Source organism: Desulfogranum mediterraneum DSM 13871 (assembly GCF_000429965.1).
GTDB classification, from domain to species: domain Bacteria; phylum Desulfobacterota; class Desulfobulbia; order Desulfobulbales; family Desulfobulbaceae; genus Desulfogranum; species Desulfogranum mediterraneum.
The window spans coordinates 115,343-158,676 of sequence record NZ_AUCW01000016.1 but is presented as its reverse complement, the minus strand read 5'-3'; the positions used below and the strand labels follow the sequence as shown (position 1 = coordinate 158,676).

At 60.1% G+C, this 43,334-nt stretch carries 39 protein-coding genes (1 of these 39 cut by a window edge); 18 read left to right on the top strand and 21 right to left on the bottom strand.

Going from position 1 to position 43,334, the window contains the following annotated elements:
• Positions 1-64 precede the first annotated feature (64 nt).
• From G494_RS0108685 to G494_RS0108670, 4 genes are all read left to right on the top strand, one after another.
• Entirely contained in the window at positions 65-847 is a 783-nt protein-coding gene (locus G494_RS0108685; RefSeq protein WP_028584223.1) for an acyl-CoA dehydratase activase, read from the top strand.
• A gap of 57 nt (positions 848-904) precedes the next feature.
• Positions 905-2,044 carry a double-cubane-cluster-containing anaerobic reductase gene (locus G494_RS0108680; RefSeq protein ID WP_028584222.1) on the top strand — a complete coding sequence of 380 codons (1,140 nt, stop codon included), beginning with the start codon at positions 905-907 and terminating at the stop codon, positions 2,042-2,044.
• 65 nt (positions 2,045-2,109) lie between these two features.
• Complete coding sequence (locus G494_RS0108675; protein WP_028584221.1) at positions 2,110-3,108, top strand: sugar ABC transporter substrate-binding protein; 999 nt, start codon at positions 2,110-2,112, stop codon at positions 3,106-3,108.
• 746 nt (positions 3,109-3,854) lie between these two features.
• Positions 3,855-4,571: a sulfite exporter TauE/SafE family protein gene (locus tag G494_RS0108670; RefSeq protein ID WP_028584220.1), complete on the top strand. Its 717-nt coding sequence runs from the start codon at positions 3,855-3,857 to the stop codon at positions 4,569-4,571.
• 95 nt (positions 4,572-4,666) lie between these two features.
• On the opposite strand, the gene G494_RS0108665 is transcribed toward G494_RS0108670, so the two are convergent.
• The 13 genes from G494_RS0108665 to argB all read right to left on the bottom strand — a co-directional run bounded on the left by G494_RS0108665 (position 4,667) and on the right by argB (position 17,130).
• Entirely contained in the window at positions 4,667-5,332 is a 666-nt protein-coding gene (locus G494_RS0108665) for a transglycosylase SLT domain-containing protein (RefSeq protein ID WP_028584219.1), read from the bottom strand.
• Positions 5,333-5,415: 83 nt separating this feature from the next.
• Positions 5,416-6,060, bottom strand: coding sequence for a fructose-6-phosphate aldolase (gene fsa, locus G494_RS0108660; protein WP_028584218.1), 645 nt, complete (start codon positions 6,058-6,060; stop codon positions 5,416-5,418).
• A complete protein-coding gene (locus G494_RS22610; protein ID WP_035245944.1) occupies positions 6,057-6,326 on the bottom strand; it encodes a YHS domain-containing protein in 270 nt (89 codons plus the stop codon). The genes fsa and G494_RS22610 overlap by 4 nt, the downstream gene beginning before the upstream one ends.
• A gap of 78 nt (positions 6,327-6,404) precedes the next feature.
• A complete protein-coding gene (gene folK, locus G494_RS22605; protein WP_051305542.1) occupies positions 6,405-6,992 on the bottom strand; it encodes a 2-amino-4-hydroxy-6-hydroxymethyldihydropteridine diphosphokinase in 588 nt (195 codons plus the stop codon).
• 62 nt (positions 6,993-7,054) lie between these two features.
• Complete coding sequence (gene dapB, locus G494_RS0108645) at positions 7,055-7,867, bottom strand: 4-hydroxy-tetrahydrodipicolinate reductase (protein WP_028584217.1); 813 nt, start codon at positions 7,865-7,867, stop codon at positions 7,055-7,057.
• Between the two features lie 232 nt (positions 7,868-8,099).
• Positions 8,100-8,984, bottom strand: a complete 885-nt coding sequence (gene dapA / locus G494_RS0108640; protein ID WP_028584216.1) for a 4-hydroxy-tetrahydrodipicolinate synthase — start codon at positions 8,982-8,984, stop codon at positions 8,100-8,102.
• 140 nt (positions 8,985-9,124) lie between these two features.
• The gene (dapF, locus tag G494_RS0108635) at positions 9,125-9,964 is read right to left on the bottom strand and encodes a diaminopimelate epimerase (RefSeq protein WP_028584215.1); all 840 of its coding nucleotides are present in this window, start codon (positions 9,962-9,964) and stop codon (positions 9,125-9,127) included.
• 71 nt (positions 9,965-10,035) lie between these two features.
• Positions 10,036-11,103, bottom strand: coding sequence for a fibronectin type III domain-containing protein (locus G494_RS0108630; protein WP_153305808.1), 1,068 nt, complete (start codon positions 11,101-11,103; stop codon positions 10,036-10,038).
• A gap of 4 nt (positions 11,104-11,107) precedes the next feature.
• The gene (argH, locus tag G494_RS0108625; RefSeq protein ID WP_028584213.1) at positions 11,108-12,499 is read right to left on the bottom strand and encodes an argininosuccinate lyase; all 1,392 of its coding nucleotides are present in this window, start codon (positions 12,497-12,499) and stop codon (positions 11,108-11,110) included.
• Positions 12,500-12,503: 4 nt separating this feature from the next.
• Positions 12,504-13,700, bottom strand: a complete 1,197-nt coding sequence (locus G494_RS0108620; RefSeq protein WP_028584212.1) for an argininosuccinate synthase — start codon at positions 13,698-13,700, stop codon at positions 12,504-12,506.
• A gap of 208 nt (positions 13,701-13,908) precedes the next feature.
• Positions 13,909-14,820, bottom strand: a complete 912-nt coding sequence (gene argF / locus G494_RS0108615; protein ID WP_028584211.1) for an ornithine carbamoyltransferase — start codon at positions 14,818-14,820, stop codon at positions 13,909-13,911.
• Between the two features lie 232 nt (positions 14,821-15,052).
• Positions 15,053-16,249 carry an aspartate aminotransferase family protein gene (locus G494_RS0108610; protein WP_028584210.1) on the bottom strand — a complete coding sequence of 399 codons (1,197 nt, stop codon included), beginning with the start codon at positions 16,247-16,249 and terminating at the stop codon, positions 15,053-15,055.
• The gene (gene argB, locus G494_RS0108605) at positions 16,246-17,130 is read right to left on the bottom strand and encodes an acetylglutamate kinase (protein WP_028584209.1); all 885 of its coding nucleotides are present in this window, start codon (positions 17,128-17,130) and stop codon (positions 16,246-16,248) included. Before argB ends, G494_RS0108610 begins: the two co-directional genes overlap by 4 nt.
• 234 nt (positions 17,131-17,364) lie before the next feature.
• On the opposite strand from argB, the gene lptA reads away from it, so the two are divergent.
• From lptA to G494_RS0108585, 4 genes are all read left to right on the top strand, one after another.
• The gene (gene lptA, locus G494_RS0108600; protein WP_051305541.1) at positions 17,365-17,895 is read left to right on the top strand and encodes a lipopolysaccharide transport periplasmic protein LptA; all 531 of its coding nucleotides are present in this window, start codon (positions 17,365-17,367) and stop codon (positions 17,893-17,895) included.
• Entirely contained in the window at positions 17,895-18,626 is a 732-nt protein-coding gene (lptB, locus tag G494_RS0108595) for an LPS export ABC transporter ATP-binding protein (protein ID WP_028584207.1), read from the top strand. Before lptA ends, lptB begins: the two co-directional genes overlap by 1 nt.
• Before the next feature lie 71 nt (positions 18,627-18,697).
• Positions 18,698-20,152, top strand: coding sequence for an RNA polymerase factor sigma-54 (gene rpoN, locus G494_RS0108590; protein WP_028584206.1), 1,455 nt, complete (start codon positions 18,698-18,700; stop codon positions 20,150-20,152).
• An 11-nt stretch (positions 20,153-20,163) separates the two neighbouring features.
• Positions 20,164-20,607 (top strand): PTS sugar transporter subunit IIA, encoded by a 444-nt coding sequence (locus G494_RS0108585; RefSeq protein ID WP_028584205.1) that lies wholly within the window; start codon positions 20,164-20,166, stop codon positions 20,605-20,607.
• A 486-nt stretch (positions 20,608-21,093) separates the two neighbouring features.
• On the opposite strand, the gene G494_RS0108580 is transcribed toward G494_RS0108585, so the two are convergent.
• Together G494_RS0108580 and G494_RS0108575 are read right to left on the bottom strand one after the other, a co-directional pair.
• Positions 21,094-22,443, bottom strand: a complete 1,350-nt coding sequence (locus tag G494_RS0108580) for a class II 3-deoxy-7-phosphoheptulonate synthase (protein ID WP_028584204.1) — start codon at positions 22,441-22,443, stop codon at positions 21,094-21,096.
• A complete protein-coding gene (locus tag G494_RS0108575) occupies positions 22,436-23,014 on the bottom strand; it encodes a type I restriction enzyme HsdR N-terminal domain-containing protein (RefSeq protein WP_028584203.1) in 579 nt (192 codons plus the stop codon). Before G494_RS0108575 ends, G494_RS0108580 begins: the two co-directional genes overlap by 8 nt.
• A 218-nt stretch (positions 23,015-23,232) precedes the next feature.
• Between G494_RS0108575 and G494_RS0108570 the strand changes: the two genes are divergently transcribed.
• From G494_RS0108570 to gdhA, 7 genes are all read left to right on the top strand, one after another.
• Complete coding sequence (locus tag G494_RS0108570; RefSeq protein WP_051305540.1) at positions 23,233-24,660, top strand: efflux transporter outer membrane subunit; 1,428 nt, start codon at positions 23,233-23,235, stop codon at positions 24,658-24,660.
• 24 nt (positions 24,661-24,684) lie between these two features.
• Positions 24,685-25,911 (top strand): efflux RND transporter periplasmic adaptor subunit, encoded by a 1,227-nt coding sequence (locus G494_RS22600; protein WP_084456588.1) that lies wholly within the window; start codon positions 24,685-24,687, stop codon positions 25,909-25,911.
• A gap of 3 nt (positions 25,912-25,914) precedes the next feature.
• The gene (locus tag G494_RS0108560) at positions 25,915-29,040 is read left to right on the top strand and encodes an efflux RND transporter permease subunit (RefSeq protein ID WP_051305538.1); all 3,126 of its coding nucleotides are present in this window, start codon (positions 25,915-25,917) and stop codon (positions 29,038-29,040) included.
• A gap of 338 nt (positions 29,041-29,378) precedes the next feature.
• Positions 29,379-30,080, top strand: coding sequence for a class I SAM-dependent methyltransferase (locus G494_RS0108555; protein WP_051305537.1), 702 nt, complete (start codon positions 29,379-29,381; stop codon positions 30,078-30,080).
• 95 nt (positions 30,081-30,175) lie between these two features.
• Positions 30,176-30,835, top strand: a complete 660-nt coding sequence (locus G494_RS0108550) for a TenA family protein (RefSeq protein WP_161629961.1) — start codon at positions 30,176-30,178, stop codon at positions 30,833-30,835.
• A gap of 301 nt (positions 30,836-31,136) precedes the next feature.
• Positions 31,137-32,153, top strand: a complete 1,017-nt coding sequence (locus G494_RS0108545) for a sensor domain-containing diguanylate cyclase (protein WP_161629960.1) — start codon at positions 31,137-31,139, stop codon at positions 32,151-32,153.
• Between the two features lie 1,197 nt (positions 32,154-33,350).
• Complete coding sequence (gene gdhA / locus G494_RS0108540; RefSeq protein WP_028584197.1) at positions 33,351-34,700, top strand: NADP-specific glutamate dehydrogenase; 1,350 nt, start codon at positions 33,351-33,353, stop codon at positions 34,698-34,700.
• A 32-nt stretch (positions 34,701-34,732) separates the two neighbouring features.
• On the opposite strand, the gene G494_RS0108535 is transcribed toward gdhA, so the two are convergent.
• A complete protein-coding gene (locus tag G494_RS0108535) occupies positions 34,733-35,626 on the bottom strand; it encodes a LysR family transcriptional regulator ArgP (RefSeq protein ID WP_028584196.1) in 894 nt (297 codons plus the stop codon).
• 70 nt (positions 35,627-35,696) lie between these two features.
• Between G494_RS0108535 and G494_RS0108530 the strand changes: the two genes are divergently transcribed.
• Positions 35,697-36,365 (top strand): LysE/ArgO family amino acid transporter, encoded by a 669-nt coding sequence (locus tag G494_RS0108530; protein WP_232362515.1) that lies wholly within the window; start codon positions 35,697-35,699, stop codon positions 36,363-36,365.
• 158 nt (positions 36,366-36,523) lie between these two features.
• Positions 36,524-37,132, top strand: coding sequence for a LysE/ArgO family amino acid transporter (locus tag G494_RS0108525; protein ID WP_028584194.1), 609 nt, complete (start codon positions 36,524-36,526; stop codon positions 37,130-37,132).
• 33 nt (positions 37,133-37,165) lie between these two features.
• Here G494_RS0108525 and G494_RS0108520 read toward each other — a convergent pair whose 3' ends face one another.
• The 5 genes from G494_RS0108520 to G494_RS0108500 all read right to left on the bottom strand — a co-directional run bounded on the left by G494_RS0108520 (position 37,166) and on the right by G494_RS0108500 (position 42,798).
• On the bottom strand, positions 37,166-38,179 hold the full coding sequence (locus G494_RS0108520) for an ABC transporter ATP-binding protein (protein WP_028584193.1): 1,014 nt from the start codon (positions 38,177-38,179) through the stop codon (positions 37,166-37,168).
• Between the two features lie 75 nt (positions 38,180-38,254).
• Positions 38,255-39,235 carry an ABC transporter ATP-binding protein gene (locus G494_RS0108515; protein WP_028584192.1) on the bottom strand — a complete coding sequence of 327 codons (981 nt, stop codon included), beginning with the start codon at positions 39,233-39,235 and terminating at the stop codon, positions 38,255-38,257.
• A gap of 15 nt (positions 39,236-39,250) precedes the next feature.
• Positions 39,251-40,168: an ABC transporter permease gene (locus G494_RS0108510; RefSeq protein WP_028584191.1), complete on the bottom strand. Its 918-nt coding sequence runs from the start codon at positions 40,166-40,168 to the stop codon at positions 39,251-39,253.
• Between the two features lies 1 nt (position 40,169).
• Positions 40,170-41,147 carry an ABC transporter permease gene (locus G494_RS0108505; RefSeq protein ID WP_028584190.1) on the bottom strand — a complete coding sequence of 326 codons (978 nt, stop codon included), beginning with the start codon at positions 41,145-41,147 and terminating at the stop codon, positions 40,170-40,172.
• Positions 41,148-41,238: 91 nt separating this feature from the next.
• Complete coding sequence (locus tag G494_RS0108500; RefSeq protein ID WP_028584189.1) at positions 41,239-42,798, bottom strand: ABC transporter substrate-binding protein; 1,560 nt, start codon at positions 42,796-42,798, stop codon at positions 41,239-41,241.
• Positions 42,799-43,173: 375 nt separating this feature from the next.
• On the opposite strand from G494_RS0108500, the gene G494_RS0108495 reads away from it, so the two are divergent.
• Positions 43,174-43,334: the 5' end (the start) of a hypothetical protein gene (locus tag G494_RS0108495; protein ID WP_028584188.1), read on the top strand. 301 nt of this gene lie beyond the right edge of the window; only the first 161 of its 462 coding nucleotides appear in the window; it begins with the start codon at positions 43,174-43,176; the stop codon falls past the right edge of the window.

Genomic DNA, 43,334 nt, shown 5'->3' with positions numbered 1-43,334 from the left:
TTTTCAAGGTACCCATAACCTTTCAACACACATCATCTACAGACAGCAGGAGCTGGTACAAGCCATGAAATATGCAGGAATTGATATTGGTTCACGAACCATCGAGCTGGTAGTGGTCAACGATCTGGGTGAGATCACGTACAGCTGTCAGGCAGACACAGGTTTTGACCCCATGGCTGAGGCCAAACGAATGGTGAACCAATCCGACCATAACCACATTATCGCCACAGGTTATGGTCGGAATTTATTTGAAATTTCATTTAATGCAGCCACCGTCACAGAAATCAAAGCCCACGCAAAAGGGGCAAGGTCATGTTTTCCAAACGCTCAAACCGTTCTTGATATCGGCGGTCAGGACAGCAAAGCCATCTCGATGCTTGAAAACGGGCGGGTCCATAAATTTGAGATGAACGACAGATGTGCAGCGGGAACAGGCAAGTTTATGGAGATCATGGCCCGAAGTCTCGGTTTTGATATCGAAAATTTTGGAGAAGAAGCGCTCCGTGCCAACAATGAGCTGAAAATATCGAGTATGTGTACGGTCTTTGCTGAATCTGAGGTCACCTCACTTATCGCCAGGGGAGAAAACCCCCAGGAGATCGCCCTGGGCCTTCACACCAGTGTGATCAGCCGAGTTGCTGCAATGATTAACAGGGTCTCACGTGCAGGAGACATTATTTTTTCAGGAGGCGTAGCCAAAAACCCGTGTATGCAGAAGCTCCTGACTGAAAAGCTGCAACGCAGCGTGCTGATCCCAGAAAACCCTCAACTCATCGGAGCCATTGGCGCAGCACTGTTAGCAAGAGAAGCGGCACAACATCCTCCAGAGAGACATCCCAGCCTGTAGCGTTATCCAGCCGGGACCAACCCACCACCCATCCCTACCACCACATAAGGAACTGTCATGACAACGGAAATAATGAACTCACTCCAACAGATATTTGACCAGAATCTTAATGACCTTGAACAGGCAAAAGCGGATGGCAGAAAAGCTATTGGCTTTTACTGCCTCTATTCACCCACCGAAATCGCAGTTGCCGCAGGTGCAATTCCTCTTCCCCTCTGCGGAACACGCAACGACCCGATTGCCGAAGCAGAAGAGGTTTTACCTCGTAATCTCTGCCCTCTCATCAAGAGCAGCTTTGGATTTGCCGTGAGTGATACCTGTGCCTTCTTTCGCACAGCTGATCTTATTGTGGGCGATACAACCTGTGACGGCAAAAAGAAGATGTTTGAACTGCTCAACAGGCATAAAGCCACCCATGTCCTCCAACTCCCCCAGAACCAGGATACCGACCTTTCCATGTCCCTCTGGAAATCAGAACTGGAGCGCTTCAAGGATCTTGTTGAAACCTATACCGGGGTAACTATCGACGAAGAGAAATTGGCTGATGCGATCAGACTGATGAACAGGGAACGGAATGCCAGAAAGGCGCTCATGGACCTGAACATGGCAAACCCCATCCTCCTGAGCGGTTCCCAGATTTTAGAGATCCTCTTCAAAATCGGTTTCCTTGCAGACAAGGAAAAAGGAATATCCTTTATGGAGGAAGTCGCGGCAGAAGCCAGAAAAGGCACCTTTCAGGATGACATTCCAGCTCACGGTGGAGGCAAAAGGATTGTACTCACCGGGGTACCGACAGGACTCGGGAGCGATAAGGTAATAAAGATCGTTGAGCAGTGTGGCGCCAACATCGTGGCCTTTGAAAACTGCTCCGGCTACAAACAGGCATTTACGGTGGACGAAGAAAAGCCGGCCATGGATAGCCTCGCAGAGCAGTATCTGGCCACCCCCTGCTCCGTCATGAGCCCCAACATTGGCCGTTTTGACCTCCTCGAAGAGATGATCCGCGACTTTAGGGCAGACGGTGTTATCGATCTCACCTGGCAGGCATGCCACACCTACAATGTAGAAGCATATCAAATAGATGAAATGGTGCAGGAAAAATTCAACGTTCCCACCCTTCACCTGGAAACCGACTATTCCGAAAGCGATACAGAGCAGCTTCGGGTGCGCATTGAGGCGTATCTGGAAATGATCTAATCCATTGTTTTGGCATCGTGCCCAACTTACCAGAACCAAAAAATTACAAACAGACGGAAAAACAAATGAAAAGTCAGACAGCATTTTTCCTTGCAGCCATGGCCCTGGTCGCATTGATCGCAACAACCGCCTCTGCCGGCAAAGAGCTCTCCCCTCTTGGCCAGAATACCACTATCTGGTTTGACACAGGTGGCCCTGTCGGCGGACCCTACAACACCATTGTTCAGAATGGGGCCATGCAGGCCGCCAGTGATATGGGTGCTGATGTTACCTATCTCTACTCAGATTGGAACCCGGAAAAAGTAATCGAAAATTTCAAGAAAGGAGTCGCAGCGAAGCCCGACGGTATTGTGCTCATGGGGCTCCCTGGTGATGATTCCCTGGCACCCTTCATTGATGAGGCCTTTGCTAAAGGGATCATCGTAACCTGTGTGGATAGCGGTTTACCGAAAACCTTAAAGAAATTTAAAGCCAAAGGATTCGGATTCATAGGCACTGATTACGATCTTATGGGAAGGGTACTGGCGGAAGAATCTCTTAAACGATCGGGCCTTGCAAGTGGGGACCGGGCAATGATCTGGGGACTCAAACGCCTGGAAGATCGGGGAAAGCGTGCACGTGCCATGATCCGCACCCTGGAAACTGCTGGCATAATCGTCGACTATATCGAAATCAGCCCGGAGGTGGACAAAGATTCTGCAATGGGTGTCCCGATTATCACCGGATACCTCGCCAGCCATCCTGACTGCAAAATGATGCTCATTGATCACGGCGCACTGACATCTCAAACAGAGAATTTTTTGAGAGCTGCTGGTGTAGCAGCAGATGATATTTTTGTGGGCGGCTTTTCCCTCTCTCCAGCAACGGCCACAGCCATTGAAAATGGATATGTGGATCTGGTTTCAGAGATGCAGCCTTATCTTCTCGGATACCTATCCGTCGCCCAGATCGTTCTCACCAAAAAATACGGCTTTACCGGCCTGGAGATCGATACAGGCGGTGGCTTGGTTCACAAAGACAACATCGCCCTGGTTGCCCCCCTTGCCAAAAAAGGCATCCGTTAACCAGAGTTGCCGGCAAAGGTCTCCGGGCCACCTTGAAAGATGGCGTTTTCTTTCAGCCTCGGGAGATAGATTGAATTTCTTGGTACTCAGGCAGGGGACAGCTTTTTTGCTGTATTGCCACCCGGGAGAGAGTCCAGAATCCTGGTTAGCTACTTGGTGTCTTTGCAGTCGTCCTGCCCGCACAGGCGGGCAGGACGGTAGAGCCGAGGGCAGGGCGAGAAAAGAAGGAACGAGCAGATCGCTCTGCAGCAGCACTACAAAGAGAGTAAGACAAGATAATCCCCGATATACTTGCGCTTATGGTGAGGGCGCAGCATTTTTCAGAGTCGTCATTCCCGCGCAGGCGGGAATCCAGTTCTTGAGGGAGCAGGCTGCCCCTGGCATCTGGCAACCCTGGGAGCCACAGGCTTTAGCATTGATTACAGCCTGGGATGAAGCCCCCCACACTGCCGCCCCTGTGCACTCCATAGAAAAAACAATATCTTTGCGTCCAGGGCGACTGCCGGTTTCACCAGGCCGGCAAGGGGGGGGACAGGTCCTCTAAGAGCTGCGATCTCCAGGGAATGGCGGCTTACTCTGCTCAAGGTGGACAGGGAGAGAGTCCTGACTTGCGCTCGCCGGGCTGCAGCAGTAGGATGGCGGCTGGTTGCCGGCTGCACGACTGCAGCTCCAGGCAAGAAGACAGCGCCCTGATCCCCCCAGTTGAGCCGGGCTCAGGACGAGACCAGGCTCAACCAGGATCAGCCATGCTTTCCCTGCTCCTTGCAGCACTCATCTTTCTCTTGGCCGGCTTTATCCAGGGCATGACCGGCTTTGGCGCCGGCCTGGTGGCCATTCCCCTGCTCTGCCTGGTGGTGGAGGTCAAGCTGGCGGTCCCCCTGGTCATCCTCAACGGGGTGATCCTGACCAGCTACATGGCCTACCGCTTCCGTTCTGCCATGGATCGGACCAGGATCCTTCCCCTGATCCTGGGCACCCTCCCCGGCATCCTGGCAGGCACCCTCCTGCTGAAAAGCATCGCTCCCGGGCAACTGCGTCTGCTGCTGGGGATCATGCTGATCGGCTACTCTGGCTATAACCTGCTTGCCCGCCCCAAGCCGCTCCAGCTGGCCACCATCTGGGGCTACCTGGCCGGTTTTATCACCGGTACCATCACTGCCATGCTCAGCGCCGGCGGCCCGCCGGTGATCATCTACACCACCCTCTCGGACTGGAGCAAGGAGCAGATCAAGGCGACCCTGAGCGGCTTCTTCTTTGTCAACTCCCTGGTCGCGGCCACCGCCCATGCGCTCAGCGGCATGACCACCCTCCTGACCCTGCACTACTTTGCCGTCACCTTTCCCTTTGTCCTGGCCGGCACGGCCCTGGGCGCTCTCTTGACGGACCGGATCAACCGCCAGACCTATCTCAGGCTGGTCTACCTGCTGCTGATTGTCTTTGGGAACCTGCTGCTCTGGGGATAAGTGCTGCCCGGCCGGAAAGCAGGCGGCCTAAGCCCGGCACCATGGGCTGAACCAGGCCGGGAGCGGATGATAGAGGACGCTGGCCGGGAGAAGGCTCAGCGGGTTACCAGGCTGCGGATATTGATCCTGCCGGTCAGACGCTGGCGGCCGCGATAGGAGGCGTAGTGGCCCATCACCTTGGTCACATAGGCCATGGTCTCGGGAATCCGGGGGATGGTGCCAAAGGGTTTGACTCGACCGGGACCGGCGTTATAGGCAGCCAGGCTGAGTTCTACGTCACCATGGTAGCAGTCCAGGAGCCCACGGAAGTAGCGGGTGCCGCCCTCGATGTTCTGACGGACATCAAAGGGGTCGCTCACCTTGAGGTCACCGGCCGTGCCCGGCATCAGCTGCATCAGGCCCTGGGCACCCTGGGAGGAGACGGCCAGGGGGTTGAAATCGGACTCGGCCTTGATGATGGCCCGGATCAGGAGGGGGTCCACCTTGTGGAGGGCCGCTGCCCAGCGGATATGGCGATAGAATGCCCGGGGCGACATCACCCTTTTCTTCTGGCCCGGCTTGGCCGTGCAGCGTATCGTCTGGAGTTGGGAGGACGGGGTGAGGGCGGTGACGCCCTGGCGGAGGCGGAGCCTGCCGTCTGCGGGAATGTTGGTGTAGTGAACCGCACCATGTTCATCCTGGTAGCTGTAGATCGCAGCCAGGAGGGTTCCGGGGAGAAGGACCAGAATAGCCAGCAGGGATACCAGGGTAGTTTTCACCATACTCCACTCACCTCTTGCCTGAAAGCCCCCCTCATCAGCCAGGGGGCTGACATGGAGGGGCGCCTCCAGGATATTTTCAGGGATTACTTCTGACGCTTCTCCCAGTCTGCAAGAAACTGCTGCATGCCGATGTCGGTCAGGGGATGCTTGGCCAACTGGGCAATAACCTTATAGGGGATGGTGGCGATATCGGCACCAACCAGGGCAGAGTCGGCCACATGCATGGGCGAACGGACAGAGGCAACAATCACCTCGGTGGCATAACCGAAATTTCTGAAGATCGTCATTATATCGGCCACCAACTCCAGGCCGTTAATGGAAATATCATCCAGACGACCGACAAAGGGGCTCACATAGCTGGCACCGGCCTTGGCGGCCAGCAGGGCCTGGGTGGAAGAAAAGATCAGGGTAACGTTGGTCTTGATGCCTTCTGCGGCCAGACGCTTGACCGCCTTCAGCCCCTCTTCGATCATCGGTACCTTGATCACGATCTTGTCGCTGATCTTGACCAGTTCACGGGCCTCGGCCACCATGCCGTCGGCTTCCAGGCTGACCACCTCGGCACTGACCGGACCATCGACGATGGCGCAGATATCCTTCAAGATCTCGGTAAAGGGGCGCTGCTCCTTGGAGACCAGGGAGGGGTTGGTGGTCACGCCGTCGACCATGCCGATTTCCAGCCCCTTCTTGATCTCTTCAATATTGGCTGTATCTATAAAAAACTTCATAATTCTCCTTCTGGATTGTCTGTAAAGGTATCACAACATTTTTCACTGCAAAAGTAGTAGGTCTTGCCGTCCCTGCGCAGACGAACCGCCTGTTTTTTGGGGATCAGGGTATGGCAGACCGGATCTTCGACCAGCACATCTTCCACCTTGCTCTCTTTCTTTCCGGCAGAAGATTTTTTCTCCAGCTGCTGGAGCAGCATGCTGCGCAGCAACCGGTAGCCGATATAGAAGAGAACGGCGAGTATGACCAAACGAACAGGGGTCATCTATCTACCTGTTTTTGAATATTTTCATCCAAGACATCGTCCCACATGGGTCTATTATATCCGCAGGGGGGCAAAAGTCTAATCAATTACACCTGACCCGGAAAAATTCCGGCCACCCTCCCTCTGGCTGCCGGCAGGCCAGTTCAGCCGCTCCAGCTGCCCTCCCCTGCCAGCGGAGATCAGCTCTGCCAGGAGGGCGCCGACGGAGCGTCCGCGGGGACCATGGATCAGCTCAGGAGCGATCTCGGCCAGGGGCTGGAGCACAAATGCACGGCCATCCATCTCGGGATGGGGAACCACCAGGCTGGGGCTGCGGATACGCTCTTGATCAAAGAGGAGCAGGTCCAGGTCCAGGGTTCGGTCCTGGTGGCCGGGCAGCTGGGCAGACCTGCGTCGGCCCGCCCTCTGTTCCAGCTCCTGGAGCCAGGCCAGCAGTCCCTCGGCCGGGAGACTGGTCCGCAAGATACCGGCAGCATTGATGAACCAGTGAACACTCTCCATGTCCACGGGTTCGGTGCGATAGGGGTGGGAAAGCGAGAGGGGCCGCACCTGCTGGTGGGCCCCCAGATCCTGCCAGGCGCGGTGGACCGTGGCCAGGGAATCGCCCAGGTTGGATCCCAGGCTGATGGCCGCCAGGTGGGGAAAGGCAGGGGTGGGAGTGGGCACGATGGCAGCGCTGGCGGCGATAAGGGGACGTTGCTGAGGATCGGACGGCTGCTCGGAGCTGCTTAAAAGTCGGCCAGATCCAGGACATCGAACATGGTATAGACCCCGTTGGCCTGCGCCGTTACCCAGGCCGCGGCCAGGACGGCGCCCCGGGCAAAGTTGTCCCGGTTGGTGGCCCGATGGCTGATCTCCAGCCGCTCCCCGGCACCGGCAAAGTAGACGGTGTGTTCGCCGACGATATCACCGCCGCGGATGGTCTGGATGCCGATCTCGGTGTCGCTACGTTCGCCGATGATGCCGTTACGCTCCATGACCCCCACCTCCTGGAGATCACGCCCCAGGCCCTTGGCAGCCATCTCACCCAGCTTGAGAGCGGTTCCCGAGGGGGCATCCTTTTTCAGGCGATGATGGGCCTCGACGATCTCCACATCATAGGCGTCGCCGAGCACTCCAGCGGTCTTTTCCACCAGCTTGAAGAGCACGTTGACCCCCACCGCCATGTTGGGCGACTGGACGCAGGGAAAGCTGGACTCTGCCAGCCCCCGGATGATCTCCGCCTGCTCGGGAGTCAGGCCGGTGGTACCGATGACCATGGCGGTCTTGTGGCGGGCAGCGATCCGGGCAAACTCGACGCTGGCCTCGTGAAAGGTGAAGTCGATGATCACATCGCCCTGATCCACCACCGACTCCAGGCCAGGGGAGATCATCACCCCGGTGGCACCGACCCCGCTGACCACGCCTGCATCCTCGCCCACCGCGGTACTGTCGGGATGTTCAAAGGCTGCAGCAAGCTCCAGCTCAGGATGGTGATGGACCATGTGGATGATGCGCTGTCCCATTCTGCCGCCGGCACCGGCAACGATTACTTTGTTCATATTCACACCAAAAAAATTCTGATTAGCTATCGTACTCAGCCGAAACTAGCTGCCCATCCAGACAGTGGACTGATTTTTTTTCTCTTTTCAAACAGGGAAGGCAGCTTCATTTTCAAAAAGAGCCCTGAAAAGAGAGCTGCCCCCGAGCCCTGTACCGAGCAGTTCAGTCTGTCTCCCGAGGGTAGAGTTCCATGGCCCTTGAGGGAAAAAATCCCCCGGCGATATCTGCGGATTATGCCAGCAGATTCAGCTCCTGCATACAGCTGCGCACCTGTTCCTCAGCAGCCGCGTCCATCTCGGTCATGGGCAGCCGCACCTCTGAGGAGCGGATCCGGCCCATCAACTCCAGGCCCCGCTTGGCAGGAGCCGGGCTGGGATAGCAGAACATGGCTCCCATCAGGGCAAAGAGCTCGTAATGCAAGCCGTTGGCCTGCTTGAGATCGCCTGCCAGGGCGGCGTTCATCATGGCTGCGGTCTTGGCCGGCTCCAGGTTGGAGACCACCGAGATCACCCCCTTGCCGCCGACCAGAACCGAAGGCATGGCCGTAAAATCGTCGCCAGAGAGGACCACAAAGTCCTTGGGACAGCTGCGGATGAGCTCACTGATCTGGTTGAGGCTGCCGCAGGCCTCCTTGATCCCGATCACGTTGTCCAGCTCGGCCAACCTGGCCACCGTGGCCGGCAACATGTTGGTTACCGTCCTGCCGGGTACGTTGTAGAGGAGCATGGGGATGTCCACCGCATCCAGCACGGCCTTGAAGTGCCGGTAGAGCCCCTCCTGGCTGGGCTTGTTGTAGTAGGGCACCACCGAGAGCACCGCATCGGCACCCGACTCCTTGGCCGACTCGGTGAGCTCGATGGCCTCGGCCGTGTTGTTGGCACCGGTACCGGCGATGACCGGCACCCGGCCGGCAACGGTCTTCACGGTCAGCTCGATGACCCGCTTATGCTCAGCAAAGCCCAGGGTTGCAGACTCCCCGGTGGTACCGCAGGGCACCAGCCCGTGGATGCCGCCGGCAATCTGGAACTCGATCAAATCGATCATCCCCTGCTCATCTACCTGGCCATTGAGCATGGGCGTGACCATGGCTGTAATGGCTCCCTCTATCCTTCCCATTGAGTTCTCCTCAGCGCACTCTCATGCTCGCGCAGAGAGTGCCTTCATTCTTGTGGCTACCTTGAAAAAAGAGGCCAGCTGATCGCCGGACCATGCCGCTTCCGACAGGGGCCGCCGACCAGCTGGCCATAAAACAGTACTTATCCGTGTAACGATTCCCGGTTCAGTTCGCCCTTATAGATGATCCGGGCCGGCCCCTGGAGCAGCAGCCTCTCGCCCTCTCCCCCGGGCTCAGGGCTAATCTGGATGGTCAACCGCTCATTGCCCGCGGTCACCACCTCTACCGGCGGCTTCACCAGCCCCAGGCGGGTCGCCACCAGGGCACAGGCCACGGCACCGGTGCCGCAGGCCATGGTCTCATCCTCCACGCCCCGCTCATAGGTACGCACCCTGAGGCCCTCGGTGGTGTGGACCACGAAGTTGACATTGGTCCCTGCCGGGGCGAACTCTGGATGGTTCCGGATCAGCCGGCCCCTGGCCACCACATCCACCGAGTCGAGGTCATCGACAAAAGAGACCACATGGGGGACGCCGGTATCCACGAAGTGGATATCCTGGACCTGACCATCCACCTCCAGGCCACGACAGAGGGTCAGCGAGTGGGCCGGGGGCATCCGGACGGCCACCTGGACATCCGCCACCTTGGCCTCGACGATGCCGGCCAGGGTTTCAAAACGCATGCTGGCCGGAGCCAGGCCGTGCATGTAGGCAAAACGGGCCACGCAGCGGGCGCCGTTGCCGCACATCTCGGCCATTGAGCCGTCGGCATTGTAAAAGTGCCACTTGAAATCGGCCGTCTCCGACTCTTCCAGGAGAAAGAGGCCGTCTGCGCCCACCGAAAAGCGGCGGCGGCAGACCAGCCTGGCAAACTCGGCCTGATCCTGGGGAGCAATCAGCGGGCTGCGGTGATCGATAATGATAAAGTCATTACCAGCGCCACTCATCTTGACAAAGGGGATGGGACATTGAGCGATCTGCATAGAGAGGGACCCTCCCGGCTGCGGTCCTCTGCCCCCCTGGCGCCTGGCCAGGGGGGAGAAAGCTGCCGGGATCAGTTTTTAATGGTGATCTCCTTGGTGCTCCTGCTCTCATTGGCAGGAGTCCGGTTATCGATACTGGATACCGAGTAATGGAGACGAGCCGCATCCTTGGGAGGCTGCCGGTCGATGAACATGGTGTAGGGCAGCAGCACCTCACCGGCCAGCTGGGGGGCCGAGTCGCCGGGCAGCCGGCGATAGACCCGGTAGCCCTTGAGGTCCTTGGCCTTGACCGGACTCCAGAAGACCTTGATCCCCACCGGGGTCTTCACCCCGCGCAGGCCGCTGGGCGGAGGCGGAGGGGTGGAATCCACCGGGGTGGCGGCGACACCCTCGCTGACTCCGCCGCCGACGATATCCTCACCATAGAGGCTCACCACCTGGATCTGGTAGAAATACTTGCGGCCGTTGACCACATCGCGGTCGGTGTAGCTGGTGGCCTGGAGGGCATCGCCCAGCGGGGCGAACTCGGCATTACCGCTGCTGCGGTAGACCTGGTAGCGTACCGGCACGGTCAGGGGAGAGCCGTCCAGGTTGCTGCTCACCGGCTGCCAACGCAGGGTGGTGCTGCCGTCACCGGCGGTGATGCTCACCCCTGCCGGGGCCTGGGCCGGGGTGTTCCAGAGAAAGCGGACCACATTGGAGTCCGCAGACTCGGCCCACCAGCCGGATTTACTCCGAACCTTGAAGAAGTAGAGGTTCCCCGGGCGCAGCAGGGTGGCCTGGTAACTGGCGGTCTTCTTGCCCTCATCGGGCAGGGCGCCTCCGGGCAGGGAGATGGGCGGGCCAAAGGGGATGGGGCAGGTTTCGCAAAAAGAATCCACCGGAACCACGGCCCGATACATGACAAACTCGGAAATATCGTAGAGATCGTCCCCGGTCACGGTCTCGATGGGATAACTCCAGTAAAGGGTTACCCCCTTTTCACTGAGCTGATGCCGCAAGTCGGTCACCGCCTGGGGCACCACCTGCTGGGGCGCCACCGGCATATCCTTGTAGCCACAGCCTCCCAGGACAAGAACGCCCAGCAGAAGTACTGTGCAGCCAATGTCGATCGTGAAAGATTTCCTGCGTCTGATCATGGTATTATCCCAAGTATTTTTCCGCCTGATCCAGGGCCTCTTGCACCCGGACCAGCGCTGTGCCGCCGGGGGAAACCCGACTGTTCACCGAGCCGTCAACGGTCAAGACCTCAAAGACATCAGGCTCCAGAAGTTCTGAGAATTGCTGGAGTTCGTCCAGGGTCAGGTCAATCAGTTCGATATCGCGGTCCTGGCAGTGGGCCACGACCTTGCCCACCACCGAGTGGGCCTGCCGAAAGGGCATGTTCTTGCAGACCAGATAGTCGGCCAGATCGGTGGCGGTCATGAAACCGCCATGGGTAGCCCCCTGGAGCCGTTCCAGGTTGAACTCGGTGTTGTCCAGGAGCTCGGCAATGATGGAGAGGTTGGCAGTGACCGTATCCAGGGCGTCGAACACCGGCTCCTTGTCTTCCTGGAGATCCCGGTTATAGGTCAGGGGCAAGCCCTTGACCGTGACCAACAGTGACATCAGGGCCCCGGTCACCCGGCCGCTCTTGCCGCGGATCAGCTCCGGGATATCCGGATTCTTCTTCTGGGGCATGATCGAGGAGCCGGTACAGTAGCGATCGCCGATGCGGACAAAGTCAAACTCCTTGGAGGACCAGAGGACCAGCTCCTCGGCCAGGCGGCTGAGGTGGATCTGGACCAGGTTGAGGCAGAACAGGAACTCCAGGGCAAAGTCACGGTCCCCGGAGGCATCCATGGAGTTGGCGCTGATGGCCGGAAAATCCAGTTCCTGGGCCGCAAAGTGACGATCCACCGGCAGGCCGGTGCCGGCCAGGGCGGCAGAGCCCAGGGGCATGACATTGATCCGCCCCAGGCAGTCCTGGAGCCGCTCCCGATCCCGCTTCAGCATCTCAAAGTAGGCCAGGAGGTGATGGGAGAGCAGTACGGGCTGGGCCCGCTGCAAATGGGTGTAGCCGGGCATGACCGCACCCAGGTACTTGCGGGCCAGCCGGACAAAGGCGCCCTGCCCCTCGGCCAGGAGCCCGTCGAGGAGCACGACCTGATCGCGGAGATACATCCGAAAGTCCAGGTTGACCTGATCGTTGCGGCTGCGGGCGGTGTGCAGCTTGGCGCCGGCGGCACCGATCCGGTCGGTCAGGGCCTTTTCGATGTTCATGTGGACATCTTCCAGCTCAGGCTTGAACTCGAAACGCCCCTCGCTGATCTCGGTCTCGATCTCGCTGAGTCCGTCGACGATGGCCGTGCACTCCTCGGCGGAGATCAGGCCCTGTTTGGCCAACATCCGGGCATGGGCCTTGGAGCCCATGATGTCCTGGCGATAGAGCCTGGCATCGTAGTGGATGGAGGCGCTGAACTCTTCCACCGAGGCGGCGGTGGCTTCAGCGAAGCGGCCGCCCCAGAGTTTTTTAGGTGTATCCTGTTGAGCCATGGTATTATTTCCGATTCAGCGCCTGGATCTGCAGCCGCAGTGAATTTAAACGAATAAAGCCGTTGGCATCGGCCTGGTTATAGACCTCGTCCTCTTCAAAGGTGGCAAAGGACTCGGAGTAGAGGGAGTTGTCCGACTTGCGGCCCACGGGAATACAGTTCCCCTTGTAGAGCTTCAGCCGTACCGTACCGTTGACCGTGCTCTGGGCGTCGTCCATGGTCTTCTGGAGCAGCTCCATCTCCGGAGAGAACCAGAAGCCGTTGTAGATCAGGGTGGAGTAGCGGGGCACCAGGGAGTCGCGGATGGCCAGCACCTCACGGTCCAGGGTGATGGACTCCAGGTCGCGGTGCGCGGCCCTCAGCACGGTGCCGCCCGGGGTCTCGTAGACCCCCCTGGACTTCATCCCCACGAAACGGTTTTCCACCAGGTCCAGTCGACCGATGCCGTTCTCGCCGCCCAGGGTGTTGAGCCGCTTCATCATGGCCACCGGACCCAAGCGTTCGCCGTCGATGGCCACCGGGGTACCCTGTTCAAACTCCATCTCGATATAGGTCGGGGTATCCGGGGCCTTCTCCGGAGAGACCGAGAGCTTGAACATATCTTCGTCCGGCTCATTCCAGGGATCTTCCAACAGACCGCCTTCAAAGCTGATGTGGAGCAGGTTCTCGTCGGAGCTGTAGGGGTTCTTCTTGGTCACCGGCACCGGGATGCCATGCTCCTTGGCAAAGGCGACCAGCTTCTTGCGGGAGTTGAGGTCCCAGATCCGCCAGGGGGCGATGATGGTCAGCCGCGGGTCCAGGGCCAGGTAGCCCAGCTCAAAGCGGACCTGGTCGTTGCCCTTGCCGGTGGCCCCGTGACTGAGGGCATCGGCGCCCTCTTCCCGGGCAATCCTGACCTGCTCCTTGGAAATCAGCGGCCGGGCCAGGGAAGTACCCAGAAGGTATGAGCCCTCATAGACGGCATTGGCCCGGAAGGCGGGAAAGATGAAGTCACGGACAAACTCCTCCTGGAGATCGGAGATGATCACCTTCTCCGCGCCGGTGGCCATCCCCTTCTTGCGGACCGCATCCCAGTCCTCCTGCTGACCGATGTCTGCAGCGTAGGCAATCACCGGGCATTCATATTCCTCACTCAGCCACTTTAAGATAACCGAGGTGTCCAATCCGCCTGAATAGGCGAGTACGATCTTATTTACAGTCATAATCTCTACTATGGGTAAAATAATGGCTACATTGAACGGTTGCTTTTCTGACCAGGCCCCGGCTTATGGCGCGAACCTCTTCCTCGGCATATCAGGGATATGCCTGCGGAAAGACTCCCCCATACCTTGAACCCGATCGAAAAATCTCGTCTCTCAAAGTACCCTGATAACAAAGGCCGGTTCTCCCCGGAGAGCACCCTACAGCTGCTCAGCCGACAAAGTGCTCCAGGATGGCCTTGTGAATATGCATCTTGTTCTCTGCCTGGTCAAAGACCACGCTCTGGGGCCCCTCCAGGACCTCCTCGGTGATCTCTTCTTCGCGGTGGGCAGGCAGACAGTGGAGGACGATGGCATCACCCTTGGCCCCTGCCAAGAGCCGCTTGTCCAGCTGATAGGGCGCAAACAGCTTGGCCCGCGCCTCCTGCTCCTCTTCCTGGCCCATGGAGGCCCAGACATCCACGTTGACCACATCGGCATCGGCAATGGCCTCGGCCGGATCACGAACCAGGACAATGGGTTTGTCGGCCCGCTCCTGGGCCCGCTTGAGGATCTCACCATCGGGATCAAAACCTTCGGGACAGGCCAGGGTCAGGGAGAAGCCCAGGACCGAGGCCGCCTCAATCCAGGAGTTGGCCATGTTGTTGCCGTCGCCGATCCAGACCACCTTCAGGGGAGCCAGGGCGCCCTTGTGTTCGATAACCGTCATCATATCGCTGAGGATCTGACAGGGGTGATGAAGGTCGGTCAGGGCATTGATCACCGGCACGCCGGAGTAGCGGGCCAGTTCTTCCACGATCTCCTGGCCAAAGGTGCGGACCACGATCCCGTCCACGTACCGGGCGAGTACCCGGGCGGTATCCTTGAGCGGTTCGCCGCGACCAAGCTGGGAGTCCTTGCTGGACATGAAGATGACCTTGCCGTCCAGGCCGTACGTGGCCGACTCAAAGGAGACCCGGGTGCGGGTGGACGGTTTGTCAAAGAGCAGGCAGACGGTTTTCCCGGCCAGTTGCTGCTGCCGTTTCCCTGCCTTGCTTTCGCCCTTGAGCTCGATAGCCCGATCAATCAATGCCTGCAGTTGCCGGCCACTGAACGCTTCCAACGCCAATAAATGGTCACTCATCTCTGTCCCCTCTGCTCCGGGTATGCTGCGGCAGCGGTGTCCTGCACGGATGCTCTCCTTCCAGTGTCCTCCGCGTACCAAGTAAAAATTCTAATTGATACAAAAAAACACCGTTTTTGCAAAGAGATTTTCGCGTTATCCCGGGTTGCTGGCCTGGATAGCCGCCTTTTCCGGGCCCTTGCCCGGCCCGGCGCCTGCCCAGGGGCCGCAGAGAGGCCCCCTTAAACGACCATCAGCCCAGCTCTGCCAGCACCTCGGCCAGCTCCGCGATCAGCTGATCGATCTCTGCACGACTCACCACCAGGGGCGGGGCAAAACGGAGCACCGTATTACCGGCAAAGTTAATCACCATCCCCCGCCCAAAGAGGCGCTGGACGATCTCCCCGCCGTGGGCAATGCCCTCCTCGGTCAGGATCAGCCCCAGGAGGAGCCCCTGTCCACGGACCCCGCTGGCCAGGACGGGAAAACGGGCGGCCAGTTCGTTGAGCTTGCCGCTGAAGTAGGCGCCTGTCTGCTGCACCCCCTCCAGAAATCCCGGGGCCAGCATCTCCTCCAGGACCGCCACCGCGGCCGCGGCCGCCACCGGGTTGCCGCCAAAGGTTGAGCCGTGGGTGCCCGGCACCAGGGAGGCGGCGATCTCGTCGGTGGTCAGCAGGGCCCCCAGGGGCAGGCCGTTGGCCAGGGCCTTGGCCGAGGTCATGATATCGGGAACCACCCCGGTCTGTTCATAGGCAAAGAGGGTCCCGGTCCGCCCCATCCCGGTCTGGATCTCGTCAAAGATCAGCAGCAGGCCGTGCTGATCGCAGAGATCCCGCAGGGCCTGGAGGTACTCGTTGCCCAGGGGGAGCACCCCGCCCTCGCCCTGGAGGGGCTCACAGAGGATGGCACAGGTCTGGTCGCCGATCAGCTGCTCCACCTCTCCCGGGTCGCCGTAGGGGGCATAGCGAAAGCCCTGGGGCATGGGCTCGAAGCCCTGGTGAAACTTGGGCTGGGCCGTTGCCGCCACCGTGGCCAGGGTGCGGCCATGGAAGGAGCCGGTCAGGGAGATGATCTCGTAGCGCCCCTCACCGCTGTGGATCCGGGCCAGCTTGATGGCCGCCTCATTGACCTCGGCCCCGGAGTTGGCCATGAAGACCCGGTCGGCAAAGGTGTTGGCGGTCAGGAGCTCGGCCAGTTCGATCTGGGGACGGGTGTGAAAGAGGTTGGAGACATGGACCAGGGAGCGGGCCTGGGCCACCACCGCCTCGGTGACCCGGGGGTGACAGTGACCCAGGGAACAGACCGCGATCCCGGCCAGAAAATCGAGATATTCCCGGCCATCTTCATCCCAGAGCCGACAGCCCTGCCCCCGGACCATGGTGGCCGGAAACCGGCTGTAGTTACCGACAAAGACCTCTTCCCCCCGTGCTACCCACGCTGCGTTACTCATGCCACTATCTCCGTACCAATCCCTTCCGGGGTAAATATCTCCAATAATATAGCGTGTTCCTGCCGACCATCCACGATATGGGCCTTCCCCACCCCTGCCTCCAGGGCCGAGCGGCAGCAGTTGACCTTGGGAATCATCCCGCCCTGGATCACCTCGCCGTCGATCAGACCATCGATCTGGTCCTGGCGGATGGTGGAGATCAGCTTGCCGTCGCCGTCCTTGACCCCCTCCACATCGGTGAGCAGGATCAGCTTCAGGGCATCGAGCTCGGCGGCAATGGCACCGGCCACCAGGTCGGCATTGATGTTATAGGCCTGGCCGTCCTCACCGACCCCCACCGGGGCGATCACCGGGATAAAATCCTGCTGATCCAGGGTGGAGAGGATCTCGGGATTGACCTTGGTCACCTCGCCGACCCGGCCGAGATCGATCAGTTCCGGGGGGCGATCCACGCCTTCGGGCTTGGAGTGGAGGGTCAGCTTCCGCGCCTGGACCAGGTCGCCGTCGCGGCCCGAGAGGCCCACGGCCTTGCCGCCGCAGTGGTTGATCAGGCCGACGATCTCCTTGTTGACCTTGCCCACCAGCACCATCTCCACCACATCCATGGTCTCGCCGTCGGTGACCCGCATCCCCTGGATATAGCTGGGGGTCACCTGCATCTTCTCGAGAAAACGGTTGATCTGGGGTCCGCCGCCGTGGACGATCACCGGATTGATCCCGATATATTTCATCAGCAGCACATCAAGGGCAAAGTTGCGTTTCAGCTCCTCGTCCACCATGGCGTGGCCGCCATATTTAATCACCACGGTCTTGCCGTAGAACTCACGGATATAGGGCAGCGACTCTACCAGCACCTTGGCTTTGACAATACCTTCCTGCATTGTTTTTCCTTTGTTGAAGAAACCTTGTTCATCGGTATAATAGTCGGACAATTTAGATTTTCTACTGTACCCATGCTGCACACGGGTGTAAATAGTTCTCTGTTCAATTGAACAACCGGCTCAGAGCTCCGGGTAACTTCTTTACATTTCCCGGGAAAGCAGGTAGGCTTACTTGCAAAAAGTAAACCTGAAAACAAAAAATATTCTTTTTATTCCTATAGCTTGAGGTCTACCATGGAGAGCACCATCAGGAGGCTGGCAGACAAACTGACCATCCTGGCCTTTGCCGCCCTTATCAGCCTGGGCGGGGCAACCGCCCAGGCCGCAGACGATGCCCCGATCCATATCGAAGCCGACCGGATGATCTCCCAGGAGGCGGAAAATTCGGTGGTCTTTCTCGGCAACGTGGACGCCAAACAGGGCGATGTCACCATCCGCTCCGAAGAGATGACCGTTTATTACTCCCAAAAAACCGACAAATCAGGTAAAAAGAGCTCAAACCAGGTCAAAAAGCTGATCTGCAAGAAAAATGTCGAGGTGGTCCAGGAGGACTGGGTCGGCACCGGCAACCGGATGGACTACTTTGCCGGCGACCGCAAGGTGATCCTCTCGGGCAACGCCAAGGCCTGGCAGGGACAGAACATGGTCTCCGGCAAGACCATCACCTACTACCTGGATGAGAAGCGCTCCATCGTTGAACAGGATCCTGCCAAATCCGGCCGGGTCAAGGCGGTACTCCATCCCGATGCGGACAAGAAGAAATAATGAACGGTCCTGCCCTGCTTGAGACACGCAACCTGGTCAAGGAGTATCGAAGCCGCCGGGTGGTGGATCAGATCGATCTCCAGGTAAAAAGCTCCTCGGTGGTCGGCCTGCTGGGGCCCAACGGGGCCGGCAAGACCACCACCTTTTACTCCATTGTCGGCTTTGTCCGCCCCACCAGCGGCTCCATTCACCTGGACGGCAAGGACATCACCTCCCTGCCCATCCATAAACGGGCCGAGCGGGGCATCACTTACCTGGCCCAGGAGCCCTCGGTCTTCAAGAAGCTGACCGTGGAGGAAAACGTCCGGATCGTCCTGGAACCCCTGGGCATTCCCAAGAACGAGATCCGCAACCGGATCCGGGAGCTGATGGCAGAGCTCAAGATCGAGTACCTTGCCGAGAACAAGGGGCATGCCCTTTCCGGCGGCGAACGACGGCGGGTGGAGATCATGCGGGCCCTGGCCACCCGACCCCGCTTCATCCTCCTGGACGAACCCTTTGCCGGGGTGGATCCCCTCTCGGTGGCGGATCTTCAGCAGATCATCCGGGATCTCAAGGAAAAGGGACTGGGGGTATTAATCTCAGACCATAACGTCCGCGAGACCCTCCAGGTCTGCGACTTTGCCTATATCATGAACAGCGGCAAGGTCCTGACCAGCGGCGTGGCCACCGATATCATCGAAAGCGTGGTTGCCCGTAAGATGTATCTTGGTGATAACTTTCAGATGTAGGCAGGGTGGACAACGCTAACAGGGATCCGGATCGATCCGGCGCCCCAAGCTCTCTCAGGTAACAGGCAGACATGGTACTGGAACTCAGACAAAGCCTTAAGCTGGCACAAAAACTGGTAATGACGCCCCAGCTGCGCCAGGCCATTAAGCTGCTGCAGCTCGGTCGTCTGGAACTCACCGAGGCCCTCCAGGCCGAGATTGAGCAGAACCCCATGCTGGAAGAGGCCGCACCGGAACCCGTGCAGCCGACCAACCCCGAGGCCCTCTCTGCCCCGGAGAACACCGAAGTCAGCGAACCGGTGGTCACCACCCAGGTCCCCGGCGACGGCGCGGCCACGGTCTCCGAGGTCAACTGGGAAGACTACAGCAACAACTTTGATGCCGACTTCTCCTTTGCCCGGGAGACCCCGCCCGCCGATGCCCCCTCCCAGTTTGACTTTATCTCCAGCGCTCCGGGCCTGGAGCACTTTCTGCTCTGGCAGCTGACCCACCTCAAGCTGGAGCCCGCGGACATGATCCTGGCCCAGTTCATCCTGGGCAACCTGGACGGCCACGGCTTCCTGGATGCCGAGATAGCGGATATCTGCAGCAACTGCGAGTGCAGCCCGGAGGAGGCCGAAGGTGTGCTGCGGATCGTCCAGAGCCTGGATCCACCCGGGGTGGCTGCCCGCGACATCAGGGAATCCCTGCTGCTCCAGCTGGATCGACGGGGCTACTACGACACCCTGCCCTACCAGATCGTCGAGCAGCACATGAACCTGCTGGAGACCCGCAACCACATGCTGCTGGCCCGCCAGACCGGGGCCACCATCCGCAAGGTCACCGAGGCGGTGGCCGTTATCCAGGAACTGATCCCCTTTCCCGGCAACGAGTTCAGCAACGAGCAGACCAACTACATCACCCCGGATGTCTACATCTACAAGATCGGTGAAGAGTTCGTGATCCAGCTCAACAACGACGGCCTGCCCCGGCTCCAGGTCTCTGAAGAGTATGTCCATCTCTTGAAGCAGCGCAAGGAGCTCCCGGCCGAGTCCAAGGGCTACCTCAGGGAGAACAAACGCAACGCCGAGTGGTTCATCCGTTCCATCGAGCAGCGCCAACGCACCATCTACAAGGTCATGGAGAGCCTCTTAAAGTTCCAGCGGGATTTTTTCGAACACGGACCGGGTGCGATGAAGCCGCTGATCCTGCGAGATGTTGCCGAAGATATCGGCATGCATGAATCCACGGTCAGCCGGGTGACCTCCAACAAGTATGCCCATACCCCCCAGGGCATCTATGAACTGAAATACTTCTTCAGCACCGCCGTGGCCACCGGCAACGGCGACGCCGTGGCCGCCGAAGCGATCAAGAACCGTATCCGCCAGCTGGTGGCGGCCGAGGACCAGACCAAGCCGCTGAGCGACAACAAGATCTCCCAGATGCTGGCCGAAGAAAAGATCAAGGTGGCACGACGGACCGTGGCCAAATATCGTGATCAGCTGAACATCCTGCCGGTCAAGCATCGGCGTAAGCCCAGAAAATAGAGCGTCTGCCAATGCTCCTCTTCAACAAAGAATCCATCCTCCTCGACATGGAGGCCACTGCCAAGGAAGCCGCCCTGCGGGAACTAGCCCAGCTGGCGGCCGACCAGTATCCCTCCCTGGACAGCCAGACCCTCTATACCATTCTCCAGGAACGGGAACAGATCGGCTCCACCGGGGTGGGCAACGGGGTGGCCATCCCCCACGGCAAGGTGGAGCATCTCCCCGGAATCATCCTCCTCTTTGCCCGCAGCCGCCAGGGTGTCAGCTTTGATGCCATCGACAAACGCCCGGTCTACCTCTTTGCCCTGCTCCTGGCCCCGGCCGACATTGCCGGCGAATACCTCAGGGCCCTGGCCCATGTCAGCACCATCCTCAAAGAGCCTGAAAACCGGCACCGTTTGCAGTCCTGCAGCTCGACCGACGAGATCCTCCGCCTCTTCGACCACAGCGGCTGAAGCCGTCCAGCCGTCCCTGATCTCCTGATCTCCTGATAAAGAGAAGGGGGCTCTCCGAATCTCCCTGGCCATGAGCCGGGGGGCTCTCCCCCCCTCAGTCATTGCTTTTTTGCCTGTCATTCCCGCGCAGGCGTGCGTCCACTCTTGAAAGAACCACAAGGCACCCCTGGAAATACAGCATCGCCAAAAGGCAAGAAAACTGGACCCGGAGAAGAGAGGTGCCCCCATTGGATCCAGATCAGGCCTTACTGCAAGGACCTGGATGCCCGCCTCCGCGGGCATGACGGAAATAATGCGAACCTGAAGCTGAGGTTCAATATCCAGAGCGAGATTTCTTGAGTCTTTGAACAGGTAAGCTTAGATCCCAACCTTGTTGTCCTGGGAGGCGAGCTGCCCCCCTCCTGGAAAACAGGGATAGAGCAAAAAAGAACCCCGCAGGGAAAACCCTGCGGGGTTGAGAGAAGGCGCGATCCGCTGACCTGGGACCTACGAGGTCCTGATCATCTCGGCGATCTGGAAGGCCATCTCCAGAGACTGCTCCGCGTTGAGACGCGGATCACAGGTGGTCAGATAGCGCAGCCCCAGCTGCTCGTCGGAAAGCTGACGGGCGCCGCCAATGCACTCGGTGACATCATCGCCGGTCAACTCAAAGTGCACCCCGCCCGGGACAGTGCCCTCGGCCCAGTGCAGTTCAAAGAAGCAACGCAGCTCAGAGAGAATATTTTCAAAATCCCTGGTCTTATGGCCGCTTTCCGCGGTAAAGGTGTTGGCGTGCATGGGATCGCAGCACCAGAGCACGTTCTTGCCGGCTGACTTCACCGCCCGCAACAGGCCGGGGAGGTGTTTTTCAATCTGGCCGGCCCCGAAACGGGTGATCAGGGTCATCCGTCCGGCTTCATTTTCCGGATTCAGCCGATCCAGGATACGCAACACCTCATCGACATCATGGTTGGGCCCGATCTTCATCCCCAGGGGATTGTTGATCCCGCGGAGGAACTCGATGTGGGCACCGTCCAGCTGACGGGTGCGGTCACCGATCCAGAGCATGTGGCCGGAGCAGCCATACCAGCCGCCCTCGATGGAATCTTCCCGGGTCAACGCCTCTTCATAGCCCAGAAAGAGGGCCTCGTGGGAGGTGAAGAACTGGGCCTGCTTCATCTGGGGGATATCGGTGGAGATGCCGATGGTCTCCATGAACTTAAGGGCATGGCTGATCTGCTTGGCCAACCGGTCATAGGAGCGGCCCATGGGAGACCTCTTGACAAACTCCTGGTTCCAGGCATGGACCCGATGCAGCGAACTGAACCCGCCCCGGGTAAAGGCCCGCAGCAGGTTGAGGGTGGCGGCGGACATGTTATAGCCCTTCATCAGCCGCTGGGGATCAGGGATCCGGGCCTCCAGGTTTGGCTCGATCGAGTTGGCCATGTCACCACGGTAACTGGGGATCTCCACCCCATCGACTATCTCGGTATCACTGGATCTGGGCTTGGCATACTGCCCGGCGATCCGCCCCACCTTGACCACCGGCTTGTTACCGGCATAGGTGAGGATAACCGCCATCTGGAGCAACACCTTGAGTTTCTCACGAATATTGGGGGCCGTACAACGGGAGAACTCTTCCGAGCAGTCGCCGCCCTGGAGCAGGAAGGCGTCCCCCTGACTTGCCTTGCCCAAAAGGGTCTTCAGGTCCCGGATCTCGCCGGCAAAAACCAGGGGCGGCAGGGTGGAGAGGGCGTCGATCACCTCGTCATATTGTGCCTGATCCGGCCAGTTGGGCTGCTGTAGGGCCGTATATTGCTGCCAACTGGATTTTGTCCATTCTTTCTGATCACTCATTGTTGGTTCCATTATGCTTACACTTACTGTCCGCACAGCAGATTTCCTCGTCAAAGACGTTTAAAATCCGCAATGCCCTTTCACGTTGTTTGCCATCCAGGTAGGGTTCGAATGGATACTCCTGACACAGGGTCTCGGCCTGAAGTCGATCCGGAATAGAGGCCATGCCGGTTCCCAGGACCTTACCGGTCCGGGTATCAAGTAGTTCGGCGTCTCGTCCATTGGTGACCACAGCCAGGGGGATGCGATAGTCTGGTTCAAGAATCCTGGCCGCAGCAATGGCGGCCTGCTCTCTGGTCACCAGCGAGCCGGGACCATAGCGGAGGATAAACAAGCGCCTGCCCTTGACCCGTACTGCCAGTTCGACCAGGCTCTCCACCTGCTTTCCGTTGAAATCAGAGATAATCTTCAGGCGCGGTTCCAGGGCCGAACGCTCATAGCCCAGGTCCTCGACCAGCATCCTGGCCAGATCCTGACGAATACGTTCATCATCGGTATCCACCAGTTCTTCACCGCTCAGATAATCGTGGAGTACACCATAGACGAGGTGATGTCCGGAGGTATCAATCATAGTATGCTCCCTGGAAAACAGTACACTGCGGCTCATCGCCGGGAGCGCCGCCCCTTTGCCAATTGCTATCTCCCAGCTGCTCTGTTAAAATATTTTAACCTGAGCGGGATAGGGAACCTCAGTGCCCAGGTGATACATGTTTGGGGCAGCAACTGCTTAGTCAATCGTATACAGCCTTTTTTGTCAATCATCAAATGACGGAACCTCTCTGCAATAGCATGTATACACGTTATTTTCTCCTGCTCCTCAGCTGCCTGCTCGGCAGTTGCACCCCATTTCACCAAGCCCTCAACCAACCGGCGGCAGGTCTGGTCCCGGCGGACTACCAGCTCTACACCAGGGACTATCCTGAGACCGTGCCCTGGTGGCAGAGCTTCAACAACCCCGAGCTCAACCGGCTGATCAGCAGCGGCCTGCAACACAACTTTTCCCTCCACCAGGCCTGGGCCCGACTGAGCCAGGCCAGGGCCCTGGCCCGCAAGAGCGAGGCCGAGCTGTTGCCGTCACTCGACGCCAGCGCCGGAGCCGCCCATAATCGTACAGGTGGCAGTGACCAGCAGGATCGAGGCCGGGATGACTTCTCCCTGGGCCTGAGTGCCGGCTATGAACTCGATCTCTGGGGACGACTCCACGCTCTGGAGCGCAAGGCAAAGCTGGATGTCCAGGCCAGGCGGGCGGATGTCTCCAGCGCAGCCCTCAGCCTCAGCGGTCAAATTGCCGAGACCTGGCTGGAACTGATCAGCAGTCGCCGCCAGGGGGCCCAGCTCAGGGAACAACTGGGACTGAACCAACAGCTCCTGGAACTGATCGAATATCGATTTTCAACGGCCCAGGCCAGTGCCCTGGACCTCTACCAGCAGAACCAGACCATTGCCCGGATCAAGGGCGGTCTGATCACTGCCCAGGGTCGAGAGCAGACCGCCCTCCACCAACTCTCGGTGCTCAGCGGCCGTCCTCCGGAGGCTGCCATCAAGGCCCAACAGGCTAGCTTTCCGGAGGTCTCGCCCACCCCGCCCGGAGGGATCCCGGCCGACTTGCTGAGCCAGCGGCCGGATATCCGGGCAGCAGGGCTGCAGCTCCGGGGGGCGAACTGGAGCATCGCCGCTGCCCGGGCTGATCGACTGCCCCGTCTCCGTCTCAACGGTGAATTCTCCTCCAATGCAGGCGTGCTGGAGTCGCTCCTGGACAGCTGGCTGCTCCGCCTGGCTGCGGGCTTCACGGCCCCGCTTTTTGACGGGGGGAGCAGGGAGGCCGAGATAGAGCGGGCCCGGGGCCAGGCCGAAGAGCTCCTGGCCGCCTATCGGCTCTCGGTGCTCCGGGCCATCCAGGAGGTGGAAGATGCCCTGGTCCTGGAACAGCAGCAGCGGAAAACCATTGCCAACGTAGAGCAACAGATCAGCCTCACCAAGATGGCCTACCGGGAGGCCACCTGGCGCTACCTCAACGGCCTCAACGACTATCAGCCGGTACTCCGGGAGCAGATCAACCTGATCGCGGCCCAGCAGGAGCTGATCATCGCTCAAAGAAATCTCCTTTTGGCCAGGGTGGCCCTGCACAGGGCCCTGGGGGGCACCTGGACAGACAGCCTCTCCCCGGACCCGTCCATGTCCATCTCCACCGCCCGCCCAGGGACACCCGACCACTAACCATATGAAACAACGAGCTATACCTTGAAAGACAATCTCGCCCCATCGCCCCCTGTCCAGCCGGACACCCCCACACCCAGACGGACAGGTGGACAGCGTCTGCTCGCCGCCGCCCTGGTGGTGCTCGTACTCCTGGCCGGCCTGGTCGCGGCCTGGGCCATCCTCCACAGCAGCCCCAAGGCCAGGCGCAGCCCCCCGCCCCGCCGGCAGACCCCGGTGGCGGTCCAGGAGGTCCGGGCAACGACCCTGACCCCGGAGCTGACCACCCTGGGCACGGTCCTCAGCTCCCGCCGCCTCTCCCTGGCACCGGCCATCTCCGGAACCGTGCTCTGGCTCAACCCCAAGCTGATCCCGGGCGGCCGCCTCCGCAAGGGGGAGCTGGTCCTCAGACTCGATGACCGCGAGTATCAGCTGGCCCGTGCCCGGCGCCGCAACCAGTTGGAACAGGCCAGCATGGACCTGCGCCTGGAGCAGGGCAGTCAGGCCGTGGCCCGTCGGGAGTACCAGCTCATCCAGCAGCTCTCAGAGACCGATCTGAGCAAGGCCCCCCTGGACCTGGCCCTGCGTGAGCCCCAGCTGGCCAAGGCCAGGGCAGCCGAAGCCACCGCCCGTACCGAAGTCGCACTGGCAGAGCTGGACCTGGAACGCACCAGCCTTGTTGCCCCCTTTAACGGCCTGGTCCTGGAAAAGCAGGTGGCCCTGGGGGCACAGCTCAACCGCCAGAGCGTCATCGCCACCCTGGTCGGGACCGATCACTACTGGGTACGGGTCACCCTGCCCCAGGAGCAACTGGCCAAGATTCAGCTCCCCTCCCCTGGTCAGCCAGGTGCAGAGGTGCTGATCCAAGGCCTCGGCGATCAACAGGGCAGGCCCCCCCGTCGGGGGCAGCTCATCCGCCTTCTGGGCGAGGTGGACCCCGATGGCCTGCTGGCACGACTCCTGATCGAGGTGGACCAGCCCCTGGCCGCAGACGCGGGCCAGGCCCCCCTGCTGCTGGGCTCAACGGTCTCGGTCCGGATTCCCGCCCTGCCCCTGGAGAATGTCTTCCCTATCCCGCGAGGCGCCCTCCATGGCCCGGACACCCTCCTCATTGCCACCCCTGACCAGACCCTGGAGATCCGAACCGTAAACGTTGCCTGGCTCAACGGCGACCTGGCCTATGTGGCCCAGGGGCTGGAGAACGGCGAGCTGGTGATCACCTCGCCCCTGAGCGCACCGATCCCCGGCATGGAACTCGCCCTGGAGCCCTGAGCCATGAAGCTGGAGCCTGGAACCAATCCCGTAAAGACTCGACCAGGGGTGCCCGGCCAGGGCGCCATCCACTGGATGGCCACCAACCCGGTTGCCGCCAACATCCTGATGCTCTTCTTCCTTCTCGGCGGCCTCTACTGGGGGAGCCAGATCCGACAGGAGGTCTTTCCGGAATTTCAACGCGACGAGGTCCGGATCAGCGTCGCCTACCCGGGGGCCAGCGCCGAAGAGGTCGTGGACGGCATCATTCTGCCCGTGGAAGAGGCGATCTCTTCCCTGGAAGGGATCGCACAGGTCTACAGCTCTGCGCTGGAGGGCCGGGGGACGATCATTGTCGAGGCCCTGATCGATACCGACCTCCAGCAACTGGCCATCGATATCACCAAGGAGGTGGATCGGATCGACGCCTTCCCTGAGGATGCCGAAGAGCCCCTGGTCAGGGTGCCCACCAGGCGCCGCTCGGTCATCACCGTCATCCTCTCCGGAGAGCTGGGGGACGAGATCCTGAAACAGTCTGCAGAAGCGCTCCGCGACCAGCTCCAGCAGGACCCCCTGATCGCTCAGCTGGAGATCCAGGGGGATCGTCCCCGGGAGATCGCCATCGAGGTCAGCCGCCAGACCCTGCGCGCCCATGGCCTCAGCCTCCAGGAGCTGGCCCGACGGGTCCGCAGCGCCTCCCTGGATCTCCCCGGAGGCACGGTCAAGACCAAAGGCGGCCAGATCCAGCTGCAGATGAAGGAACGACGGGATCTGGGCCGGGAATTTGCCGCCATCCCGATCATCACCAGCAAAGATGGCGGCCAGCTGCTCCTGGGTGAGCTGGCCACGATCCGTGACGGTTTTGCAGATACGGACACGGCCATGCGCTACAACGGCAAACCGGCCCTGGGGATAGAGGTCTTCCGGGTGGGCGAACAGGGGCCCATCGAGATCTCCAGGGCGGTGCGTAACCATATCCGCGACCTGGGCCCCACCCTGGCCGAGGGACTGGAACTGGACATCGTCAACGACCGCTCCCTGATCTACCAGCAACGGCTCAACCTGTTGCTCAAAAACGGCTACCTGGGGCTGGTGCTGGTCTTTCTCCTCTTGGGACTCTTCCTGGAGCCCCGCCTGGCCTTCTGGGTGACCATGGGCATCCCGGTCTCCTTTCTCGGCTCCCTGCTCTTTCTCCCCTTTTTTCAGGTCTCGGTGAACATGGTCTCCCTGTTCGCCTTTATCGTCTCCCTGGGGATCGTGGTGGATGACACCATCATCATCGGCGAAAACGTCTACCGTCTGCGCCAGCAGGGCCACGCCATCCTGGATGCCGCCATCCTGGGTGCCCGGGAGATGGCCGCACCGGTGACCTTTGCGGTGCTGACCAACATCGTCACCTTCATGCCGCTCTACTTTGTGCCGGGCACCATGGGCAAGATCTTTCGGGCCATCCCGGTGGTGGTGGCCCTGGTCTTTATGATCTCTCTGATCGAGGCCCTCTTTGTCCTGCCTGCCCATCTGGGCCGGCAGCGCGCCCTGCCTGGAAAAATCGGCACCATCCTGACACGCTTCCAGGCCCGTATCAGTACAGCCCTCAGCCGCCTGATCAAGACGGCCTTTACCCCCATGATGGTCCTGGCCATGCGTTACCGCTATGTCAGCACCGCCCTGGGCTTGACCATCCTGCTGCTCAGTGCAGCCCTGATCCAGAGCGGGCGCATGGGCATGACCATGTTCCCCCGGGTGGAGTCTGACCGATCCTTTGTCTCCTTTAGCCTGCCCATAGGCATGCCCGTGGAAAAGACCCAGGCCACCCTGACCCTTCTGGTCCGGGCCGCACAGGAGGTCACAGCCCGACATGGCGACGACACCCTGGTCCAGGGGATCCAGGCCTCGTTCAACGATAACTCGGGCTGGGTCAAGGTCTACCTGACGCCCCCCCATGTCCGCCCCCTGTCCACCCGCGACTTCACCCGCCTCTGGCAGGAGCAGACCGGTCCCCTGCCGGGCCTGGAGTCCATCCGCTTCCGCTCCAACTTCGGGGGCCCGGGTTCGGGAGCCGGCCTCACCGTAGAGGTGCAGCATCGGGACCCGGCCATCCTCGAGCAGGTCAGCGCAAGGATGGTGGCCTTTCTGGCCACCTTTCCCATGGTCAGTGAGATAGAGGACGGCTTTGAGCGAGGCAAACAACAGTTCGACGTCCAGCTCAGCCAGGTGGGCTATCGCTTCGGCCTCACCCCGGACGGGGTGGCTCGACAGATCAGAAATTCCTACTATGGCCGGGAGGTACTCCGTCAGTTACGCGGCCGCGACGAGGTCAAGGTCATGATCCGTTCGCCCCTGGGAGAACGAAGCTCGCTGGACTCCCTGGAGCAGATGATGATCCAGACCCCGGAAGGAGGGGAGGTGCCGCTGACCAGCGTGGTGACCATCACCCCGGACCGGGCCCCCACCTCCATTGAGCAGCGTGACGGCAGACGGGTGATCGAGGTGACTGCCGATGTCAGCCCGCCGGAACAGAGCGACCTGATCGTCGAGGCCCTCAAGGCAGAGCTCTTTCCCAAACTCAGTCAGCACTATCCCGGGGTCAGCTTCTCCTTTGAGGGCAAGCAGGCCGACCGGCGGGCCTCCCTGGCCGCCCTGGGCCGGGGCATGATGGTGGCGCTGTTAATCGTCTACATCCTCCTGGCCGTGATCTTCCGCAGCTACAGCCAGCCGCTGATCGTGATGATGGCGATCCCCTTCGGCATTGTCGGGGCCGTGATCGGCCACCTGATCATGGGCTACTCCCTCAGCCTGGTCTCCTTCTTCGGAATCGTGGCCCTCTCCGGGGTGGTGGTCAACGATGCCCTGGTACTGATTGACCTGGCCAACCGTAAACGGTGCCAGGACCATACCGCCTATGCTGCGGTGATCAATGCCGCGGTCATCCGCTTCCGCCCCATCCTGCTCACCACCCTGACCACCTTTTTCGGGCTGCTGCCCATCATCTTCGAGACCTCCAGGCAGGCCCGTTTCCTGATCCCCATGGCCATCTCCCTTGGCTTCGGGATCCTCTTTGCCACGGCCATCACCCTGATCCTGGTGCCCTCGCTCTACCTGATCCTGGAAGATATCCTCCAACTTTTCCGTCCGCAAACCAGGGAGTGACGCGATCAGGCCCCTGTTGAGGGCGTGCACCCTCTGGGTTGCGTCCCCACCAGGACACCATCGGAAACGGCTATTGTCCGCTCAACAGCAAAAAGCTGCTTGACTTCCAACCGCCTGTTTTGTAACTGGTATTGCCTTGTTCAGAGAGCGATAACCAGGGCCGCTAGAGGGCCATCCCCGCAGTCCGGAACCGTCTGAACCAAGCGGTCCTCCCCCCTTCGGGACGCCGCCCCTGCACCATCCGGACGGGGTTGAAACGGAATCATCCCGGATCTCGAGCAGACAGAGCCGTCGCAATCAAGCGATTTAATTTTAATAGGATGCAAAGGAGTTGGAAGATGATAACATTTGATGATTATTCAGACCAGTACGATGCCTGGTTTCAACGGAATCAGGTGCTGCTGGAGTCGGAGCTCCGCCTGGTGGCCCATGTGCTGGGGGAGCGCCCCGGCAGGACCCTGAGCGTAGGCTGCGGTACCGGTCTGTTTGAACAGCTGCTGAAGTCCCAGTATGATATTTCCATCACCGAGGGTCTGGAACCCTCTGCAGCCATGGGCGAGATCGCCCGCAAGCGGGGGATGAGCGTGGCCGAGGCCGGGGCAGAGCAGATGCCCATGGCAGACGGCATCTATGACACGGTGATGTTCAACGGCTCGCCCGGCTATATCGGGGATCTGGACGCGGCCGTGGCCGAGGCCCATCGCCTGCTCAAACCAGGCGGCCGGGTACTCCTGATCGATGTACCTGCGGAGAGCTCCTACGGGATCCTCTACCGCCTTGGCGGTGCCTACGGCAGCTGGGACGATGAACGGCTGCGCGGGGTCTTGCCCGCCGATCCCTACCCCGTGGAACTGGCAGGCGGCGCCAACTGGCGGCCGACCCAGGACAAGATCGATGCCGCCCTCAAGGCCGGTTTCTCCGATCTCTCCTATGCCCAGACCCTGACCAGGCATCCCTGTTTTTCCGACACCACCCCCGAGGACCCCATCCCCGGATATCAGTCCGGTGATTATGTGGCGGTGTGCGCGGTCAAGGGCTAACCCCCCTGTCCAGCGGGAGAGGGCAGCAACAGCTCAGCCTGCGCTGCCCTCCTCTCTTTTCCATGAAAACCAGCGATAAGCCGAGAACCAAGGACATGAACCCTCCCTCCTTCTACCAGCGCTGCCTGACGGCCTGCGCTCCGGCCTGGGAGCAGGCGGCCAGCCACCCCTTTGTGGAGGGCCTGGCGGCCGGCACCCTCAGCCCTGCGCAGATGCGGTGCTACCTGATCCAGGACGGCCTCTATCTCCAAAATTATATCCGCGTCTGCCGTACCCTGGCCGAGCGTGCCGCCGATACGGCCGACCGTCGCCTCTTTGCCGACTCTGCATGCCTGTCGGAAGAGGCGGAGCTGGGAATACAGGCAGGGCTGTTCAAGGCGCTCCAGCTGAGCTGGGCCCCCGAGCCGCCCGGGCCTGCGACCAGCGCCTACATCCGGCAGGAGAGCGAGGCCGCCCACCACCCCTCTCCCCTGGTGGCCCTGGCTGCAGCCACCCCCTGCACCGTCCTCTATGCCGAGGTCGGCAGACGCCTGGCCATGCGCCCGGAAACGGCCGCAGCCGATCACCCCTTCCGCCTCTGGCTGGATCTCTATGCAGACCCCGCAGTCCAGGAGATGGCGCTCCAGTGGAGCTCCTGCCTGAATCGCTGGGCAGCTGCAGCAGAGGTATCTGCACAGCAGGAGGCCCTGGAGGCCTTTGCAGCCAGCGTCCAGTGTGAGCTGAATTTCTGGGAACAGGCCTGGCACCTGCGCTGAGGCCTCGCTTCCGGACACGCCGCAGGGACCCTTTTCCCTGCCTGGAGGTCGAGGCAGGACGAGCTGCAGCCCCTGAGCGAACTTGAGTTTTTCCCATCTTGTCCTATAGTAGACTCTAGTAGACTCTAGTAGACTCCAGGGCAGGAGTTCTGCAGATGGTCACGGGGATCTCATCCAGGTCATGCGCCTGCTGCCTCGCATCATCCCCAGCCCACTCTCGAGTCCCCTCATGGCAGACATGGCAGATATGGCAGATATGGCAGATCTGGCAGGTATGGCAGGTATGACAGGTATGACAGGTATGACAAAAAAAACGGCCCGGGTCATGGTTCGAACGACCGGCAGCTACAAGACCGTTCCCATAACCGGTACAGACAAACCCGATATCTCTGAGGCCATCTCCAGCAAATGGCAGCGAATCATCACCCTCTGTGCCCGGTTGTTAGCTGTCCCCAGCGGCTTGATCATGCGTATTACCCAAGAAAACATGGAGGTCTTTCTCAAGAGTGCCAACAAGGAGAACCCCTACCCGGAGCATGGTGCGGACCAGCTGGGCCACGGACTCTACTGTGAGACCGTGATCGGCAACAATCATGCCTTGCTGGTCCCCAACGCCCTTGATGATCCGATCTGGGCAGACAATCCCGATGTCCCCCTGAAGATGATATCCTACTACGGCTTGCCCATCCTCTGGCCCGACCAGGAGGCCTTTGGCACCATCTGTGTCCTGGACAACAAGACCAACCACTACAATGAAACCTTTAAAGAGCTGATGATGGAGTTCAAGCTTGCCATTGAGAGCGACCTTGCGCTGCTGGTCAACAAAAAGCAGCTCACCTTCTTGGCAGAACGGGATCCACTGACCGCCCTGTTCAATCGGCGAAAGATTACCGCTGTCCTCAACCAGGAACATAAACGTTCTGCCCGCTACCAGATGCCGCTCACCATTGCCATGATGGATCTGGACCGCTTCAAACAGGTCAATGACCGCTATGGTCATGATGTCGGCGACCAGGTGCTCAAGACCTTTGCCCGTGCTATCAATGCCCGAATTCGCGAGATTGACCGCTTCGGCAGATGGGGCGGCGATGAATTTCTGCTGATCTGTCCCAACACCGACGCCAAAGGAGCGGCAGCCCTGCTTGGCGATATCAGCATCCTGGTGACCGGGGAGATCCAAAAGATTGCAACTGAAGTCAGTTTCAGCTACGGGATTGCTCAATGCCTGCCGACAGATGAGCGACCGGATGCGCTCTTTAAACGGGCAGACCAGCAACTCTATAAGGCCAAGAAGCGCAAGCGTCCAGCCGACAAATAAGCCTCGCCCTCTGGCCGCGCGGCGCGGGTCTCTGCCAAGACCATCTCCACCGCTGGCTCAGGAGCCCATGCCCTTGGCTGCCGCCGACAAGTTCCTCCCCAAGACAACACCTTGATATATTTACCTTCAGCGCAAAGAAACAGCCGCTGTTGTAGCCGTCATTCCCGCGCAGGCGGGAATCCAGGATGAAAGGCAGGGGGCTGCCCTCCCTACCTCTCGGCCAGCAGAGGAACGGGACAACCTAAAATGAGCCAGAGAAGCCCCCCAGTGGTACCCTCTTTAGAAACCTGTACTCTAAAGATCTGGATGCCCGCCTCCGCGGCCATGACGGTAGAAGCGCGGCCATGACGGCAAAGCGGCAAAGGCGAGGCTATGGGCTCAAACAGTGAGTTAAGACTCGGCCCGCAGCCTGCCTTCAACAGCCCCCAAGACAACACCTTGATTTATTTACCTTCACCGCAAAGAAATAGCCGCTGTTGCAGCCGTCATTCCCGCGCAGGCGGGAATCCAGGATGAAAGGCAGGGGGCTGCCCTCCCTACCTCTCGGCCAGCAGAGGAACGGGACAACCTAAAATGAGCCAGAGAAGCCCCCCCCAGTGGTACCCTCTTTAGAAACCTGTACTCTAAAGATCTGGATGCCCGCCTCCGCGGCCATGACGGTAGAAGCGCGGCCATGACGGCAAAGCGGCAAAGGCGAGGCTATGGGCTCAAACAGTGAGTTAAGACTCGGCCCGCAGCCTGCTTTCAACAGCCCCCAAGACAACACCTTGATTTATTTACCTTCACCGCAAAGAAATAGCCGCTGTTGCAGCCGTCATTCCCGCGCAGGCGGGAATCCAGGATGAAAGGCAGGGGGCTGCCCTCTGCCCCTACCTCTACCCCTACCTCTACCCCTCCCTCTCGGCCAGGAGATCATGGGCACCAACCTTCACAATGAAGGACTATCCCCAAGGCAGACATTTCATTTTTTTGAGCCTGGGGGTGAGGTTCAAGCTCTTCCGTGTACGATGGTTACAAGTCTCTTTAGACTGGGGACTTGAGATCCCAACCAGGGGGCCCTTAAGCCCTTTGGGAAAATTCGGATCTAGCCTGTTTTTTTCCAGATTCCGTCTTACCTGATATCATTAGGGCCTCTCTTCATTCCCTGCGCGACTCCACCCCCTTCCCCTTGCCCCTTTCCTGAACCGGAGGTTTCCCATGTTGGCTTCTGATCAAGATCGTCTCAACTGTTTCATGCATGGCCTCAAACGACGCAATCCCCACCAACCTGAATTCCATCAGGCCGTCTACGAGGTGGCCCTGGACGTGATCCCCTATATCCGCGATCATCCCATCTACGACCGGCATCGTATCCTCGAGCGGCTCACCGAGCCCGACCGGATCGTGATCTTTCGGGTCAACTGGGAGGATGACCAAGGCAACTTCCGGGCTAACCGAGGCTACCGGGTGCAGCAGAGCAACGCCATCGGCCCCTACAAGGGGGGCATCAGATTCCACAAGCAGGTCAGCCTGGACACCCTCAAGTTCCTCGCCTTTGAACAGACCTTTAAGAATGGTCTCACCGGCCTGCCCATGGGCGGCGCCAAGGGGGGCTCGGACTTCAATCCCAAAGGGAAATCCGAGGGTGAGGTGATGCGTTTCTGCCAGCGCTTCATGGCGGTGCTGGCCCACCATATCGGCCCCAACACCGATGTCCCGGCCGGAGATATCGGGGTCGGTTCCCGGGAGGTCAGCTATATGTTTGGCCAGTACAAGCACATGGTCAACCAGTTCACCGGAGCCATCACCGGCAAGGGGCTCTCCTTTGGCGGCAGCCTGATCCGGACCGAGGCCACCGGCTACGGCGCGGTCTACCTGCTGGACAACATGCTCCGCCACCACGGAGACGGGCTGGAAAACAAGACCGTACTAGTCTCAGGCAGCGGCAACGTGGCCCAGTATACCGTGGAAAAACTGATCGAACTGGGAGCCAGGGTGATCTCCATGTCCGACTCCTCGGGCACCATCCACGATCCCGCCGGGATCACCACGGAGAGGCTGGCCTGGCTCAAGGAGCTGAAAAATGTCCGCCGGGGCCGGGTCCAGGCCTATGCAGATGAGTTCAAGGTGGCCTATTACCCGGGAAAACGCCCCTGGCAGATCCCCTGCGAGATCGCCATCCCCTGCGCCACCCAGAACGAGATCAACACAGAGGATGCCAGGACCCTGCTGAACAACGGTTGCCTGGCGGTGGTGGAGGGTGCTAACATGCCCACGATCCAGGAAGGGGTGGACCTCTACCTGGAGGCCGGCATCCTCTATGGGCCGAGCAAGGCCGCCAACGCTGGCGGGGTTGCCATTTCCGGGCTGGAGATGACCCAGAACTCCATGCGGCTCTCCTGGTCCAGGGAAGAGCTGGACCGACGGCTCCAGGGAATCATGGCAGATATTCACCGCCAGTGTGTGAAGCATGGCCAGGAGGGAAAGAGGGTCAATTACCGCAAGGGCGCCAACATCGCCGGTTTCCTGAGGGTGGCGGACGCCCTGGTGGCCTGCGGCAACATCTAGACCAGGAGCCACGGCACCAGGTAACGGCGCCTCTACTCGCCGTTAAGACCGGAGCCGGCCTGGGCAGTCAACAGCCCGCTCAGTTCGGCCAACAGCCGGGAGCGGTGGCTCCAGGCATGCCAGTAGAGCGCTACCGGGTAGCTGCTCCCCGGCAGCAGCTCCACCAGGCGACCGCCAGTCAGCTGCGGCTGCCCCTGGATATCCGGTACCGCGCCATAGGCCAGGCCTGCCAGCAGCATGGCCACCAGTTGTTCCGAGGAGGGAAGGTAATGACAGGGGAAGCTGGCGGGAGGAGGGCCGAGAAGACGGCTGAGCAGCTTGTGGTGGAGTCGATCCTGGCGGTTAAAGAGCACCGCCGGTGCTGCGGCCAGGGCCTCCCGGCTGAGTCCCCGGGCGAACCAACGCTGCCGAAACGCCGGAGTGGCCAACAGCCGGTAGTCCATCCGGCCCAGAGGGCTCATGCTGCAGCCCTGGACCGGCTGATCATGGGTGCTGATGCAGCCCATCACCTCCCCTGCCTTCAGATAGTTGAGGGTCTGATCCTGATCAGCCACCTTGAGATCCAGGGTAAGCGGCTCCGCCTCCAGCAGGGGACGGACGGCCCCGAGGAACCAGGTGGCCAGACTGTCGGCGTTGATGCCGATGGCCAGGACGGCAGAGCGGGTTCCACTCTCCGGAAGCAGGGTCTCGCGCACGCCCTGCTCCAGGCTGAGCACCTGCTGGTAATGCTTGAGCAGGACCTGACCGGCGGCCGTGGGTTTGGGGGGAGTGGAGCGGATCATCAGAATCCGGCCGCTCTGCTCCTCCAGCTGCTTGACCCGCTGGGAGACCGCAGACTGGCTGATATGCAGCCGCTGGCCGGCACGCTCAAAACCGCCCTCCTGGATGACCACGGCCATGGCCTGGATGAGTTTATAATCAAACATCTCTCTATATAAGCAGAGCTAATGAAAGACGTAAATAATTAATTGTACTGCTTATAGAGCAGGAGGTAGGGTGGCGCCACCATCAGGGATGGCAACAGCCCCTGTCCACCACCTCTGCCCAGGATCCCCCATGCCCTTTGTCCACGGATTTGCCACCGGTGCCGGCCTGATCATAGCCATCGGCGCCCAGAATGCCTTTGTCCTCACCCACTCCATCAGGAAAAATCATATCCTGGCCATCATCCTGATCTGCTGCCTCTGCGACGGGCTGCTGATCACCACCGGAATCTCCGGCGTGGGCGCCCTGATCAGCAGCAGCCCCCTCTTGGCCCGGCTGACCCTCTGGGGCGGGATCGGCTTTCTCTTTTACTACGGCCTCCGCTCTTTCCAGTCGGCACTCAAGGGCGCTGCCCTGGAGGCCGGCGAGCAGGTCGAGGGCTCCCTGGCCACGGTGGTGCTCTCCACCCTGGCCGTGACCCTGCTCAACCCCCATGTCTACCTGGACACCATGGTCCTGATCGGCTCCATCGGAGCCCGCTTCAAGGGCCAGGAGCGGCTGCTCTTTGCAGCCGGGGCCATCTCTGCCTCCTGCCTCTGGTTCACTGTCCTGGGATTCGGGGGCAGAAAACTGGCACCCCTGTTCCGGACCAACACCTCCTGGCGCGTCCTGGATACCATGGTGGGCCTGATCATGTTCAGCCTGGGCACCTCCCTCTTCCTCCACCAGCTTCAAGGATAAAAAAAATCTGTACAGGGGTCCTGGGGTAACTGACAAACCTGGGAATCGGCCGTTGCCAAACCCAGAACCTATTGATTCATCATGATTTTTAAAATAAAGTGACAGTTACGAGGAGGAAGAAAAATCAGCCAGAGCATCTTCGCAAGAGGACCACGCCGATGCCCTTTGTCCATGGACTGACCACCGGAGCCGCCCTGATCATTGCCATCGGTGCCCAGAGTAGTTTTATCCTCAGCAACGGTATCAGAAAGAACCGGATCCTGACCATCATCCTGATCTGCTCTCTCTGCGACGCCGTCCTGATCTCCACCGGGATATCCGGGGTAGGGGCCCTGATCAACAGCCGACCGCTGTTGGCCCAGCTGACCCTCTGGGGGGGAAGTTGCTTCCTCTTTGCCTACGGCCTCCGCTCCCTGTTCTCGGCCGTTAAGGGCGGCAGAATGGAACCAGCCGGCCGGGTGGAAGATTCCCTGGCCACGGTGGTGCTCTCCACCCTGGCCGTGACCCTGCTCAACCCCCATGTCTACCTGGACACCATGGTCCTAATCGGCTCCATCGGGGCCCGCTTCAACGGCCAGGAGCGGCTGCTCTTTGCAGCCGGGGCCATCTGTGCCTCCTGCCTCTGGTTCGCTCTGCTGGGATTCGGGGGCAGAAAACTGGCCCCCCTGTTCCGGAGCAACACCTCCTGGCGCATCCTGGATACCATGCTGGGCCTGCTCATGTTCAGTCTGGGTATCTCCCTCTTCCTCCACCAGCCGGCGGTGTAAGCCGGCAGGAACGCCCCAGAATTCCGGGGGAAGCTAGATCCTCCCCTCTTCCACACCATGGCAGGCGACCCGGCTGCCGCCCTCCACCTCAGAGAGAACCGGAATCTCCCGTCGGCAGCGCTCCCGGGCATGGCGACAACGGGTGTGAAAGACACAGCCCGGCGGCAGGCTGATGGGTGAGGGGACATCCCCGGAGAGCCGCTCGTGGCCGGCCCTCTTCCCCAGGCGGGGAATGGCCGAGAGCAGTGCCTGGGTATAAGGATGACGGGGCCCACTGAACAGCTCCTCGGCCGTGGCCAACTCACAGAGACAGCCCAGGTACATCACCGCCACCTGATTGGAGATATGCTCCACCACCGAGAGATCGTGACTGATGAAAAGATAGGTCAGCTTATGTTCTTCCTGGAGATCCATCATCAAGTTGAGGATCTGGGCCTGGATGGAGACATCCAGGGCAGCGATGGGCTCGTCGGCGACGATAAACTCCGGCTCCACGGTCAGGGCGCGGGCAATGGAGATCCGCTGGCGCTGCCCCCCTGAGAGCTCGTGGGGATAGCGGCTCTGCCAGTCCGGGTCGATCCCCACCTGTTCCATCACCGCCGCCACCCGATCCCTGACCTCACCCTTGGCCAGCTTGGGCTGGTGAAAATGAACCGGCTCCCGGAGGATCTTTCCCAGGGTCATCCGGGGGTTAAGGGAGGCATAGGGGTCCTGGAAGACCATCTGCATCCGGGTCCGAAAGGGCTTGAGCTCTTTACTGCTCAGGTTGTCGATCCGCTGCTCACGGTAGTAGACCTCCCCTGCCTCAGGCGGATAGAGACGCATCACCGTCCGGGCCAGGGTGGACTTACCGCAGCCCGACTCGCCCACCACGCTGACGGTTCGCCCCTCGGGGATATCGATGCTCACCCCGTTGACTGCCCGGACAATGGTCTTCTCCCGCTCTATCCTGCCGCCGCTGAAACGGAACTGATCGAGCCAGCCGCCGGTGATATCAAACTCCTTGACCAGGTTGCGGATACGTACCAACATTAAAGGGTCCTTCATACTCTCTTCTCTCTCAGAGGGCTGCTGCCGGTGGAGCCAGCTTTGCTCACCACCGCAGCGAGCCTCTGTTCTGGTTCATGCTGCTGTGCTCTGCTCTGTCCCTACCATGTGACAGGCGGCCTCACTCCCGGAGCTGCTCTTTCTTAAATGTGGCTTGGTGGCACAGATCTCGGCTGCCAGGCTGCAGCGATTCTTAAAGGGACAGCCCCGGGGAATCCGGGCCAGTCCCGGCATCACCCCAGGGATCTGGTTCAAACGACCACTGGAGCCGGCCCGCTGGGGCAGGGCGCCGAGCAGGCCGATGGTATAGGGATGCTGGGGATGGGTGATGATATCCTCGGTCCGGCCCAGTTCGACGATGGTACCGGCATACATCACCGCGATCCGCTGGGTGACCTGGGAGACCACGGCCAGGTCATGGGTAATCAGGATCAGCCCCATCTGCTCGGTCTCACAGAGTTCCAGCAGGAGCTCCATGATCTCGGCCTGGATGGTCACATCCAGGGCCGTGGTGGGCTCATCGGCGATGATCATGGCCGGATTGGTCAACAGGGAGATGGCGATGATGATCCGTTGCCGCATTCCCCCGGAGAACTCATGGGGATACTGCTCAAGGCGTTTCTCCGGGGAGGGGATATAGACCTTACGCAACTTCTCCAGGCAGATCTCGTTGGCCTGGGCCGTACTCACCTCCATATGGGCCTTGAGGCTTTCCCGCATCTGCTCGCCGATGGTCAAGACCGGGTTGAGGGTCATCATCGGATCCTGGAAGATCATGCTGATCCGGTCACCCCGGACCCTTCGCATCTGTTCGTAGCTGTAGGCCGAGATCTCTTCACCCTGGAAGATCACGCTGCCCTCGGCAATGCGGCCGGGCTTGGAGATCAGATTGATGATGGAGAAGCCCAACACCGACTTACCGGCACCGGACTCGCCGACGATCCCTAACCGTTCCCCTCGGTCCAGGGAGAGGCTGACCTTATTGACTGCACGCAGGGTGGACTCACGCAGGGTGAAGTCGACGCTGAGCTTGTTGATGGCAAGGAGTTTTTCCACAACGTATCCTTTGTATTATCCTTTATAGAGCTTGGGATTGAGGTAGTCCCGGACCCAGTCGCCCAGCAGGTTGATGACCAGGATCAGGGTGACCAGGAGGATGCCCGGAAAGATGGTGATCCACCAGGATCCGGAGAAGATATATTCAAAACCAGAGGTGATCAGCGAGCCCAAGGAGGGTTTATTCTGGGGCATGCCCAATCCCAAGAAGGAGAGCGCGGCCTCACTCATGATGGCATTGGCCACCTGCACAGTGGAGATGACCAGCACCGGTGAGAGGGTGTTGGGCAGGATATGGCGCCACATGATCCGCACCTTGGAGAGCCCGATCACCCGGGCCGCCTCGATATACTCCTTCTGCCGCTCGGCCAGTACCGAGGCCCGCACCGTACGGGCATACTGGGGCCACTCGGCCAGGCCGATGATCAGGATCAGGAGAGGGGCGGCGATCTTTTCATAGTTGGCCACCCCAAAGACCATCTGAAAGGTGGCACCGATGAAGATGGCGATCATGTAGGTGGAAAAGGAGAGCTGGACATCGGCAATCCGCATCAGAATGGAGTCCAGTCGTTTGATATAGCCCGAGAGCAGGCCGACCACGATCCCGATCATCGCCTGGAGCAGGACCGCACCCAGGCCGATGATGATGGAGATCCGCATCCCGTAGAGCATGGTGGAGAACATGCCCCGGCCCATGTCATCGGTACCCAGGAGGAAGTTCCGGCTCCCCTCGGCTGCCCAGGCCGGCGGCAGCTCAGAGTCCATGATGTCGATGGTGGTGGGGTCATAGGGGTTATGGGGGGCGATCAGGGGCGCGGAAAAGGCGGCCACCACCAGCACCAGCAGCACCGCAAAGGAGACCAGGGCAATGGGATCGCGAAAAAAATAGTAGCTGAAGTCAGAGGAGCGCAAGCGCCGCAAGAAGTTGATCATCTTATTTCCTCCCTGCAATTCTGACCGTGGGATTCACCAGGCCATAGATCAGGTCAACCAGGGTGTTGACCACCACAAAGATAAAGCCGACCACCACGATATAGGAGACCATCAGGGCGGTATCGGCACGTTCCACCGACTCGATGAACATGGAGCCCATCCCCTGCCACTGGAAGACAGTCTCGGTGAGGATGGTGAAGGCCACCATGATGCCCAGCTGGACCCCGCCCACGGTGATCACCGGCAACAGGGTATTCTTAAAGGCGTGCACATACCAGACCCGGCGCGGCCGGAGCCCCTTGGCCCAGGCAAACTTGACGTACTCGGTCTCCAGCACCTCCATCATCTCGGAACGGATCAGGCGGATGAAGAGGGGCAGCATGATCGAGGAGAGGGCGACAGAGGGCATCAGCAGGTGGCGCAGGCCGTCGCGGGTCAGCAGCCCGGAGTCCCAGAAGCCGAAGAGTTGGACGGTCTCCCCCCGGCCAAAGGAGGGCAGCCAGCCCAACTCCACCGAGAAGATATAGATCAGGAGGATGGCGGTGAGAAAGACCGGCATCGAGACCCCGACAATGGAGACGCCCATGATCAGCCGACTGAGGAGACGCCTGGGATGGATGGCCGAGTAGATCCCCAGGGGGACCGAGAGCAGGATCACGATCAGCGAGGCGCAGAAGACCAGCTCCAGGGTGGCAGGGGCCTTGGCCAGGATCACCTCGGTCACGGGTTTCTTGAAGAAGAAGGAGCGGCCCAGGTCGCCATGGACGGCGCTCTTCAGGAAGCGGCCATACTGGACCATGAAGGGGTCGTTGAGGCCCAGCTGGTCCCGGATCTGCTGGCGTTCCTGGGGGGTCACCCGCTCCCCCACCAACTCACGCACAGGATCGCCAAAGTTATGCTTGATGGAAAAACCGATCAGGCTGATGATCAGCATCACCAGGACGGCCTGGGCAACTCTTCGTACAGTAAATGCAAACATAATCACACGATAGAAACAAGAAAAGGGAACGCCGGCAGCGCCGGTGTTCCCTTTAAGAGCAACATAGTCATTAAGCTGTCGATTTCACAGATTATTGAATGTTGAGATCACCAAAGTAGGGGAAGTTCATCACGTTGATGATCTCCTCGGTATTCATGTTCTTCTTGGAGGCCCAGGAGAGATTCTGCCAGTGAAGCGGGATAAAGGCCGCATCGTCAAAGAGGATCTGCTCGATGGAGCGGAGCATGACGGAGCGCTTGGCATTGTCGGTCTCTCCGTTGGCTGCCAGGGTCAGCCTGTCCACCTCGGGATTACAGTAGTTGCCGGAGTTGTACTGACCGCGACCGGTCTCCTTGTCAGGACACATGTTGAGGTACTCAAAGAAGTTGGCAGAGTCCTCGGTGTCGGAGTGCCAGCCGATCATCTGGATATCGGCGACCTGGGCGTCATACTGATCCCAGTACTGGGCCTTGGGCATGGTCTTGAGAGTGACCTTGATCTTGATCTTGCTCATCATGGTCACAAAGGCCTGGGCAATCTTGGCATCGTTGACATAGCGGTTGTTGGGAGCGATCATGGTACAGCTGAAGCCCTTTTCATAGCCGGCTTCCTTCATCAGCTCCTTGGCCCGGGCCAGGTCGTAGCGGGGCTGGAGGGCGGCATTGTGTCCCTGATAGCCACGGGGCGAGTTCTGGGCAGCCGGGGTGGCAAAGCCCTTCATGATCTTCTTGGCAACGCCGACGTTGTTGTAGGCATAGGCCATGGCCTGACGCACCTTGGCATTGGCAAACTCGGGCCTGCGCTTCTGGTTGAGCTGGAAGGTGATGATCCGGGATCCGGACATGGTGACCAGCTGGAGTCCGTCGGTCTTCTTGACCCGCTCCAGGTCGGTGGGCGGAACAGGCATGATGAAGTCGACATCACCGGAGAGCAGGGCGGCAACCCGGGTGGGCGGCTCAGAGATCGGGGTAAGGATGATCTCGCTGACGTTGCCGGTGTTCGGATCCCAGTAGTCGCCAAAGCGAACAAAGGTGGTCTTGACCCCCTGTTCACGGCCAGTCACCTTGAAGGGGCCGGTGCCGGACTCGTTGAAGTTGGCAAAGGAGTAGTCGGTCTTGATGATCACGTCCTTCATCTTGCCGTTCTGCTCGTCCTTGCCGCTGTAGAACTTGTGGTCCAGGGGGAAGATGTAGGTGGCCATGGCCAGGACCAGACCGTAGGGTTCCCTGGTAATCAGGTCCACGGTATGGCTGTCAACGGCCTTGGCCTCGGTAAAGTACTCAAAGAGCCCCTTGTAGTCCTCGGACTTCTTCAGGCGGGCCAAGGTAAAGACCACGTCATCGGCGCTGAGCTCGTTGCCGGAATGGAACTTGACGCCCTTGCGCAGGTAAAAACGGGTGGTGGTCGGATTGATCTGCTCCCACTTTTCGGCCAGACGCGGCTCCAGGCCGCCATCTTTGCTCCAGCGGACCAGCGGGTCAAAGACCATGTGGGCGTACTGCAACATCCCGGCAGAGAGCTGGACATGCGGATCCAGGGATACCGGATCGGCATCCATGGCCAGTTTCAGGGTGGCGGCGTTGACGCTGGTGCCCCAGGCAACCAGGGTCACAGCCAGGACCAAGGACAGGCGAACGATCATTCTCTTCACTTCACTTCCCTCCTGGTAAAGTTGATTCATTACAGCAGAGGCAGCGTCCCCAAGACGTGCCACTGGACAATCCGGCACAATTTGCACATCCGCCGGCTCCCCCTTTATAGTCAAGCTCCCCAGCCGGGTCAAGCAAGAAGCGACCGGCCACTTCGATTGGCCATTGGCCACGACACCCATAACTCTTCGGCAGAGCATCTCCCCCGCAAACAGTGCTCCTCCGTCCACCACAGGGCCCCTGGACAGGGACCAGCCCCACAACGTGGCTCCCATGGCACCCTTTGCACAACAGCAAGCCCAACCAGGCCCTTGGCTGCCTTCCCTTGACAGCAGCTTGTTTTTTTCCGGCCGGCACCTTGCCCCTGCAACCACGTTGTGGTACAGTACAGTACCTTCAACCTGCCTGCAGCCATGATACCAAGCCTTCGCTCCACACTCCTGATCCCCCTGCTGATCCTGGTCCTGAGCGGCCAGGGACTGAGCCAGGGCCTTGTCCTCTGCACCGCGGCCTGCAACGGCGGTCAGAGCGGGCTGCC

Bases quoted from the DNA above. Each gene is read 5' to 3' on its own strand.
- G494_RS0108685 (WP_028584223.1), top strand. From the start codon at position 65: ATGAAATATGCAGGAATTGATATTGGTTCACGAACCATCGAGCTGGTA.
- G494_RS0108680 (WP_028584222.1), top strand. From the start codon at position 905: ATGACAACGGAAATAATGAACTCACTCCAACAGATATTTGACCAGAAT.
- G494_RS0108675 (WP_028584221.1), top strand. From the start codon at position 2,110: ATGAAAAGTCAGACAGCATTTTTCCTTGCAGCCATGGCCCTGGTCGCA.
- G494_RS0108670 (WP_028584220.1), top strand. From the start codon at position 3,855: ATGCTTTCCCTGCTCCTTGCAGCACTCATCTTTCTCTTGGCCGGCTTT.
- G494_RS0108665 (WP_028584219.1), bottom strand. From the start codon at position 5,332: ATGGTGAAAACTACCCTGGTATCCCTGCTGGCTATTCTGGTCCTTCTC.
- fsa (WP_028584218.1), bottom strand. From the start codon at position 6,060: ATGAAGTTTTTTATAGATACAGCCAATATTGAAGAGATCAAGAAGGGG.
- G494_RS22610 (WP_035245944.1), bottom strand. From the start codon at position 6,326: ATGACCCCTGTTCGTTTGGTCATACTCGCCGTTCTCTTCTATATCGGC.
- dapB (WP_028584217.1), bottom strand. From the start codon at position 7,867: ATGAACAAAGTAATCGTTGCCGGTGCCGGCGGCAGAATGGGACAGCGC.
- dapA (WP_028584216.1), bottom strand. From the start codon at position 8,984: ATGGGAAGGATAGAGGGAGCCATTACAGCCATGGTCACGCCCATGCTC.
- dapF (WP_028584215.1), bottom strand. From the start codon at position 9,964: ATGCAGATCGCTCAATGTCCCATCCCCTTTGTCAAGATGAGTGGCGCT.
- G494_RS0108630 (WP_153305808.1), bottom strand. From the start codon at position 11,103: ATGATCAGACGCAGGAAATCTTTCACGATCGACATTGGCTGCACAGTA.
- argH (WP_028584213.1), bottom strand. From the start codon at position 12,499: ATGGCTCAACAGGATACACCTAAAAAACTCTGGGGCGGCCGCTTCGCT.
- G494_RS0108620 (WP_028584212.1), bottom strand. From the start codon at position 13,700: ATGACTGTAAATAAGATCGTACTCGCCTATTCAGGCGGATTGGACACC.
- argF (WP_028584211.1), bottom strand. From the start codon at position 14,820: ATGAGTGACCATTTATTGGCGTTGGAAGCGTTCAGTGGCCGGCAACTG.
- G494_RS0108610 (WP_028584210.1), bottom strand. From the start codon at position 16,249: ATGAGTAACGCAGCGTGGGTAGCACGGGGGGAAGAGGTCTTTGTCGGT.
- argB (WP_028584209.1), bottom strand. From the start codon at position 17,130: ATGCAGGAAGGTATTGTCAAAGCCAAGGTGCTGGTAGAGTCGCTGCCC.
- lptA (WP_051305541.1), top strand. From the start codon at position 17,365: ATGGAGAGCACCATCAGGAGGCTGGCAGACAAACTGACCATCCTGGCC.
- lptB (WP_028584207.1), top strand. From the start codon at position 17,895: ATGAACGGTCCTGCCCTGCTTGAGACACGCAACCTGGTCAAGGAGTAT.
- rpoN (WP_028584206.1), top strand. From the start codon at position 18,698: ATGGTACTGGAACTCAGACAAAGCCTTAAGCTGGCACAAAAACTGGTA.
- G494_RS0108585 (WP_028584205.1), top strand. From the start codon at position 20,164: ATGCTCCTCTTCAACAAAGAATCCATCCTCCTCGACATGGAGGCCACT.
- G494_RS0108580 (WP_028584204.1), bottom strand. From the start codon at position 22,443: ATGAGTGATCAGAAAGAATGGACAAAATCCAGTTGGCAGCAATATACG.
- G494_RS0108575 (WP_028584203.1), bottom strand. From the start codon at position 23,014: ATGATTGATACCTCCGGACATCACCTCGTCTATGGTGTACTCCACGAT.
- G494_RS0108570 (WP_051305540.1), top strand. From the start codon at position 23,233: ATGTATACACGTTATTTTCTCCTGCTCCTCAGCTGCCTGCTCGGCAGT.
- G494_RS0108560 (WP_051305538.1), top strand. From the start codon at position 25,915: ATGAAGCTGGAGCCTGGAACCAATCCCGTAAAGACTCGACCAGGGGTG.
- G494_RS0108555 (WP_051305537.1), top strand. From the start codon at position 29,379: ATGATAACATTTGATGATTATTCAGACCAGTACGATGCCTGGTTTCAA.
- G494_RS0108550 (WP_161629961.1), top strand. From the start codon at position 30,176: ATGAACCCTCCCTCCTTCTACCAGCGCTGCCTGACGGCCTGCGCTCCG.
- G494_RS0108545 (WP_161629960.1), top strand. From the start codon at position 31,137: ATGACAAAAAAAACGGCCCGGGTCATGGTTCGAACGACCGGCAGCTAC.
- gdhA (WP_028584197.1), top strand. From the start codon at position 33,351: ATGTTGGCTTCTGATCAAGATCGTCTCAACTGTTTCATGCATGGCCTC.
- G494_RS0108535 (WP_028584196.1), bottom strand. From the start codon at position 35,626: ATGTTTGATTATAAACTCATCCAGGCCATGGCCGTGGTCATCCAGGAG.
- G494_RS0108525 (WP_028584194.1), top strand. From the start codon at position 36,524: ATGCCCTTTGTCCATGGACTGACCACCGGAGCCGCCCTGATCATTGCC.
- G494_RS0108520 (WP_028584193.1), bottom strand. From the start codon at position 38,179: ATGAAGGACCCTTTAATGTTGGTACGTATCCGCAACCTGGTCAAGGAG.
- G494_RS0108510 (WP_028584191.1), bottom strand. From the start codon at position 40,168: ATGATCAACTTCTTGCGGCGCTTGCGCTCCTCTGACTTCAGCTACTAT.
- G494_RS0108505 (WP_028584190.1), bottom strand. From the start codon at position 41,147: ATGTTTGCATTTACTGTACGAAGAGTTGCCCAGGCCGTCCTGGTGATG.